This window comes from Peribacillus sp. NPDC046944, from assembly GCF_050272735.1.
Lineage (GTDB): Bacteria > Bacillota > Bacilli > Bacillales > DSM-1321 > Peribacillus.
The window spans coordinates 57,672-115,342 of the sequence record NZ_JBNNML010000004.1; the positions used below are offsets into that span (position 1 = coordinate 57,672).

Genomic DNA, 57,671 nt, shown 5'->3' on the forward strand with positions numbered 1-57,671 from the left:
ATGGGGCTTATTATACGGAATCATTTTGTGCAATGCGAGGACGATCGGGGAATTTGGAGCCGTATCGGTTGTATCAGGCCATATACGCGGCATGACGAACACGATGCCACTTCATATTGAAATCCTATACAATGAATATCAATTTTCAGCGGCATTCGCCGTGGCATCGTTAATGTCCATTTTTGCAATTATAACGTTGGTTTTAAAGAGTCTAATAGAATGGAAAACGGACCTGAAATCTACAAAAGCTAGGTAGGGGGATGTACAATGAGCATCATCATCGAAAACGTTACAAAATATTATGGGTCGTTTCAAGCCCTACAAGATATCAATCTAGAAATAAAAAGTGGGGAGCTTGTTGCGTTACTGGGTCCCTCGGGTTCGGGGAAAACTTCTTTACTCCGCATCATAGCTGGTCTTGAACAGTCAGAAAACGGACATATATTATTTAATGAAGAGGATTACACAAACAAGCACGTGAAGGATAGGAATGTCGGTTTTGTCTTCCAGCATTATGCCCTTTTCCGCAACATGACCATTTTTGATAATGTTGCATACGGTTTAAAGGTACGGCCTAGAAAAACAAGACCTAGCAAAAAAGCAATTGAAGAAAAAGTTACGGAACTGCTCCAACTGGTTAAACTGGAAGGATATAAAGATCGCTATCCCTCTCAATTATCCGGGGGCCAGCGTCAGCGCGTGGCTTTAGCCAGGGCACTGGCCGTAGAGCCAAATATTTTGTTGCTCGATGAACCATTTGGGGCACTGGACGCCAAAGTCCGTAAAGAACTTAGGCGTTGGTTAAGAAAGCTGCATGACGAGTTCAATGTCACGAGTGTCTTTGTAACACATGATCAGGAAGAAGCGATGGATGTCGCCGATCGGGTCGTCATCATGAATGAGGGGAAAATCGAACAGATTGGAACACCAGATGAAGTATACGAACATCCAAAGAATCCATTTGTTTATGACTTTCTCGGCAGTGTTAACCTATTCAAGGGAAAGGTACATCAAGGAAAGCTTGCAACCGGGAATGTGGAAATTCACGTACCGGATAGTGAGGACGGAGATAGCACAGGATATGTAAGATCTCATAACTTCATTATCGAAAAAGGACCATCCAATGTCGATTCTATTGAATCCATCATCGATCATATTCATGCAATCGGACCGATTGTCCGTATTGAAGTGATTCGTCAGGACATTCAGGAACCGCTCGAAATCGAACTTACAAAAGACCAATTTAATCAGCTTTCTTTAAAAAAGGGAGATATTGTGTTTGTTCGTCCAAAAGAGTTGAAAGTTTTTGTTGACTATATGGCTGGAATCTGAAAAATGTAAGGGAATCATACTAATAAGAACTCTCTAATGAAAGCGAAAAAATGTAAAAAATATGGTCCGGAACCGAATCAAGGTTTCGGACCATATTCTTTTTAAAAAGTAATAAGTGCCTTTTTTTGACAACACCAAAGCTATTGACTATCATAAGTTGTGGTTCTTCTATACTAATAATTGGATAGATTATCATGTGGGAGTTTGTCGTTTTACTAGAAGAAACTTGTCAAATATTGGTCTATATATCTCGTCTGAATGTCGAAAAAATATGTTTAATGTTAAAAATGAAATATAAATGTAATATTGCTATTACGTATTTGACAAAAAGCGGTGATATACTACGTATTAGGTAATAAGCTCAAAGAAATTCTGTATTTTATGTAATATGAAATCAATCCTAGAAAAGTACATAATGCTTTTAAAAAATAGAGAAGAGATTCCTGTGGTTCAATTTGATTGCTATTTTCTTAGATAGAAAGAAGTGGGTCAATTGAATTGCTAGGGAAGAAAGTAGGGGAAATGAGTTTGAAGAAAAAGTTAATCGTATTAAATACCACTATTATGCTCGGTTTAGGAAGCATTTTTGCCGCACCGATGGTCAATGCGGAATCTGTTTCAGATATTCAATCAGAACGTGCCGGAATTCAATCCGATATTTCAGATGCTGAAAAAGTCATTCAGGACTTACAGAAAGAGCAAGCGAAAATGGATTCCCGGATTAAAGAAATCGTTAATGCAATGGAAGAAAACGATAAAAAAATCAAGAAAACCAATATAGAAGTAACTGAAACGGAAAAAGATATTGATTCATTGAAAAAAGAAATAACTGCTTTAGAGGAAAGAATTGAAAAACGCGAAGAAATCCTAAAGGAGCGTGCCCTTTCTTTCCAAGAGAGCGGCGGTGACGTTAATTACCTTGAAGTAGTTTTAGGATCTACTAGTTTCCGTGATCTTGTTGACCGTGTAGGAGCAGTTGCGGCTATCGTTGAAGCAGATCAGGAGATTCTTACTCAGCAAGAAGCGGATAAAGCTGAGCTAGAAGCAAAACATGAAGAAGTAGAGAAGAAATTACAAAGCCTTAAAGAGATGCAAGTTGACCTAAAAGGTATGAAATCTCAAATTAAGGAACAAAAAGCAGCTAGTGTAAAAATGAAATCTAAACTTGAAAAGAAACAGTCTGAAACAGAAGCTCTTAAAAAGGCCCTACAAAATGAAGATGCAGATTTAGCGGGCAAATTAGCAACGATTCGTGAAAACATTAAAAAAGAAGAAGAACGTAAAGCGGCTGAAAAGGCCGAACTAAACCGTGTGGCGGAAGAAGTTCAGAAAACTTCTACTAACCATGTAGATGATCATGTAGATAGCAATGTAGCGCCTTCTACTAGTTCTTCTAAAAATGAATCTTCATCAAGTTCACCAAAAAGTTCACCAAAAAATAATGTTTCAACAACTCCAAAGAGTGAAAGCAAGGCTACAGCAGCGCCAAGCACAGCTAACGTAGGTTCTGCAATCACAGCAGGTTATAAATACATCGGTAATTCAACATATGTTTTCGGTGGCGGAAGAACGGCATCCGACATTGCTAACGGCCGATTCGATTGTTCAGCATTTGTTGCATGGGCTTACAAACAAGCGGGTGTTAATCTACCACCAAGCACTGGTGCCTTGACAGGTGCAGGAAAGCAAGTTTCAAAAAGCCAGATGCAACCGGGAGATTTAGTATTCTTCAACACGTATAAAACTGATGGACACGTTGGTATTTACGTTGGAGGAGGCAAGTTCATTGGCTCTCAAAGTTCAACAGGAGTGGCTGTTGCTAACATGAGTAGCGGATATTGGGCAAGTAAATTCAATGGCCGTGTAGTTCGGGTGAAATAATAGTGTCTTAATGGGCAGGGTGATGATCACCCTGCCCATTTTTTATAAAAAATACGGATAAAAACAAAAAAAGTGAAACTTATTTTGATTAATATCGTAAATACTATTAAGATGAAATAAGGATAGGTGATGTGGATTTAACTTGTAAACTTACTGACATTTAATGAAACAACATTCCTACTACTAAAAAATGGAGGCAAAAAACACATGATGAAAAAAATTATGGCTGCTTTACTAACTATCACATTAGCTTTCTCGCCAGTTGGTGCGTATGTATTCCAGGACCATTCACAATCCGCCGATGCAAGGGGTTATAAATCCGGGAAAAGAAGCTTCAACAATAATAACTCGAATAACAATACGAATAACAACTCGAATTTCCAAAATAAACAAACGAATAAATCCGATGCAAATACAAACAAAGCGAAAACCGATACAAAAAGCGGCAACTCATTTACTAAGGGCGGCTTAATGAAAGGAATCATGCTTGGAGGGCTTGCAGGTTTACTTTTTGGTAGCCTATTTGCCAATATGGGAGCTCTTGGTTCCATTCTTGGACTATTAGTCAACGTTATTGCGATCGTTGCCATCGTGGTCATTATCCGCAAGATTTTCGTTTACTTCCAAGATAAGAAGAAAAAAGAGGATCCAAACCCATGGAGAGGCTAAGAATTTCCGAACAAGATATCATTAATGCAGTATGTGTATACATTGCTCGTAAAAAGCAGGTCGAGCCCAATGAAGTGGAAGTTGAATTGATGTATGATGATGATTATGGCTTCTCAGCTGAAACGTTCGTTGATGGCAGGAAGCAAGTATTGATCACGATCAACTTGATCGAAGCGCTTCGATTATGGCTGGATGAATACTTAAATATCGACCCATATTCAGGCATTGAGCTTGTCTTGGATGACGAAGAAGGCATAGTCGCCTTAATAAGCGAAAGCAATAACTAAGCAAAAAAAGGATGTTCCTAGGGGAGCATCCTTTTTTTCTATTTTAGAGGCCAAGTTATATTGGAAAGAATCAGATTATGGAAAAGTGGTGAGCGTCAGTTGTCAAAAGGGTACTAGACTAGTAGGATGAGTGTAAGTATATGGAATCTAAGAGGAGGAAAGAAGATGGAATCCTATATAAAAGACCAGATGTTTTTAAATGAAGAGGCTATAATCTTTGGCAATGATATCATTGAAGCAATGATCGTTCCAGCTTTGGGAAGTAATCTACTATCGCTAAAATCCAAGAAAAAAGATGTAGATATATTGAGGACTCCAAAGTCGTTGGATGACTACAAAAAAGTGCCGATCCTATACGGCATGCCAATCCTGTTCCCGCCTAACCGCATAGAAGATGGGACCTTTACATATAAGGAAACAACCTATACATTTCCGGTAAATGAATGGGAGAAGCACAATCACATTCATGGTTTTTTGCATGATAAGCCTTGGAAGGTCCTAAAAAGAGAGGCAGGCAAGGAGGGAGTCGTAATCGTTACGGAATTTTTGAGCAGTGATTTTCCTTCCATGTATCCGCATTTTCCTCACGAGTTCAAAGTGAACATGACGTATATAGTAAAGGAAGAGAGACTGGATATCCAAATGAACATTCACAATATCGGTCGCGAGTCATTTCCGTGGGGTGCAGGGTATCATACGATCTTCAATTTTCCGTTTATATCAAGAAATGACTATTCGGATTGCGAGATTTCCTTGCCCGTAAATAAACAGTGGGAGCTGAATGGAAGGTCATTGCCGACTGGAAAATACATCACGTTGCCAAATAAGGATGAAATTCAAAGGAGGATAATAGGAGAGGGACGGGAATATGATGACATTTTTAGCTATGATGAGGAAAAAAACCGAACAAATGAAGCTGTCTTAACCGATCCGAAAGCTGGTATACAAGTGCGTTATCAAGCGGATCGCCGTTTTAAATATTGGGTAGTGTTCAATGAGGACGGGTTCTTGTGTCCCGAGCCTTACACATGGATCACGAATGCCCCCAATCTGAAATTACCAGTGGAAGTAACGGGTTTGCAGGAGTTGCAACCAGGAGAATCCATACATCTGGATACAAAAATAATTCTGGATGAAATATAGAAAACGCCCTGGCATATTAATTAATGCCAGGGCGTTTTCCTGTTAAGCTCTCTTCCGCATCCAAAGCGGGTATAGAACAAAGCCTAGAACATATAAATAGATACCTAACATGAACGTTTCCATGTCGGCTGTGCCTGTCTTGATGACCCATATGGAGTATATCAATGCCAGGAAGGTGATGATGCCGTCGCGAGTCCTGGATCCCTTCATGATATCGTACGTTTCTCCAGTCAAAACTAACTTTAATTGATACAAAGTTGATACGAGATAAGGGACCAAATAAGCAAGAGTTGCAACGATCATGGAAAATTTGTATGCGACTAAGATGGTTCCTGAAATAGTGGAAAACAAGAACAGCTGCGTCATTAAATTCGTTATCGTCATGGAGCGTACCGGCGTTCCATTTTTATTTGCCTTTGCAAAGTAAGCTGGGAATATATCCGATTTCGCTGCTTGATAAGGAACTTCCGATGCAACGACGACCCACCCTATCGTTGAACCTAATAAGCAAATGACAGCTAGTGCTCCCATAAGATATGTGCCGCTGGAACCGGTCACAGTCTGTAAAGCATCGACTAGTGGTTTCTGAGATGCCCTCAATTCCTCTTGCGATAAAGCACCCATCGTCAAGATGGTAATCCCTATATAAATGGCAACAGCGATAAGCAAGCCAATGATCGTCGCCTTTTTGACATCATTCTGTGATTTCGCACGGTTTGAAAGCATAACGGCTGCCTCGATGCCGATGAATGCCCATAAGGTAGAAATCGCTGCATTGTTAATTTGGGAACCTAAGGAAAATGATGTACCCGCTTCGTTATAAAATTTAGCGCCGTCTCCCAGGTTAGAAGAATCAAAGATGAAAATAGTAACGATGATGAAAAATAAGAAGCCAATCACTTTTGTGACTGTTGCGACAAGGTTAAGTTTACCAGCACCATTAAAACTTCTGACTAAAATGAAGTGTATGCCCCAAAGTGCCAAGCTACAAACACCAAATGTTAGTGCCTTACCAAGTTCAAGGTCAAATGATCCTGCTGTATAGAGCACTTTCGTACTGTGCATGACTGGGAAAAACGTCGATAAATAACCTGCGAATGATATGATGACGGAGGCCGTAGCCGCCCAGTTAGCCGCCCAATAACCCCAGGCCATGCTATATCCAGCAAATCTGCCTTTTACAGGTGATTTAAATAATGATTGTGCATAACTTTGTGGTCCGGCTTTCAAATCTGGTTTTCTCACAGCCAAGTTACCGAAAACGAGTGCTATTAAAAATACTCCCAAGCCCGTGACAACCCACGCCATCGTGGCTCCCAACGGACTTGATACTTGCGCCAATTGGGCAGGAAGCATGAAGATACCGCCGCCCACCATATTGCCAACTACAAATGTGGTTAGGATCAACAATCCCCATTTATTATTTTTCATATTTATAATCGAACCTTTCTATAGGACAATGATTGTAATGTTCAATGAAAAACTTATTTTAAAATAGTATATCGTAAATAGTTTAGTTTGGTAAAGTGCTAAATAGGCAGAATAAAATATACGAATTAGTCGGAATATTATAAAACGTCATTGACAAATAATGAAAGACGGATTATAGTAATAATACCAAGTTTATAGGTAAGGATAATAAAGTATAGTTTAGTGTGTATTAAGCCATCGTCTTTTCCTTAGTATGTTCGATTACCAGCCATAATGACAAGCAACTCTCATAATGCCGATTAGTCAACTAAAGGCACCTTTCCATCTAATAATAGATAAAAGGTGCCTTTATCTTTTGGAAAAGAAGAGAAGGATGGAATGATTTGACCGCTAGTATAGAAAGCGTTAGAGGTAGATCGATCGTTCCTTTATCATGGGTTTTCTTCATAAACATTATTCAAGGGGGCCACTATGGAAAAAAAAGAGGAGTTAAAAATCAAACATATCATTTCCAGTTTGGAAGAACTGCAATATGGGTCAGTTATCATAACCGTGCATGATGGGGAAATCACCCAGGTAGACACCACCGAAAAGAAGCGGTTTCCAATAGTGAAAGGAAGACCGATGAAAGCAAGATAAGATTATAATGTACCTGAAAAGGAGCTTTCTCATCGAATGCTCTTTTTTGTTTGGGAATTTTAATGCCTTTTTACGTTCTATCTTGAAAATAAATCAATAAAGCATATATAGAAGATAGTGATGCTTTTACATGGTAGAATTAGTAAGGTGTTACATAATTAATGAATCGTTAGAAGGGAAGGGTTAACCATGTCTTTACAAACCATTGAACACAAGATTTTGGATGCAGTGGGATCATTTAATGGACGCATTGCTTATAAAATTGAAAATAGTGATGGGGAATCCATCGCATATCATGAGGATGAATCTTTCCAATCAGCCAGTTTGATTAAAATTCCGATGATTATTGAAGGATATCGTCAGAGCGAAGAAAAGAAGATTTATTTGAATCAGCCGGTGACGATCCCGCCTGAAGAAGTGACGGGTGGATCAGGGGTTCTGCATGTTCTATCGAATAAAGTTTTTTTAACGGTTGAAGATCTTTTGTCATTGATGATTACAGTGTCCGATAACACGTCCACCAATATGATGATGACCTTGCTTGGCCAAGATGAAATTAATCAGTGTATAAAGGATCTTGGACTTAAACAGACTATTCTTCAACGGAAAATGCAGGATTTTAAAGCATTGAAAGAAGGCCGGGATAATACCATCTCCGCAGCGGATACCATTACCTGTCTAAAGGCGATATATACTGGAGACTTTTTAAAGAAAGAGAACCAGGAAAAAATATTGCGTATAATGGATAATCAACAGTTAAGGGATAAGCTTCCGTCACAAATGGGTAAGGGTGTGAAAGTGGCAAGTAAAACGGGGGGGATTCGTGGTGTCGCCCATGATTGTGCGATCATCCGTTCAGACAAACAAACCGTCTACGCCGCAGTCCTGACTGAGGACATGAAAACCGAGGAAGAAAGCCGTCAAGTCATTAGTCTAATAGGAAAGTGGATTTACGAAGACATGATGGGGGAAGCTTAAAACTTCTATTACACTTTTAATTTCACCTTTTTGTCAGATTAATAATTTCATTGATTGCTCCACTTTTGTAATGCAGTTTGGAACAAAAAGGGAAAATGGTAAGCGAAAAAGAAACGGAGCGGTACTATGAAAAAGGGGATAAAGCTTGGCGGTATGGGTATGGTCGTGCTGCTCGTATACTTTGGAATCTTACATATGAAGATCATGGAAAGCAGCCATCAGCCAATCCCTGAAGATGCGGGATACCTTATCGTTTTAGGAGCAAGAGTAAAAGGGAATGTTCCATCTTTATCATTACAATACCGGATTGATAGGGCAGCAGACTATTTAAAATCGAATGGAAGTACGGTGGCCATCGTCTCTGGTGGCAGAGGTCCTGGAGAAGACATTTCAGAAGCCGAGGCAATGAAACAAGGGCTTATCAACCAGGGAATTGAAGAAGGAAGAATCATCATGGAGGACGAATCTACATCAACCAGTGAAAATATTGCTTTCTCGAAAGAGTTCATTCCGGATCCTTCATCGATTGGATTGATTGTGTCGAATGATTTTCATCTTTATCGAGCCGTGAAAATGGCTGAAAGAGAAGGATTGAAAGTGACAGGGGTTCCTGCAAAGACGCCGCGAATCGCTTTAGTGAAATCATATATCCGTGAATACTTGGCCATAACAAAGTACTATTTGACCCAACTGTTTTGAGACGTTCATTCAATATTTATGAAATGCCCCCTCGTGAAAAGGTGGGCATTTCAAATTCACTCGACTTCCACTACTATATTAGGCACCTCCCAAAACTCATTCTCTTGATAGATTTGTTCAATCGTCTTATAAACAGGGTATCCAATATAGGAAACCTCAACTTTTTCTTCAGCATCGACTTCTTCTATATCTATATCATCAACAAAACCAAGTTGATCATCGATCTCCATTAAATAAAAGCCAAGCGCTTCATAATCGCTACTGGCGGCAATGACCTTACTATCGAATCCTCTATTCGAGACCTTATAATATTTCATTAATAAACCTCCTATGTTGTTTAATCTGTACGAAAGTAAAAGAACGGTTTCTTATACTCTGATATACCCCTAATTAAAAATCTAAATCATATAATTGGAAAAATTATGAAAAGCAAAAGAGCGGGCAATCTCTTCATAATTATTTGCTAGTGGCCTTTTATGAAATAACCAATTTAATTTCTCTGCAGCGTAGTTGCTATTTTTATCATTTCGTGTTATTCTAATAAAGAATTGTTTTTGGTAATGAAAAAAGGTATTAGTATCTTCTTGAAAAATCAAAAATAGTAATACAATGTGTGTTATGCACTAGGAGGCAACAAAAATGGAACAAGGTACAGTTAAATGGTTTAATGCAGAAAAAGGTTTTGGATTTATCGAACGTGAAAACGGAGACGACGTATTCGTACATTTCTCAGCTATCCAAAGCGAAGGTTTCAAATCTTTAGACGAAGGTCAAAAAGTAACTTTTGACGTTGAGCAAGGTGCTCGTGGAGCTCAAGCAGCTAACGTTCAAAAAGCTTAATTTTAAAACTAAATCGTAACCTATATGAACAGACTCCCCTAGGGGAGTCTGTTCTTTGTCGTCGCCGTTTATACATAAAAAAAACCTTACTCCATTGAAGAGTAAGGAAATCATTGCATACAAAAAAAGTGAAAGCTTATGCTTTCTCCAGTTCTTCTTCAAAGAAGAATGTTGTTGGATGTTCTTTGACTGTATAAGAATATCTTTTCATGTTTTTCACATATGCCCATTTACTAATTGTAACTAATTCATCAGTTTCAAGGATCGTTACGGTTTCGCCACTATTGTATTTATTACTTTTCAATTTATGCACCCTCTTTACTAATAGTATAACATATTTCACGATAAAAAATGTGTCCAAGATATTCCAAAGGGGCCATTAATGGAAAGAATCCTTATATTCATGTAGATTATGAAGAACTTTACTATTTTATTCGAAGTAATTCATTCATCCAAAAGTCATATAATTATGCTGTAATAATAGATCTTCGCCGCGATGATGAAGGAAATGAGATGTGAGAAGAATCCCTCTTGTATAGTCTAAATATTTAAATAATGATTGACCTATAAGAATTATCGTACTATAATCTTGTTAATTAACATATCGAGCGAGCGACGAAAAGAAACCCATTAAGCCGGTCTCCCTGTTATATAGAGAATCAGTGGTTGGTGAAAACTGATACAAAGACTAGGTGAATTTCATTCTTGGAGCTTTTTTATACTGCAAAAGAGAAAGTGGTATAAAACGGGTTAAACCGTTATTTTAACAAGTGGGAAACAAGTGTTGTTTCCAATTAGGGTGGTACCGCGTGAAGCCACGTCCCTATCGTTACAGATAGAGACGTGGCTTTTTTTGTCTTTGAATTGTTGATTAGGGAACCATAATAAAAAGGGATAGGTAGGGTTAGCATGCAAACAACAGAGCAATGGTCATCGAAGATTGGTTTTATTTTATCCGCAGCTGGATCAGCGATAGGGGTAGGTGCCATATGGAAGCTCCCATATGTTACTGGGATGAGCGGAGGAGGGGCATTCTTTCTTCTTTTTATTCTCTTTTCATTGTTTATGGGTTTTCCCTTATTATTGGCTGAATTTATTATAGGCAGGAGTACACAAAAGGAAGCCATCAGTGCGTATCGTAGTTTAGCTCCTCATAGCAACTGGCATTGGATTGGAAGATTAGGGGTATTCACCTGTTTTCTTCTCTTGTCTTTCTATAGCGTAATTGGTGGATGGATTGTCATCTATTTCGTCAAAGGTCTGTTCGGTGGAATAATTAGTGAGGGTGCAGATTATGGTTCTGTATTTAACGGGACAATCGGCAATCCGTTGTTGGTCCTTGTAGCTCAGTTTGTCTTCCTAGCCATTACCGTATTGGTTGTAGCGAAAGGGATTCAAAATGGAATCGAAAAAGTGAGTAAAATATTGATGCCTGCTTTATTTTTGCTTTTTATTGTTCTGATCATTCGTTCGCTTACATTAGATAACGCTCTAGAAGGCGTCAAATTCTTTCTAGCACCTGATTTTTCTAGCATGACTTCTCAAAGTGTGCTATTTGCGATGGGGCAGGCTTTCTTCTCCTTAAGTGTAGGAGTGTCGGTGATGGTTACTTATAGTTCCTACCTTTCAAAAAAGGAAAGCTTAATCCAACCGGCCATATCCATCGTCGCGATGAATCTATTGATTGCCTTATTAGCAGGATTGGCCATTTTCCCAGCTGTTTTTTCATTAGGGTTAGAGCCAGCTGAAGGTCCGGGTTTGCTGTTCGTTGTATTGCCGGCGGTGTTTGACCAAATCGTGTTTGGAGAAGTTTTCTTATTAGGGTTTTTAGCCTTATTCCTATTTGCCACATTAACGTCGGCCTTCTCCATGTTGGAAATCATCGTGGCAGCCATCGTTAAAGGAAAAGAGGAGAAGAGAACCAAATATGCCTATATCATCGGAATCTTAATCTTTGCAGTAGGCATTCCCTCTGCATTATCCTATAGTACTTTTTCTGATCTCTTAATCTTCTCGAAGAACTTGTTTGATTCAGCGGATTATTTAGTCAGCAACATATTAATGCCGCTCGGAGTGCTTTTAATCTCGATCTTCGTTTCATATAAGATCAAGAAAAGCTCCTTGAGAGAGGAACTATTACAGCATTCTCGCCTTGGTGCCCAAGCATTCAATATATGGTTCTTTATCATGAGGTTCATCATTCCTCTGGTTATTATCATCGTGTTCCTTGATGTGACTGGGATACTTGATAGGGTAGTGGGGCTCTTCTAATGGGATTGAGGTTATAGAAAGCCACCTATTGGACAGTAAATGGATTTGCGTAAATGATTAAGGTAGTATTTTACGTATAAAATAATAGCCACGTGCATCTTAGCACGTGGCTATTAAGCTTGATGTTTAAAATTTATAGGCAATAAATTTTTGTTATTATAGCTAAACGCAAAATAAAAGTACTATTAAGCCGATTAGATAGCCGATTAGACTTTTAAAACTCTAAAAATTATCCTTGCCTTTCTAGCGATTAAATTACATGCTCTAGGTACTTATGTTGTATATCCAAAATTCTTAATACAAGATTCTATTCAAATTTAACATATAGTCACTTTTTCTAAGATGAGAGATACATATATTTTTTTACAGATTAGTATAATATTGTTTTATATAAGCATATTATATTAAAAATGCGGGTACGAATATAGAAACCTTTTATAAATGGGGGGTAGGAATATGGAAACCTTTATACAACAAATTAAAGCGCTATCAACTAGGATAGAACGAATAAAGGATAACATTCAAACTGAGGAAGCAACTAAAACCTCGTTAATTATGCCGTTAATACAAGCATTAGGATATGATATTTTTAACCCCGAGGAATTAGTACCAGAATTCATAGCTGATGTTGGAATAAAAAAAGGTGAAAAAATTGATTATGCCATAATGGAAAACGGACACCCTGTTATTTTAATTGAAGCAAAATGTGTGCATGAAAAACTACATAAACATGATTCGCAATTATTTAGGTATTTTGGAACTACCAAAGCTAAGTTTGCAATCTTGACCAATGGTATTGAATATAAGTTCTTCACCGATTTAGAAGAACCTAATAAAATGGATGACAAACCATTCTTTATATTTAATTTACATGAAATAAGAGAAAATCACCTTCTGGAGTTAGCCAAATTTAGAAAAAACTTTTTCAATGTAGAAAATGTATTAACTACTGCCTCCGAATTAAAATATACAAATGAAATTAAGAATTTTTTAACTCAACAATGGGAGGAACCAAATGAAGAGTTTATCAAATTCGTATTAAATGATGTTTATCAAGGTGTAAAGACAAAAAAAGTAATCGATAATTTTCGGGAAATAGTAAAAAAATCCCTTAATCAATTCGTCAATGATAAAGTAAATGATAAGCTTCAAAAAGCTTTAAGTTCAACTGATGGAAATGAGTTGAATACGACGGAAAAAATAAATGACGATATAGCACCAACAAACGAAGAAGAGCTAATTGATGAACTGGAAAAAGTAGTAGATGGACCTGTGATTGTGACAACCGAAGAAGAAATAGAGGGATATGTTTTAATAAAACTTATGCTTAAGGAAAACCTAGATGCAAATAGAGTTTACTATAGAGATAATAAAAGTTATTTTAATGTTTTACTGGATGATAATATCCGTAAATGGATTTGTAGATTAGGTTTTAATACTAGTAATAAGTATATCCAATTAAATGATGAATTAAAAACTACACATAAATTAGATAGTGTAAACGACATTTTATTATACAAAGATGAAATATTAAGGGTTACCGAACAATTCAACTAAAAATAGTTGATGATTGGACACCTTATAATTAGACAAATATAGCCACGTGACTATAAACACGTGGCTAATGAATGTTCTAAAAACATGTGAAATCCAAAGTTATAAACCTTCAAAACCCACTATATCAATACTCCAATTAAAACGCCCAATCCCCATTACGGAAGACAGCTTCTGAAGTGCCGTCAGGAAGGATGCCGTCGATGTTCATTTTATCCGAACCAATCATGAAATCAACATGGGTTAGACTTTCGTTCAGACCATGTTCCGCCAGTTCTTCGGGGCTCATGTTTTTTCCACCTTCAAGACAGAATGCATAAGAGCTTCCGATTGCTAAGTGGTTGGATGCATTTTCATCGAATAATGTATTGAAGAATAATACGTTTGATTGGGAAATGGGCGAATTGAATGGGACTAGTGCCACTTCTCCTAGATAGTGTGATCCTTCATCCGTATCGACCAATTGTTTCAAGATTTCTTCGCCTTTTTCAGCCTTCACTTCTGTGATCCGGCCTTCCTTGAATGTCACGGAGAAATTATCGATAATATTGCCGCCGTAACTAAGTGGCTTTGTGCTTGAAACCGTTCCATTGACACCATTTTTCAGTGGAACCGTGAACACTTCTTCCGTTGGCATGTTAGCCATGAATTCATGTCCTTGCTCATTGATGCTGCCAGCTCCGCACCAAAGATGTTTCTCAGGCAATTCGATGGTTAAATCCGTACCTGGTGCCGTGTAGTGCAATTTCTGGTAGTGCTTTTCATTTAAATAATCGACTTTTTCATGAAGTGTGTCGTCGTGTTTCTTCCAGGCCTCGACAGGTTCTTTTACATCAACCCGGACTGCTTTAAAGATCGCTTCCCAAAGTGCATCGATGCGTTTCTCTTCAGCTACTTCAGGGAAGACTTTATCAGCCCATGCTTGTGAAGGGACTGCGACAATGGACCAACTCACTTTATCGGACTGCATATATTGACGCCATTTTTTCAGTGCGGTACCCGATGCCTTTTGGAAGTTGGCGATCCGTTCAGGTTGAACATTTTTCAAAAGGTCAGGACTTGAGGAGATGACCGATAGAAAAGCTGCGCCATTTTCAGCAAGCTCGATCGTTTCTTTTGCCCGCCACTCTGGATACTCGTTAAATACTTCAGCGGGTGCCATTTCATATTTTGTACGCCCGACAATATCGTCATTCCAGTTAACGATGACATTACGTGCGCCGTTTTCATAAGCCTTTTTAACGATGAGGCGAACAAGTTCAGCGCCTTCTAAGGTTGTGTTTACAACGAGGTTTTGTCCCTTCTGGATATTGACCCCGACTTTAACGGCCAGTTCTGCGTATTTTTCTAAATTGGTTTGAAATTCATTCATCTTTTAAAACTTCCTTTCTCTTATCTCCAGTTTAATTGTATCGATAGTTTCTGAAAAAAGAAACTTTTTACACATATGTATCATAAAACGTGGGGGTTCAAATAAATCCGATAAAAAAATAGAGGAGGATGGAAAAGCTGAGTGCAGGGACTCAGCTTCTGTGAACACTCTCATTATTTTTTCAGTACATCATGGTCTACATAACGTTCCCCGTTGATTTCACTTAGCAGATTAATGGCCACTCTGGCTCCGTCACCGGCCGTAACGATGGTATGTACGCTCACGCCTGCACCAGCGCCAGCAGCCCAAATTCCCTCTACGGATGTTTTCCCTAGTGAATCCACGTCATACACTTTTTTAGTGCGCGGCTCTATGCCGTCTTTTGTCGCGACTCCCGCTTCTTCGGCTAGATTAGTGATCATTCCCGTCGCGAGGATGATGTAAGTAGCTTCAATAAGGCCGTTTTCCGTTTCGATTGTAAATCCTTGTTCCGTTTTTTCGATGCCTGTAACTTTTGTTTCGATATGTTCAGCACCGAATTTCTTTGCCTGTTGAATTCCGATATGGACTAAGTCAGGTCCAGAGATTTCATCCACACCATAATGGTTTTCCATCCAGGCTCTTTTTGTGATACTTGCATTGCTATCGAGAAGGACTGTCTTTTTTCCTGCCTTGGCCGTGAAGATGGCGGCACTTCCGCCAGCGGGTCCGGCACCGATAATGGCAATTTCATACATAGGAATATTCCTCCTTTTTCTCTACCTTGATTCTATCAAACGTACATAGGAAAAGGCTATTGAAATGATTTAAGAATAATCGCAATAATAAAATATATTAAAAGGATGCAAAAAGCATGGAAAAGAGGGTCCCGGAAGACCCTCTCTTTAAAAAGAATTATTTGTCTAGGTTAATCCAGACGCTTTTAACTTCAGTATAATTTTCAAGGGCATAGGAACCCATTTCCCGTCCGATTCCGGATTGCTTATAACCACCGAATGGGGAGGCGGCATCAAATGCATTATAGCAGTTTACCCAAACAGTACCGGCACGTAACTTTCCTGCTACATAATGGGCGTTAGCTAGATCGCTTGTCCATAAACCGGCAGCCAACCCATATTCACTTGCATTTGCCCGGTTGATTACATCGTCTATATTCTCATACGGCATGGCAGCAATGACTGGACCAAATATTTCTTCTTTGGCAATGGTCATTTCCTCTTCTACACCGGCAAAGATCGTTGGTGAAACAAAGTAGCCTTCATCGCTAGGATTGTTTCCTCCTACCAATATTTCTGCACCCTCTTTTTTTCCTTTTTCAATGTAACCAAGAACTCGATTCTGCTGTTCTTGGGAAACGAGTGGCCCAATTTGTGTATTAGGATCCAATCCGGCTCCTTGTTTGATCTTTTTAGCGTGACTAGTCATATCAGCCACGACATTATCATAGTGTTTCTTTTGTATATAAACCCGGGAGCCGGCACAGCATACCTGACCCTGATTAAACATGACGCCATTTAAAGCTCCAGGAATGGCTTTGGAGAAGTCGGCATCTGGAAGGATGATGTTAGGTGATTTTCCTCCGAGTTCCAGTGTCACGCGCTTCAATGAATAGGAAGCAGAACGCATGATCATTTTCCCTACTTCAGTAGAACCGGTGAAGGCAATCTTATCAACTTCAGGATGATCGACAAGGGCTTGACCAGCAGTTTCACCGAATCCAGGGACGATATTGACGACACCGTCAGGGAAGCCGGCTTCCGCGATTAGCTCTGCTAAATAAAGGGCAGATAATGGTGTTTGCTCGGCAGGTTTCAAAATGACCGTGCAGCCAGTCGCAAGAGCGGCTCCCAGTTTCCACATCGCCATAAGAAGCGGGAAGTTCCAAGGGATGATTTGACCGACGACGCCTACAGCCTCATGTTTTGTATAGTTGAAGTAATTTCCATTTACCGGAATGGTCTGTCCGACGATTTTAGTCGACCAGCCAGCAAAATATCTCATATGCTCAATGGCTAGAGGGATATCCGCATTTGTAGTTTCACTGATGGGCTTTCCATTGTCCAGTGTTTCTAATTGCGCTAATTCTGTTTTATTTTCTTCCATTAAATCTGCTAGTTTATACATCAACCTGCTACGGTTAGCGGCGCTCATCTTGGACCATGGGCCTTCATCGAATGCTTTTCTTGCGGCTTTAACGGCTAAATTGATATCTTCTTTATCCGCTTCATATACATCTGCGAGTTTCTTGCCTGTTGCGGGGTTGGGAGTGGTAAAGGTCTTCTTCGAGGCACTTTCTACGAATTTTCCATTGATATAGAGCTTTTTAGGACCTTTTAAAAACTTGTCCAGCTTTCCACTTACTTCTAACGTTAGATTGGTCATTGTTTCCCTCCTGAATATAATGATTATATTGGGCAAAACATGATGACTTAATTGATAACGCTTTCATATGCCAATATTTATCATAAAATAAATAGGTGAAATATTCAATCATTACTATTCGACATTTTATTCTTAAATGGAAAAAGGCTTGAAATCAACGTTTTTTCTATTTGAGTAAAGAAAAGTGTCAAGACAGTTGTAAATACTATAGCGAAAAGGAAAATTAATAGGTAATATTAAATAGGAGAATATATTGGTAAGCGATCAGATTTTAGGAGGTTTATATGGAAAACAATGCGAAAGTGATATCGCAGCGTAAACTGCTGGGTGTCGCTGGTTTTGGATGGATGTTTGATGCACTGGATGTCGGGATGCTTTCTTTTATCATCGTTGCATTGAAACAGGATTGGAATTTAACGAGCCAACAGGTCGGTTGGATCGGAAGTATCAATTCTATCGGGATGGCAGTAGGGGCGATTCTCTTTGGAGCGATGGCAGACCGGGTTGGCAGAAAGAATGTCTTTATCATAACCTTATTATTATTTTCGATTGCGAGCGGTCTGTCTGCAGCCGTCAGTACGCTTAGTTTATTCCTGATTTTGCGTTTCTTGATAGGGATGGGGCTCGGGGGAGAGCTACCCGTTGCTTCAACACTCGTTTCTGAAAGCGTCGAGGCAAGTAAAAGGGGACGTGTTGTGGTACTCCTTGAAAGTTTCTGGGCGGTCGGCTGGTTGTTGGCGGCGCTCATCTCTTATTTCATCATTCCTGTATACGGATGGCGTGTGGCTTTGTTATTAAGTGCGGTTCCGGCATTATATGCTCTATATCTACGTTTGAAATTACCCGATTCTCCTAAATATACGGAGCTTGAAAAGAAACAGAGACCGTCTGTGCTGAACAACATGAAAATGGTCTGGCAAAAAGGGCACGCACGTCAGACACTTGTTTTATGGATTCTTTGGTTTTGTGTGGTCTTTTCCTATTACGGCATGTTTTTATGGTTACCAAGTGTCATGGTCATGAAGGGCTTCAGCATGATTCAGAGTTTTGAATATGTATTGATCATGACGTTAGCCCAATTGCCTGGTTATTTCTCTGCTGCGTGGTTGATAGAGAAGATGGGGCGTAAGTTCGTATTGATTACATATTTAATAGGAACGGCAGGTAGTGCATTTTTCTTTGGCTCCGCTGAAGGCTTATCACTCTTGATCGTATCCGGCATGTTCCTATCGTTTTTCAACTTAGGTGCATGGGGGGCGCTTTATGCGTATACACCTGAACAGTATCCAACCGTCATTCGTGGAACCGGGACGGGGTTAGCAGCTGGAGTCGGACGCGTCGGGGGCATTTTGGGGCCGTTGCTTGTCGGGTATCTAGTTGCTGGAGATACAGCGATATCGACCATCTTCACGATTTTTACAATCGCAATTTTAATTGGTGCTGTTGCTGTGGCATTTGGAAAAGAAACGAAGAATACCATTCTTTCATAAAGGAAGGAGGATGACTCGAAATGAGCATCCTCCTTCTATTAATTAGTGAATCTTTTTATAGTGTATGAAAGGAGTGTAGCCACGTCCATTGGATTTTTTGCCTGTGTAATGGCAGAGACGACCGCAGCACCGGCAATTCCACTTTTAGAAAGCCTGTTGATATTATCCGCTGTAATCCCACCGATCGCAACGGCAGGAATCGAGGTACTGTGACAAATTCTCTCCAGTTCCCCTTTTTTCAAAGCAGTTGCGTCTTGTTTCGTTTTTGTCGGGAATACAGAGCCAACACCAATATAGTCAGCGCCATTGTTTTCAGCTTCAAGGGCCTCCTCCAAGGTAGAGACGGATACTCCAATGATCATATTGTCAGGAACAAGGGTCTTGATGATGGGAAGAGGAAGGTCATCCTGCCCAACATGAATTCCATCCGCTCCTACAGCAAGCGCAATATCCACGCGGTCATTAATGATTAACGGAATCGAAAGTTCATCAAGGACCCCTTTTAATAGAGAAGCTTTTTGATAAAAAGTAAGGGAAGATGCCTGCTTTTCTCTAAGTTGGACGGCCGTAACTCCGCCTGAAACCGCCTCGGTGATGATAGTGGTCATGTCCTCGACGGCTAATGATTCTTCCGTGACTAAATAAAGGCTCAAATCAAATGGCACTTTCTTCATGCATTTTCACCTCGTATTTCCATATGGAATCATTCATTCCTGAGATGGCATCGATAATCCGTGTCCGGTATGTCCCTGTGCCATCATTTTTTTCAAGGGTTCTGGCAGCAAGCTCACCAGAGATGCTCATGGTTGAAATTCCTGCGATAGCAGCTGAATAGTAATCCTCCGTAATTCCGCAGAAGACCCCAATCAAGGCCGTCGACATACAGCCGGTGCCGGTCACCTTTGTTAAAAGAGGGCTTCCATTATCGATGATGGACGTACGTGAAGAGTCACTAACGGCATCCTTGGCTCCACTCACGACGACAACACTCTTCAGTTTTCTAGCAGCACGTAGGGATAGTTCTGCATTGCTCATGGAAAGGGGTCCTGAATCGACCCCTCGCGTGACGATATCGCCTCCCATTAGCCGATGGACTTCACTTGCATTGCCGCGAATAATCTGGACAGTGATTGAATCGAGCAGTTCCATCGCTTTCTCTGTTCGGTAAGGGGTGGAACCGACGCCCACAGGATCTAAAATTACGGGTATATGGCAATCGTTCGCTGTTTTCCCGGCAATCGCCATCGCCTCCAAGGGAACATCATCCAGTGTACCTAAGTTAATCACCAGTGCTTGTGCCAGTTTGACCATGTCCGCCACTTCTTTTGGATTGGAAGTCATAACGGGAGAACCACCAATTGCCAGGGTAGCATTGGCACAATCATTTGCAGTAACAAAGTTGGTGATTTGGTGGACGAGTGGTTGTTTCTTTCTCACTCTGCCAAATAAGTCTGCAACGGATGTATTCATGTGAAATCACTCCGTTCCTTTTTATAAAATTGATGGAAATGGTGAACGGGTCCGTGTCCCTTACCGAGTTCTAAGCTATTTCGTATCGCTTCTGAAATATAGATTTTCGCTTGTTCAATGGACGTCGCTAAAGGAAGTCCATTAGCAAGATTAGATGCAATGGCAGAGGAAAGGGTACAGCCAGTTCCATGCGTATTTTTCGTATGAATGCGTTCACCCTTGATCCAAGAGAACTCCTTGCCATCATAAAAGAGATCATTTGGATTTCCTGCTGCATGTCCTCCTTTCAGTAAAACAGCCTTCGGACCCAGTTCCAGAATAGCGGTACATGCCTTATAAAAGTCCTGCTTCGTCCGGATCGGGAATCCGGTAAGGACCTCTGCTTCCGGTATATTCGGCGTGACAAGTGTAGCAAGTGGAAGTAAATCGATTTTTAACGACGAAACGGCCCTCTCATCTAACAGATGGTGTCCACTTTTGGAAATCATGACAGGATCAAGGACGACGATAGCCGGTTTAAATAATTTTATTGAATGGGCGACGGTTTCGACCGTCTCCTTTGATCCAAGCATCCCTATTTTTACTGCGTCGACACGAATGTCTTCAAATACGGCCGCAATTTGATCGGTGATCACAGGGAGATCGATGGGCTGTACAGATCGAACTTCCAAGGTATTCTGTGCCGTAACGGCGGTGATAACAGACATGCCATAAACCCGATGGGCCGAAAATGTTTTTAAATCAGCTTGGATGCCGGCTCCGCCCCCAGAGTCAGATCCGGCGATCGTTAGTGCCCTTTTCATAAAAAAACCCCTTCATATAATGATTTTTTAAGAGAACTTTCAATAAAAGAAAGCCTATAATTGCGCCCGTTAAAGAACTAAGAAGAAAAGCTGGCAGAAAACCAAAAAGTGCCGCTTTTTTTCCCAATAATAAAAGCGCGATCGGATAACAGGCGATGGATCCGAGAATGCCTGTCCCCACTATTTCTCCCAAGCAGGCGTGTCCCATCCTTCTTGTTTTTTGGTAGAGGAAGGCCGCCAGCAGGGCACCAACCATGCTTCCCGGAAATGCAAAAATGGAACCTGTACCTGTCATGTTCCTGATAAGGGATACTAAAAAGGCCTGGGTCACAGCAAAAAGCGGCCCCAACATAACGGCTGTCATGACGTTGGTTACATGTTGAATAGGAAACACCTTCGCAAAACCAACAGGGATGTAAACGAATGAGCTAGTCAGGGTAGTGATGGCCGTGAACAAGCTAGTCAACGTCATTTTCCGTAACAAGTTACCAGTATCTAGCATTTAAAGAGGCCAATCCTGTTCGTTGTGAACCATGTCCCAAAATAAATATTCATATCGGGAGGTCATTAAAAAGTGTTTCTCTAATCTTTTCAATTCCCCCTCAGGCATATCTTCCGTCAGTTCGTCTAACAGCTTGGCCAACCATTTGTGCGCATCTGCGAATTCGGGGGATGCATACGATTGAATCCAAGCGATATAACGATTTGTTTCTAGTGCTGGACCATTTTGTTCTTTTAATAACGAGCCAATTTCATAGTAATCCCAGGCACAAGGAAGTAAGCAGGCAATAAGGTCGGCTAAAGTTCCATGATGGGCAGCATTGAGCATATAACCTGTATAGGCAAGGGTAATCGGAGTTGGTTCGGTATTTTCCAATTCCTCAGAACTAATTCCGAACTCCTTGCAGTAGCTCCTATGCAAATCCATTTCTACCTGTAGAGTCTCATTTAAAATACTCGCAAATTTGGTCATGATCTCAAGGTTAGTGGCCTTGATGGTCCCTAAGGCAAAAAGCTTGGCATAATCCATAAGATAGATATAGTCCTGCTTTAAGTAATAGGCGAATTTCTTTTCTGATAGTGTCCCGTCTCCAATTGCTTGAACGAAAGGATGAGTATGATTCTTTTTCCAAATTTCTTTTGAACGTTCGTGAAGTCTAGCACTGAAAGTTTTCATTTGGGTTTTCGCCATGATTTTTCCCCCTTATAATTCATTCACATACAAAGGAGGGGAGTGTCCAAAAATGAAGAACAGCCGCTTTCATATAGAAAGCGGCTGTTCTAGGAATGTACGAATCCCTTTTTCAACCTGCTTTCCTCCGCTGGTATGACCAGATCAGGTACAAAGGGTTTGATTCTCAGCCTATTAATGGCTCCCCTAGCAGTTTATTATTCAATTAAACGAAAACCCCGTTCCTGAAAACGGAACGGGGCAGATGGATGAAGTCAAATATACGACGACGATATCATCCACTTTCCTCCGCCGGCATCACCCGGATCAGGTTCAAAGGGTCCGGAACATCATTCCATCTCAGTCTTTTAGAAGACTCCCCTAGTGGTATTTCGTATGTGATTATTGTCATCATATCAGATAAAAAGGAAAATGCAACCTTTGAATCCAATAGAATTTTATGAGTATCTTGTGGCGTGAAAGGGGTAGTAGGATAAAATCCCCATTGGCAAATGGAGCATACCTAACCCACGGTCAATTGGAGGAAAATATAGTTATTAGCAAAATAGGGATATGGTCTTACCTTGTGCTAAAAGGGCACACGGAAAAATAATATAAAAATTAAAAATTAAAAATTATTTGAATGCAATTGACTTATCCTTGCAAGTGGGATAAAATCATGTCAAAATCATTTATATTCTGTATTCTTATCCAGAGAGGTGGAGGGACTTGGCCCTATGAAACCTCGGCAACAGACCCATCGGGGAACTGTGCTTCTTCCAACAAGCAATCGCTTGGAAGATAAGAAGAGACGAACGGACCTCTGTCGACCTCTTCTTGGATTAGAAGGGGTTTTTATTTTTGTCAAATAGGGTTTAAGAATCCCGTACAACAGGTATATATATTTTGGCTTTAGCAAAGCCTATAAGATTAGGGGCATTATATGTGGAAAATATGAATAAAAGGAAAGGGGCCATTCATATGGCAGAGTTTTTCGAGAAAAAAGAACAGAGGAGAGCATTGTTGATAGAAGAACTATTATCAAATGGTGTATACAAAACCTCTGATGAAAAGCATCTCTATGATGCTCCATTAAAAGCTCTTGAAGATGAATATAAGATTGTTATAGATAAATCAGGTAATGAGTCACCTCCAGAGTGCATGACTTAGTTAACCTATAGTGAACAATCAAAGAGAAAAAGCATTTGCTGTGTAAAGGCAAATGCTTTTTCTCTTTGAACTGACATAAAAAGTACAAAATAGAAAAATATAATGGGTATTTTGTCACATTTCACTAGTGAAATAACATATTTAAAACATGTAAAATGATTGATTTCGCCTAGTGCTTTGGTTATGATAAAAATGTAAAATAATTGAAAAATAGGAAGTGATTATATTGAAGCCTCCTCATATAACAACAGTTGAAAAAATTGAAGAAAAACGAAAAGAAATGATTATGTTAGCAAAAAATTATGGTTTGACAAGCAGGATGACCATTCAAGCAAGTCAAGAGTTGGATTCTTTATTGAATGCGGTCACACATATAAAATTCCTGGGAGTTTGTCGCGAATAATCAGTACATCCCACTAGACCATTCAAATCCAGGCAATCGCCTTTTGCAATGGAAGTCATGTAGTGACACGTTTACCAAGAATGACCAAATCGCGTTCCACTCCATCGAGTTCTGCTATTTTCGGTAAATGCGCCCATTTTTCAAAACCAAATTTTGAAAAAAGCTTAATACTTGGTGCATTGTGTGCGAAAATAAATCCAAGAAGTGTCTTAATCCCTATCTTCGGACTCACCTCTATAGCCTTTTGGATTGAAAGTTGTCCAATTCCTTTCCCACGGAACTCCTCATCTATATAGATGCTAATTTCAGCGGTAAAATCATATGCGGGTCTACCATAAAAAGATTGAAAACTCATCCACCCAGCTGTTTTTCCATCATGTATGATCATATATAATGGCCGTTTGAGAATATGATGTTCCTCAAACCATTTGAGCCGTGATTCTACTGTAACTGGTTCTGTATCCGCAGTGACCATCCTCGAAGGTACTGTAGAATTGTAAATTTCAATAATTTTAGGCAAATCCTCAAATATTGCTTCCCTGAATTCTATAAACTCCTTCATCATTAAGCTCCAATCCATTTATTATGGCATTCCAATCACCTGAGTACAGGTGCATCATGCAATTTAAGTTTTTTATTAGATTATTCGAATGTTAGGCTTGTCCTCTTTTTGGGTATTTAAAAATAAAATACTTCCTAGTGAATACAAAAGGAGAAGCAAAACAAATGAAGAAAATCGTTGGCTTATTTTTTATTGTACTTGTTATTTGTTTAGTTGCCTATGCGTTTCAGGCAGTAGATGCGAAAAACGATCAAAGAGTCATGGCATTTGGAGATTCTTTGACTTATGGAAAGGGCGATAAAGAAGGGGAAGGATATATTGATGACTTGAAACATAAAACGAATGATTCCGATTCAGAAAAAGTCCAATTCTGGAATTATGGTATTAAAGGTCAGGAAACGGACGGTGTCATTAAACAGCTCGAAGATCTTGAGATTAACACAAAATTGGATAAGGCTGACACATTTATCGTCTATATCGGAATCAATGATTTAATTAACAGTAATGGTGGAAACTTAAAAAAAATCAATGATCAAAAGATAAATGATGAAAAGAAAGAGTATGTACAACATTTAGATAAAATTCTTTCTGAGCTTCTAAAGAAAAATAATAAAGCTGATATCTTGGTGATAGGGTTATATAACCCGAATAAAGACGACTTGAAATTAGAAAACCATATTAGTGATTATAATCATTCGATTCAAAAGATGGTGGACAAGGATAGTAGACTAAAGTATATCCCTACAAACGATTTATTCGAAAACAAAGATAAAAAAGCATACTTCAGTGATGAAATTCATCCAAATGAAGAAGGCTATCAGCTTATAACCAATCGAATCTTAGATAAATATGATTTTAAATAAGAACGATAAAAGGGCATGGAAACTTGATTTTCATGCCCTTTTAGGTTTATTTATCGGGGGCGGATTTCTGGTTGGTTATGTTTCTGATGGTGCCTCCGCCAGTGGAAACTGTAAGTCATGGAGCTGCCGATAGCGACCATTATTTAGTAGCAGTTGTTCGTGCGTTCCATTTTCTTGAATTACCCCTTTTTCAAGAACGACAATTTGATCTGCCTTTTGAACGGTTGATAACCGATGGGCAATGACGATTGAAGTCCGGTTCTCTAATAGGTTGGATAACGCTTCCTGAATCAGATGTTCGGATTCCGTATCGAGCGATGCCGTCGCCTCATCGAGAATGATGATTTGGGGATTCTTCAAAAGGGCCCTGGCGATGGCAATCCGTTGCTTTTGGCCACCAGAAAGTTTGACCCCACGTTCTCCGATTTGTGAGTCATATCCTTTTGGGAACGTCTTGATGAAATCATGAGCATATGCCGCCTTAGCCACTTCGATAATTTCCTCGTCCGTTGCGTCGAGTTTACCATAGGTTATATTATCGCGGATGGTCCCGGTAAACAAAATGATGTCTTGCGAAACAACCCCCATTTGGCTCCGTAAAGATTTGAGGGTGAGATCACGAATATCATGGCCATCCATTTTTATTGTCCCTTGTTGGGGGTCATAGAAACGAATTAAAAGGCTGGTAATCGTTGATTTCCCTGCCCCGGATGAGCCGACAAGAGCGGTTACCTGTCCTGCTTTTATCATCAGGTTAAGATTTCGGAGTACTGGTACCCCCTCGACATAAGCGAAATCAATTCCTTGAAATTCGATTTGTTTCGTGATTTTGGGAACATTAATTGCTGTCTTTTTGTCCTGGATTCCAGGTTGTGTCTCCATTATTTCGGTGATCCGTTCAAAAGCTGCAGCCGATTGTTGCACGATACTGATTACACGGCTGAAATTACGGATTGGACTTTGCAGAAGCCTGAGATAAGCCAGGAATGCCACGATTAATCCAATCGTAAATTCTCCCTGCATCACTTGCCAGGCACCAAATACAATCACGGCGATCAGACCTAAATTATTCATTAAATCTATGAGCGGGCCAAACATGGACCTCAGTCGAACTGATTTGATGTTTGCTACCGTATTCTCATGATTTCGGTCCGCGAATCGTTTTGATTCAAATTCTTCATTTGTGAAGGATTGGATGAGCCGTATGCCGGAAAGGGAATCCTGCAGCTGATTGCTGACATCGCCGGCCGAACTTTGCACGCTCCTGAAAGAGAGGCGGATGCGCTTACCAAATATACGTGTCAGGTAGAACATGAACGGAAAGGTAATGAGAAGGACCACGGTCAGTTTCCAATTGATGAACAGCATATAGATGGCAATGGCAAAGAAGGTGACCGTGTCTGTAATTACTTGTAGCATGCTTGATGAGATGAGTTGTTGAAGCAGGTTCACATCATTCGTGAGCCGGGACATTAAGTCACCCGTTCTATTTTTATCAAAAAATTTCATATCCAATTTTTGAATATGGTCATACATTTCATTTCGTAAATTCATGATCGCTTTTTGCCCCACTTTAGATACGATATAGCCGTTCACATAATTAAGCAAAGCTAACAATATGGCCGCAAAGAGCATACCTATGCCTACCCAAATCAATGAGTCATATTCTTTCCCAGGTATGACATCATCAATCGTATATTGCGTAAGTTGTGGGATGGAAAACTCAAGCATGGAAATGAAAATCATTATGCATATGATCATACTTGAAAATTTCCATCTGGATGGGATACGATTGAATATTTGTTTCAACATTGACCGAATGCTTCCTTTTGATGGTGCAGCTGTCAGGGTGCTACGGCCCTTGTGGCTGAAAGGGATATGTCCCCCGCTCATATTTAATCACTCCTATGGTAAATTGAAAGTTGTCTTTAAAAGCAAAAAAACCTTTATGATTATCATAGAGGTTTTAAAAAAATAGACAACTTTTGAGCGGTTTTTCTTTAATAAAGAACCTTATATTTTACAACTTATCCCTTCGGTGGAATAATTATAAAAAGTGAATAAGGAGCTGGTAGAGTGGAAGAAAACACAAAAATCAGGGAAGAACTTCTCCAGGCAGCGAACGGGTTATCGGATGAACAGGTAAATGCACATCCCGAAGATGGACGTTGGAGCATCATTCAGGTATTGGAGCATCTATTTCTAATGGAGAGGGCGGTAACAAAAGGAATTGCCGATACACTGGCAAGTGACGAGAGCAATCGAGTAGATGATAAACCGATCCAGTATACATTAAATCGTGACGTAAAAGTGGACGCGCCTCCATTTGTCATTCCGTCAGAGAAGTTCCAAACATTAGCTGAAGTAAAAGCTAAGCTCGCCTCTTCACGTAAGGCATTGGAAAAGGTAATCTCCCAAGCGAAGGAGAATGACTTGGAAGAGAAGTCATTCCCACACCCCTTGTATAAAGATTTAAGTTTGAAGCAGTGGATTCCGTTTGTCGGTTTGCATGAGAAACGGCATTTATTGCAAATTGAAGAGTTGAAGGCCAAACTAAAAAAACTCAGCCAATAGGTTGAGTTTTTTTTATATATGTATTGATTTAGGAAAGACTATATAAGCAGTACTTACCTATTGAGAGATGAGAAAAATGTGGGTAATAATCATGATTATTGCTTTAACGCGCAAAATTCGTTAAAGTGAACTAGTGAGAAAATGGACATAAAGGAGTGCAGTCACCATGGAAGAAATAAAACATTGCTCGGACTCTTTGGTTATAAAAACGAGTCTAGTTCTACCACCTGATACAAATAATATCGGTACAATGTTCGGTGGGAAATTAATGGCTTACATTGATGACGTTGCGGCCATTTCTGCCATGCGCCATGCTAGAAGTAATGTCGTTACGGCATCGACCGATTCTGTCGATTTCCTGCATCCCATTCATGAAGGAAATGCAGTATGCCTAGAAAGCTTCGTTACGTATACGGGAAGGACATCTATGGAAATTATCGTAAAAGTGGTTGCCGAGGACTTACTTACTGGAGAACGGAATCTATGCGTTATTTCCTTTTTGACCTTTGTTGCCATCGATGAGAACGGAAAACCTGTTCCAGTTCCCCGCTTGGTTCCGGAGACTGAAATGGAGAAGAACTTGAATGAATCTGCCAAACACCGGGCAGACGTTAGGAAAAAAAGAAGAGATGATACACAATTCATCGCAAGCACATTTGGTGTGAAATTGCCTTGGACTGAAAAATCAGAACCAGGGTTATATAAATAAGTACGAAAAAACGGGCATTTGCCCGTTTTTTTTAATCATTGCTTGATAATATACCGAAAAAGCGAAGGATGTTTATAAACAGGTTGATGAAATCAAGGTACAGATTCAATGCCATGAGCGGGACTTCTTCTGCCGTTACCCCATAGTGCTTCATGCGGTTGAAATCATATAGAACATATCCGCTGAAGACAAGAATGCCAATAAAGGAAAAAACAAGCATTGCTGTGGAACTTAACGGTGAGAATATATTAAAGATACTGATGGCGATTAGCGCTAGCAAGGCAGCAAAGAGGATTCCACTTAGAAAAGAAAGATCTCTCTTAGTGGTTGTTGCATATAGAGCTAACCCCCCAAAGACGACGGTTGTCGTCACTCCAGCCAAAATCACGACGTTAGCGCCTGCCAAAGCGAGATAGTGAGCGATGATGGGATAGGTGGTCATTCCCGATATGAAAGTAAATGCATAAAGAAATGTATATCCAATTGCTTTTTTCCTTCTCAAGATAAAGGCTCCAATCAGCATGGCGATTTCCAAAATCGCCAAGGGAAGAAATAAGGCCGGGGGTATAAATATTCCAGCAGCCATTCCTAAAACGGAAATCGCGAGTGATAGAGCAAATGTGCGCATAACAGAGGGCATATACGCATTAACGGTATGTGAATACATTCGGTCAACCTCCATATAATTATTACTACCCATTCTTACGAAAGATAAGGGGAAAGGTTTCACTTTATTACCCAAACCCTGCTAGAAAAAGCTACGCACCGTCCATTCATAAGGCGAGTCTTATCAGAATATAAATTTTCTGAAATATCAAAATATTTAGATTGGTTGGTTGAGTGGAACTAATACATAAAAAATTTCAGTTTGAAGATAAGATAATTATTCATTATTTTTAAATACAAAAAAAATCTTCATTCTTTGTGATGAGCAAAAGCTATTAGAATCCTTATTCTAGTAAATAAAAAGAAATAAAGTTAATTTTTAGAAATAAAATTATAGGAAAAAATTATTCCTCAAGTTATAATATATTAAAAAAATGTTATAATTTGATATAAATATATTGAATTAAAATTAAAAATTGATTACACTTTTATTTAATTATCAGAAAATTTTTATTTTATCGGTAAAACAGTTTAGGGGGGATCAGGTTGGAAAAGACAATATTACGAATAGAGAACCTCACTACGTCATTTCGTATTAAGAATAAATATCACGCAGCGGTGGACGATGTCTCGTTTACGGTGAATGAAAATGAAATTGTAGCCGTGGTTGGTGAGTCAGGTTGTGGTAAGAGTGCACTGGCCCTCTCCATCATCCAATTACATAATATGCAACGAACGAAATCTGAAGGTGTCATAAATTATAAGGGTCAGAATCTACTTGACCTTAATGAGTCACAAATGAATAAAGTTCGAGGTAAGGAATTGGGGATGATATTCCAAGAACCTCTGACGGCATTGAATCCCCTAATGACTGTCGGAAAACAGATTGAGGAAAATCTTGATTATCATACGAATCTATCAACCAATGAAAAAAAGAAAAGAACAATTGAACTGCTAACCCAGGTTGGCATCCCTTATCCGGAAAGGACCTACAAGCAGTTCCCTCATGAACTTTCAGGTGGCATGCGCCAAAGGGCCATGATATCGATTGCGATAGCTTGTAATCCTGCATTGGTCATTGCGGACGAACCAACGACGGCTCTCGATGTGACGATCCAAGCTCAAATCCTGGATTTGTTGAAGGAAATACAGAGCAAGACAAAAATGGGAATCATCTTGATTACTCATGACTTAAGCGTAGTGGCCGAAGTGGCTGACCGGATTGTCGTGATGTATGCCGGACAAGTGGTCGAGACTGGCAGTGTTAAAGATATATTCAAAAAACCACTGCATCCTTATACACGATCTTTGCTAAATTCCATCCCTTCGGCTACCACTGAAAAAAAACGTTTGCACGTTATAGAAGGAATCGTGCCCTCCATAGCGAAAATGGATAGGAATGGGTGCCGATTCCAAGAACGGATTCCTTGGATCCCCAAACAGGCCCATGAGGAGTCACCTGTCCTGCATGAAGTTGGCCAAGGTCATTATGTTAGGTGCACGTGTTATAAGGATTTTTATTTTCAATCTGAAGGAGAGGCAACGCCTTATGACATTACTCAAGGTAGATAATTTAAAAGTGCATTTCCCTATAAGGGGCGGTTTTTTTCGTAGAGTAGTAGATCATGTCAGAGCTGTCGATGGTGTGTCATTCGAATTGCAGCAAGGTGAGACCTACGGTTTGGTTGGAGAATCAGGAAGTGGGAAGTCCACGACGGGTAAAGCAGTGGTCAAGCTGAATGAGGTGACATCAGGAAAAATCATGTTCGAAGGCAGGGATTTAGCTTCGTTGAGCAGAAAAGAAATCAAGCCATTCCGAAAAGATATCCAAATGATTTTTCAAGATCCATATTCTTCTTTAAATCCTAAAAAGCGGGTTCTCGATATCATTGCCGAGCCGTTAAGGAATTTTGAAAAGTTGTCGCCTGGAGAAGAAAAGAAAATTGTTCAGGACTTCTTGGATAAAGTCGGTCTAAGTCCCGAATCCATTTATAAGTATCCACATGAGTTTTCAGGCGGACAGCGTCAGCGTATAGGAATTGCGAGATCTTTGACGTTAAAGCCAAAACTGATCATTGCCGATGAACCTGTGTCTGCGCTGGATGTATCGGTCCAAGCACAGGTATTGAACTTCCTTCAAGATTTACAGGAGGAGTTTAACTTGACCTATTTATTTGTCGGCCATGATCTCGGGGTAATCAGGCATATGTGTGACAGGATGGGCGTGATGTATCGCGGAAGAATCGTAGAAGAGGGCACAAGCCAGGAAATCTATGAAAACCCTCAGCACATCTATACCAAACGTTTGATAGCAGCCATTCCGGACCTAGAACCGGAAGTGCGTGAGCAAAAAATACTACTCAGAAAGAAATTGACAGCGGAGTATGAAACGTCTTATTCCCAATACTTTGATGAAAACGGACGGGCCTACGATTTAAAGCCAGTTTCGTCCACTCATAGAGTCGCAATACAATAAGGAGGTGGAAAGTAATGTGGAAATTTATCCTTAGGCGCCTATTAGTCATGATTCCGCAGCTCTTTCTGTTGAGCATCATCGTTTTCATGATGGCAAAAGCCATGCCAGGTGATGCCTTGTCAGGTCAGGAAATAAGCAACCCAAGGGCGGATCCGGCTGAGCTTGAAAGAATCAGGGATGACATGGGCTTGAATGACCCTTGGTACCAACAATATGTAAGATGGGCATCAAATGCTGTCCAAGGGGACTTCGGAGTGTCTTATACGCACAAAATACCAGTTATGGATGTCATTGAAAACAGGCTTTGGAATACGGTTTTTCTTGCAATCGTCACTCTTATCTTTACATATTTGCTAGCTATTCCACTCGGCATAGTTAGCGGTAGATATAATGATACGTGGATGGACAAAGGAGTTACCGGTTACAGTTATCTAGGTTTTGGTACACCAATTTTCATATTTGCTCTTATTATGCTATTTGTTTTCGGGTTCGGTCTAAATTGGTTCCCATCTGGTGGAAGCGTCGATTCCAAATTGGATTCAGGGACGTTCGCTTATGTGGTCAGTAAGATTAACCATTTGATCCTGCCAGCTTTAAGTACGGCTTTAATTGCAACGACAAGTACCATTCAATATTTGCGAAACGAAATCATAGATAATAAGATTAAGGATTTCGTAAGGACCGCTCGATCGAAAGGTGTTCCGGAATCGAAAGTATACTCACGACATATCTTGAGAAATTCATTCCTACCGATTGCTGCATTCTTAGGATATGAAATCACTGGTTTAATCGGTGGCTCTGTCATAATCGAGACCATTTTCAGTTATCCAGGATTAGGCCAGCTATTCCTTAGCTCTGTAAGCCTAAGGGACTTCAGTGTCGTGACGGCCATTGTCATGATGACAGGATTCGCCACTTTGCTTGGCACTCTTCTTTCTGACATCATACTTAGCGCGGTGGATCCGCGTATACGGATAGAATAGGAAGTGGGGTGAGTCTAATGGAAATGAAAGTTGTAACTGGAAATAACATACAAGTTCAAGAAGTGAGTCCTTCGGGAATGAAAATCATTTGGCAGGAAATTAAGAAAGATAAAATGGCAATGGGCTCATTGATTCTACTGGCAGCCATCTTGCTTTTCGTTTATGGTGCATCTTTCTTCATGGATGCCAAGGAAATCGCTAAAGTCGATTTCCTATCCATCTATATGGAGCCATCTTCGGACTATTGGCTTGGAACTGACTATGGTGGACGGGATGTATTTGGACAACTCATCATCGGTACAAGGAATTCATTCACGATTAGTTTATTTATTACTTTATTCACGGCTATCATCGGATTGACTTTTGGGCTTCTTGCTGGTTATTTTGGCGGTGCTACCGATAATGTAATCATGCGTATTATAGATTTTGTCATTGCGCTGCCACAGTTAATGTTCATCATTGTTTTCGTTACGATTGTGCCTACTTTTAATGTCCCGGTTTTCATTTTGATCATGACGCTGTTTTTATGGACCGGTAAGGCAAGGCTCATTCGTTCGAAGGTATTATCTGAGCGAGAATTGGATTATGTTCATGCGTCACAAACACTTGGTACTCCACATTGGAAAATCATTATTTTCCAGGTGCTTCCAAATATAAGTTCTCTGATCATCGTAAACTTCATTTTGAATCTTGCAGGCAATATTGGCCTAGAATCCAGCTTGACCTTTTTAGGATTCGGTCTTCCAGAGAGCACACCGAGTTTAGGTACGCTCATAAGTTATGCTCGAAACCCAGATGTTTTAGAAAACAAATGGTGGATATGGATACCCGCATCACTCATGATTCTAGTGTTGATGCTGAGTATAAATTTTGTTGGTCAAGCATTGAAACGTGCTGCTGACGCAAGACAAAGAAGAGGATAAAAAAGGGGAGTGTATGTCATGAAAATTAAAAATTATAGCAAAGTATTAAGTGCATTGGCCATATCGTCGCTACTTCTTGCTGCATGTTCAGATGATACGTCGACTAAGGAGAAAAAGGGAAAAGCTGTTGAACAAGTGGATGCATCGAAATTCCCGGCGGTTACATCAAATAAAGGGAAACCAATCGAAGGCGGTCACCTTACTTACGGTTTGGTATCTGATACGCCATTTGAAGGAATCTTAAATAAAGTCTTCTACCAAGGTGATCCGGATAATCAAGTTATTACGTTCTTTGATGAAGATTTATTGGATACCGATGAAGATTGGGTATTTACAAATGAAGGCGCAGCTACCTATGAAATATCAGAAGATAATAAAACGGTCTCACTTACCATCAAAGACAATGTTAATTGGCATGACGGTAAACCTGTAACGGGGGCCGACTTGGAATATGCTTATCTCGTAATGGGAAGCAAAGAGTACAAGGGAGTCCGTTATGATGAACAAATGGCATTGATTGAAGGGATGGAAGAGTATCATGAAGGTAAGGCAGACAGTATTTCCGGAATCAAGGTAGACGGAAAGAAAATCAGCTTCACCTTTAAGAAAGCTAATCCTTCGGTTAAGACAGGACTATGGACATATCCGCTTCACAAGGAATACTTAAAAGATGTTGCGATTGGTGATTTGGAGTCTTCCGATAAAATCCGTAAAAACCCAATAGGTTTCGGACCATTCAAAGTGAAGAAAATCGTTCAAGGTGAAGCGGTCGAATTCGAAGCGAATAAAGATTACTACCGCGGAGCTCCTAAGTTGGACAGCGTCACATTGAAAGTCATCAACCCATCCGTTGTTGTAAAATCATTGGAAAACGGGGATGTTGATGTAGCAGAAGTTTCAGCGGATTATTATGATCAAGCCGATAAGTTGGAAAACATCGAGATTTTAGGGAAAGTCGATTTGGCTTATACGTACATCGGTTTTAATTTAGGGCACTATGATAAGAAAAAAGGCGAAAACGTGATGGATAACCCGAAATTCCAAGATAAACGACTTCGCCAGGCGATGGCCTATTCCATCAACAACGAACAGGTCGGCGAGAAGATGTATAAAGGACTTCGTTTCCCTGCCAACTCGGTTATTACGCCAACCTTTAAATATAACAATAAAGATATAAAGCCATATGAATATGATCCAGAAAAAGCGAAAAAATTATTGGATGAAGCAGGATATAAAGATACGAATGACGATGGCCTTCGCGAAGATCCGGATGGCAAGGAGTTCAAAATTAATTTTGCATCCATGAGTGGTGGAGATATTGCCGAACCGCTTACGAAATATTATATCCAGCAATGGCAGGAAGTCGGACTGGATGTACAAATGTTAGATGGACGTCTTCATGAGTTCAATTCATTTTATGATATGTTGAAAAAAGATAGCGATAAGGTTGATATTTACCAAGCAGCTTGGGGTGTGGCTTCCGATCCAGATCCATCTGGAATCTGGTCAAGACAAGCACAATTCAATTATACTCGCTGGGTGAATGACAAGAATGACGAACTATTGGCAAAAGGAATTTCGGAGGAAGCGTTCGACGATCAATACCGTGTCGATGTCTATAACGAGTGGCAACAATTGATCCATGATGAAGTGCCTCTTATCCCAACTCTATTCCGATATACAATGACCGGGGTCAATGAACGTGTGACTGGTTATGATTATACGGCAGGTCGCCAATATCAATGGTTTGATGTAGGTGTGACAGAAGAATCAGCTAAAAAATAATGTAGAAAGTCGGCTGCCTCCATTGGCAGCCGATTCTTTGGTTTTAAGATGGTGAATTAAGGTTATATATGAATAGTAAGTAATTGGAAGGGTGATAGTGATGGAAGTGAGAAACCCAAATGAAACAAAGCGGGAACTTGAAATATTGTTTACGGAATCGGTCGGTCGTCTATTAAAGCCACTTGAAGAGGAAATCATTGCAGACATCGTAGCCTATCCTGATGAAAAGAGAATTGCCTTCTTGGAATTCATGAAGGAAATGTCCAATAAACAAAGACAATTAAAGTAATCATGGTTCGCAAGTTTAATGACGTTACCTGGATTAAGGAATTCCGGTTGTATGGGACCGTCATATGACGGTCTTTTTATATGGCTTTTAATATGTTCTTTGATCACTGAAAGAGATATACTTTTATATAAGAAGAAGGGAGTGTCATTGATGAATCAAGTTAATGAAAAAGAAATCGTTTCGTACATAAAAGAGTTAGTATCCATTCCCAGTCCATCCGGTTATACGGAACAGGCCATTAAGTATACGGCAGCCTTCATGGAAAGTAAGCAAGTACCCTACCAAATCACGAACAAGGGAGCATTGCTTGCCACTTTAAAAGGTAAAGATGATAGCTGTCATCGATTGCTGACGGCCCATGTGGATACATTGGGAGCCATGGTTAAGGAAATTAAGCCAAATGGCCGGCTGAAGTTGACGATGATTGGCGGGTTTCGGTGGAATTCCGTTGAAGGAGAATACTGTGAAATCCATACCGCAAGTGGAGATATTGTCACAGGCACGATATTGATTAACCAAACATCCGTACATGTGTATAAAAATGCTGGGGACGCTAAGCGTGATGAAGAGACAATCGAGGTTCGTATCGATGCAGTCGTCAAATCAAAAGAGGAAACAGAGGCCGTTGGCATATCCGTTGGTGACTTTGTTTCATTCGCACCAAGGATCGAGGAAACGAAGACTGGTTTCTTGAAGTCTAGACATTTGGATGACAAAGCAAGTGTTGGCATTTTGCTTCATATTATTGAGCAGATTCAAGCGGGGAAAATCGAATTGGCATATACGACGCATTTCCTGATTTCAAATAATGAAGAAATCGGATATGGCGGTAATTCCAATATTCCTGATAAGACGGTTGAATACTTAGCTGTCGATATGGGCGCAATCGGGGAAGGGCAAACGACGGATGAATATAGTGTTTCCATTTGTGCTAAAGATTCTTCCGGTCCGTACCATTATAAGTTACGCCAGCATCTGGTTTCACTTGCCAAGGCGAATGACATCGATTATCGCGTCGATATTTACCCGTACTATGGTTCTGATGCCTCAGCAGCAATCCGTGCAGGATTCGATGTGGTTCATGGCTTGATCGGACCAGGGATTGATGCATCGCATGCATTTGAGAGAACGCATCTCTCATCTTTGAAGCATACAGCGAACCTAGTTGCACACTATTTACAATCTGAGCTTGTCTGATCACATAAAAACCCTCGCTCAGGCGAGGGTTTTTCGTTTATCAGTCAAACTTGAAGATATATCGGTCCATTTATCAATATATCGGTCAAATTACGATGTTTATCGGTCAATTGGTTACTTAAAGGTTTAGTTCTTCTGGTGGCTCACCGTTATTATTCATAAGTCGAATAGAATCGGGTTTGATCTGTAATAATACGTAGTTTGGATCTTCTGGCCCTTCAAACCATTGTTCAAAGGATTTATTCCATAATTTTTTCTTCAATTCGGCGGTATCATTGATTTTCGATGTTCCTGAAATTTCAATGTATGAATCGCCAATGCCTTCATTGTCATAGCCAAACAAGACATGAACATGTGGGTTCTTTTCTATTTCATCTATTTTTTCAGTCTTTACGCTTGTTGGTGTATAAAAGGTTAATTCCTCGTTGAAGAATGTCATGTAGCGCGAATAGGGCTTATTATTTTCTACTGTTGATAGGACTCCGATTTTACTTTCCTTGATCACATTCAATATTTTTTCTTTTAATTGATCTTGACTCATCTTCACCACTCCTTTTATTTTTCTCTTTATTACTCTTCCTCTTATGCCTATAACTTAAACGGATTTGCACAGTTTTTATTATTTGGATGAATGGAATTTATGCTAAAGTACCATACTATTGATTACGTGTTTATGGAAAAAGCAAATTCTTATTTTTAAATCTATAGGTGAAGGTGAGTACAAGCAAATGAATTGTGGAGAATTACTGATCATCGGCGGGGCGGAAGATAAATGCCTAGAAGGTGAAGTTTTGAATAAATTCGTGGAGCTTGCAACGAGAAAATCAGGTGGAATCGGGATCCTACCGACTGCTAGCGAAATTCCCGATGAGGTTAGTAAAGAATACATCCGCATCTTTAAAGAGCTTGGTGTAAATCGAGTGGAAGTTCTCGAGGTGAATTCGAAAAGAGATGCAGAGGATCCGGCCATTTGTGAACAATTGGCCTCTTTTTCGGCTGTATTCATAACAGGGGGGAATCAAAGCCGATTGTCCGAGCTGATCCGTGATTCCCGATTGCATCAGACTCTTTCGAAGTCCTGGCATGACGGAATGGTCGTAGCCGGGACAAGCGCAGGTGCCTCGATTATGGGGAAGCGAATGATTGTTGCCGCCGATATGAAACTGGATGATGAAAAATTGAAGGTGGAAATAGGGAAGGGATTCGGATTTTTGGATGGACTCCTGATTGACCAGCATTTTTCACAACGCGGCCGGTTCGATCGGTTATTAAGTGCTATAGCCGAAAATGAAGAAATCATGGGTATTGGTATAGATGAAAATACAGCGATAGTAGTAAGCGATGGGAAATTTGAAGTGTATGGAATAAATCAAGTTCTGGTGCTTGATGGAAGTAGTAGTGACTATATCAATATTACGATTGCTGAAAACGGAAGCGAAGAACTGACACTTTCAGGTTTTCGTCTACATGCTTTAACTAGAGGGTATCAATTTGACTTGAAGACAAGAAAATTGTCGCTGGAGAAGAGGATTCAATCATGAAAATCAATCGAGTCCGCTATTTAAAAGGACCTAACTTTTTCGCATATAAACCAACCATTTGCATTGAATTGGACTTGGAGGAACTGGAGGAAAGGCCATCTGATTCGATTCCTGGCTTTAATGAAAGGCTGTTGGAGGTGCTCCCCGACCTGGGCAAGCATACATGTTCTCATGGATATGAGGGTGGTTTTGCTGAGAGGTTGAACCGTGGTACATGGATGGGACATGTATTGGAGCATATGGCGATTGAACTGCAAAATATGGCTGGTATAGACGTTGTTCGTGGGAAAACGATTATGATGAAAGATCCTGGGGTTTATTCCGTTACCTACGATTATAAGGAGCCTAAGTCGGGATTTCAGGCATTCCTCTCCAGCAAAGAAATCGTGGAAGCCATTTTAAAACGTGAAAAGAATATCAATGTTCAATCCTATGTGGAGCAAATAGCCAATTTATATTACCAACATAAATTGGGACCTAGTACAGAGGCCATTTACCAGGCGGCACATGCGAGGAATATCCCTGTCGAGCGAATTGGGGAAAATAGCTTGGTCCGGATAGGGACTGGTTCTAGGCAGAAGTTTGTCCAGGCGACGATTACAAGCCAGACTTCCAATATAGCCGTAGAGAATGCCTGTGATAAATCGATGACGAAGGAAATTCTGAAAGGCTGTGGCCTTCCCGTACCGGAAGGCGAAGTCGCGCATTCGATTGAGGAAATATTTGATTCAGCGGATAGACTTGGTTTTCCACTCGTCCTTAAACCTTTTAACGGGCGGCAGGGCCAAGGGGTCATTACCCATATTAAAAATAAAGATGAATTATTTAATGTCGCTCATTGCTTGGAATCCCACGTACAGAAGTACATTGTGGAACGCCATTTTGAAGGACATGATTATCGCTTATTAGTCGTAGATGGAAAGCTTGCTGCCGCCAGTCTCCGGCTACCGCCCTATGTCATCGGGAATGGGAGGGAGACTATACGCAACTTGATAGAGAAGGAAAACCAGAATCCGTTGAGGGGAGAGGGCCATGAAAAACCGATGTCCAAAATCCCCCTTACACATACGGTAACGTGTTATTTGGAAAAACAGAACAGGAACCTGGGGAGCATTCCGAAAAAAGGTGAGGTAATCCAAGTGGTCGGAAATGCAAACCTTTCAACCGGAGGGAAGGCAATCGATGTAACGGAACAGGTTCACCCGACTATAAGGAAAGTGGCTATAGGTGCTGCAAATGCGATTAATCTGGATGTAGCGGGTATAGACTTTATTTGCCAAGACATTTCGAAACCATTCGATTACACAAAAATGGCCATCATAGAAGTGAATGCAGCACCGGGGATTCGGATGCATCATTATCCAAGTGAAGGCAAAAAAAGAGATGTGGGCAAGGCAATTGTCGATTATCTATTTCCTAGCCGAGAAGAGGCGGCCATCCCGATTATCGCGGTAACGGGGACAAACGGAAAAACCACAACGACCAGAATGATACATTATTTTCTTTCTAATGATCGGAATAAAGTAGGAATGACGAATTCCGACGGGGTATATGTGGGACAAGAGGTTCTCGAACAAGGGGATTGCAGTGGGCCAATAAGTGCAAGAATGGTCTTATCCCATCCAGAAGTAGATACAGCCGTATTGGAGACAGCAAGAGGTGGGGTTTTAAGGGAAGGGCTTGCTTTTCGTAGGTGCGACGTAGGGGTTATTACCAATGTGAGTGAGGATCATCTTGGTCGTGATGGAATTGAAACGCTGGAGGACCTAGTTAAATTAAAGCGACTGGTAGCGGAGGTTGTTCTCGAAAATGGATATTGTGTGTTGAACGCGGATGACCCTCATGTAGTGGCCATGAACGAATATACAGACGGTGAAGTGATTTATACCTCTACTCAAGCCAATCATCCCGTCATAATGGCAGCGATTAAAGAAAGAAAAAGGGCTTGGTTTGTGGATGAACAAGGAATAATCAATTATGTGGAAAACGGAGGAGTAAAACGTTTCATGGAATGTGAGGAAGTACCCATCACGATTAAGGGTAAGGCACGCCATAACGTATCCAATTTGCTCCAAGCTTTAGCGGCAGCCTCGACACAAGGCATTTCTATCGATGAATTACGAAAGAAGGCTATGACATTCATGCCAGATGGAAATCTATCCAAAGGAAGATTTAACTTGAAAAAGGTCAATGAAAGGACCATTCTCATTGACTATGCTCATAATGCAGCAGGACTAAAAGCCATTTTCGATACCGTTAGTGCGTATCATAGAAATCGACTCATTACTGTTTTGGCGGGACCAGGCGATCGAATAAATGAAGAAATCATTAGCCTGGCAAATATCGTGGCTGTACAGACGGATTTGTTCATTATTAAAGAGGACGATGATTTGCGAGGCAGAAACCCTTTAGAAGTAGCTGAACTGATTCAGGAAGCCGCGTTTAAAAGAGGTTTGACCGGTGAACAGGCAGTCATTGTTCCAAATGAAATGGATGCGTTTTTAAAAGCTTGGGAATTATCCCAACCTGGGGACCTTCTGTTATTTTTTTACACCGATTTTAATTATGTAGAGCGGTTTTTCGAAACCATTACAAAAAATGCATTGCTTAAGAAAATGAATGGAAAATAGGTAAATAGCGGCTTTAGGAAGATGATCCTTACATAAAGTTCATCTTCTTTGGCCTTTTACCCTTTATCCTATAAAAAAACCTGTAGTTCAGACTCCTAAAAAGTCTGAACTACAGGGTATAGTAATAGGGTTAGCTTTTTTTTGCGTTGGTTTCATTGACGGCAGGCACATTTGTCTTTTCGTTGTTATAAACACGTTGAAGTACAATGGTCTGTACAATCATGAATAATCCGCCTACTGACCAATATAGTGGCAAAGCAGCAGGGGCGGAGAATGAAATGAACAAGATCATGGCAGGTGAGACCAAACTCATTATCTTCATTTGTTTCTGTTGATCTTCCGGCATTTGCCTCATGGAAATCACAGATTGGAAATAGTAAATGACTCCGGCAATGAGTGCCATGGCGATGTTAGGCTCCCCAAGGCTGAACCAAAGGAAGTTATGGGTAGCAATTTCATGAGATCCTTGAATCGCATAATACACACCCATTAGAATCGGCATCTGGATCAAAAGGGGCAGGCAACCCATATTTAAAGGATTGACACCATGTTTTTGATAGAGTTTCATCATTTCCTGCTGAAGTTCCTTCTGTTTGGCCGGATCTTTCGTTTCTTTAATCTTCTGCTGAATGGCAGTCATTTCTGGCTTGAGTCCATTCATTTTCGTCTTCATGTTGCGTTGTGTTTTATATTGCTTGATATTCAATGGTAACAGAATGAGACGAATGATGACAGTCATCATGATGATGCCTATCCCATAATTCCCGTTAAAAAAATCCGCATTAAATTCAAGCAATGTGTTCATCGGATTGACTACTACAGTATGAAAGGGTCCGCTAGTAGCTGCTGAACATCCTGATAAAAGGCCGATCATTAGAAAGAGTGTTCCAATTAATAGTACATTTTTCTTCTTCAAAATATATTCCTCCTCAAATTGTTAATGGTTAAACAATGAGAAGGAGGCTTGGCTCTTCAGAATCATCTGGAGAGTCCTTTTGGCGAATATAAGTGATAAAGCGTCGTATTCCTAGTGGATGAAAAACGCTACCTGTATAAACAAGAGATTTACCAGGGCTTGAGTGAAGTGAAGCTTGATATTTATCATTTAAGAGTGTCTGATTTTTATTAATAAAGTAAAACGCCGCAAAAGGGAAGACGAAGGTCAATAAGTACCCTGCCCATAGTGCATGGCGGATGGTTTGATAATCAAATTCTAATAATAACTCCCACATAGTAATCCCTTCTTTTTCTTAGATAAGGATAGTTGCTGTATAAAACGCATTCTAATATCTGTAAGAACACTATACCAGATTCAAGTTATAGAATGCGAAAAAATCATATGTTTTTTAAAAAGAAAATAGAGGGATATTTTAGTTTTTCATGGGTACGCTGAATGAAAATCATTTTAATTATATCAGTCAGCCATGTCACGGATGGTCTGCAGCCTACATATGAATAGAGGGAAGTTTATAACGAGGTGAAAAAAGGATGAATCTATACGATCCATTAAATTCGCACATCAATTATTTTGATAGTCATTTCTATCTTAATCCATTTAACCCATATGTGGATAATGGTTTTCCAGTGGAGCCCAATCAATTTGACTATCTGAATTTTGAAGAGAGGCAGCCGCCACCACCAAGACCGCCTCAAGGAGGTCCACCGCCACGACCCCCTCAAGGAGGTCCGCCACCAAGGCCCCCTCAAGGAGGAGGACCACCTACTGTACCTCCGCCGTCATTCATCCCCCAATTTCCAAATGTAGGTTTTTTCGGAATCGAAGCTGGGGCAATGAGAGGGTGTTTATATAAAAATACGTATATTTGGTTAAGGAATGGCCGCTCATTTTGGCTTTATCCTACGTATGTTGGTCGGAATACCGTTGCAGGTTACCGCTGGAGACCCAATCAAAAACGATGGGCCTACTATGGTACCGATGAAGATGAAATTCAATCTTTTCAATGCTATTGAAAAAAACAATCCGCAGAAGCGGATTGTTTTTTTGGGGGGATCCAATGTTATCTCTCTTTCAAAAAAAGTCAGGAAAATCCGAAATGATTCCATCCAAGTTCATTTTCTTTAGAGATTGCATCTGTTTTTTATTGTTGACTGTCCAAGTAAATACTTTCATTCCGTGACTCTGAATTCGTGTTTTAAGATTCGGGTTTAACAACGTTTGCTTTGGATTCGCAAAAGTTGCAAATTCTGAAATCTCTTTTAGTTTTTGATCCGAAATTCGCCGATTGATTAGTACACCGACTGGAATTTTGGGTAAGAGTTCGTGAAAAGTTTTCATGGAGTTCATATCAAAAGAATGAACCATGATTTTATTTTCAACGTTTGAATTAAGCGGACTTTTCAAGAGTTCTTCTGCCAGTTTTCTCTCGATACCGGGGTAAAGGGAGGGGTGTTTAATTTCTATTAATAGTCCAATCTCATAAGACGAAAAAGTTTCCAAAACCTCGCTAAGCAAGGGAATCTTTTCATTTTTAAAATCAGGGTGAAACCAGCTCCCGGCATCCAATTCTAGTAACTCTGCGGCTGTATAGTCCCTGAGATTTCCCTTACCGTTAGTCGTCCTCTCGAGAGTTGGATCATGATGCACCATAAGTTCCCCATCTTTACTAAGATGGATATCTACTTCCAGAACATCCACGCCCATCTCTATTGCTTTATAATAGGATGCCATTGTATTCTCAGGACAATATCCCGATGCCCCGCGATGTCCAATCTTTAGTGGTGTATGTTGATTTGAGAGAATGGGAACCACCCTTTTCCTTCTGTTAAAGGAAAAAATGAGCAGGATGAATAAGATGATAAAGACTATAAGGAATAACTCTTTCAATTTGCACACTCCTTGATTATATTTATGGGTTATTAGATATCTACCCTCATTTAAAAGAAATAAAAGAACGTTGTCAAAACGTCTCTATTGAAAGGGAGAGAAGGAGGATTGAAGGAGTAAGGCGCGCGTTGTATATTATAGGCAATAAAAAAAGGAATGGATGCAGCTTTAGAAGCTGCATCCATTCCTTTTTCATTATACGATGATTGGTGTAACGTCTATATTCCCGCGGGTTGCCTTGGAGTAAGGGCAAGTTGCGTGTGCTTTCTTTACAAATCCTTCAGCTTCTTCTTTGCTCAGGTCTGGGATGGAAACATCTAATCTAACGGCCAATTTGAAACCGCCATCTGTCTCATCTTTCCCGATTGTGACATTCGCAGTCACGGATGTATCCACTTTCTTTTTTTCCTTACTAAGTACAAGGTTCAATGCACTGCCAAAACAAGCGGCATACCCTGCGGCAAATAACTGTTCCGGGTTTGTTGCCTTTTCACCAGAACCACCTAATTCTTTCGGTGACCTTACATCAAAATCGAGGATGCCGTCCTCCGATTTAACATGGCCTTCACGTCCACCGTGTACGGTAACTGCAGTTGTATATAATGGTTTCAAAAAAACAACTCCTTTTGATTTAGTTATATTATATAGGTTCCCATTAATTGGACTTGTTAAACAAAAGAAAGAGAGTTGGTCATCTATTTATAATTTATTTAAAAATTGTATGAAATTGGAATAAGTTGTTTTATAATAACTGTATTAAGCCAAGTAGTACACTTATTACAGTGAGGGGGCTGATGATGTTTGAGTTGGACGTACAAAGTAGAAGACCCATTTATGAACAATTAATGGAAAAATTCAAAGAGCTTATAATCAGTGACGTACTAAAAGAACATGACCAGCTGCCTTCCGTTAGAATATTGGCTCAGGAACTGACCATTAACCCTAATACGATTCAAAAAGCTTATAGGCAGCTTGAAGCGGAAGGGTTTATATATACGATACCAGGAAAAGGTAATTTCGTTTTACCCCCCGGGGAATTGAAGAATTCATTAAAGGAAGAGAAGATAAGGTCGGAGCTTACTAGGGTGTTAGCGGAAGCCCTGTATATTGGTATCGAAAAAAAAGAAATTTATAGGTTGGTCAAGGATATAAGTTCGATAGCAAAGGGGGGGGAAACATGATAGAAATCAAGCGTGTTAGTAAGTTATATGAAGGAAAAGTAGCGATCAAAGACGTTAGTTTGGATATACAAAGAGGATCTATTTTTGGATTGTTGGGATCGAACGGGGCAGGAAAGACGACCCTTTTGAAAATGCTATCTGGAAATTTAATCCAGGATAGCGGTGAGGTTCTTATCGATGAATCCCCAGTATTTGAAAACCGGGTAGTGAAAAATCGATGTTTCTTCCTTCCTGATATGCCTTACTTCTTGGCTAACTATTCCATCATGCAAATGGCAGGTTTTTATAGTCATGTTTATAGTGAATGGAATCAAGAACGTTTTTATCAATTGCAGGAAGTGTTTGCGCTTCCCTTTCAATATAAAATTCACAAGCTGTCTAAGGGAATGCAGAGGCAGGTTGCTTTTTGGCTGGCCCTTTCAACGATGCCAGAAGTTTTAATACTCGATGAACCCTTTGATGGGCTTGATCCGGTCATGCGCAAAAATGTGAAACAGTTGCTGATTCAGGATGTATCCGAACGAGAAATGACGATCTTGATTTCATCCCATAACCTTCGGGAAATTGAAGATTTAGCAGATCATGTGGGGATATTGCATCAAGGGGAGCTCATCATCCAGAAGGATTTGGATGATTTGAAAGCGGATGTACATAAAGTTCAAATAGCCTTTAAAAATAAAATTCCATATGGCATTTACCGTGGCATGCAAATCCTGAATAAGGAAAGGAGGGGCAGCGTCATCGTCTGCATCTTAAAAGGAAAAGAATCTGATATCAAGACTCATTTCAGCCAGTTTCAACCTGATATATTCGATATCCTGCCCCTCACTTTGGAAGAGATCTTCATATATGAAATGGGGGACATCGGCTATGCCATTCAAAATAGTCTCGTTTAATAAAGAACTGGTATTTTATATTTTTAGAAGTACCGGATGGATTGGGTTTCTTTATTTTATCGGCCTCATTTTTGCACTACCTTTGGAAATATTAACGATTATTCTCAATAATAATAGTGAATATATGAACTTTGTAAATTTATTTTCCAGTCAGGGGATGATTCAATTCGTCCTAGTCATAAGCATTCCGGTATTGCTCGCCATTTTCCTATTTCGATTTTTACAAGTAAAACAGGCTTCGGATTTTATACATAGTTTACCGATCACTAGGAGAAGTATATACGTTCATATGATAGGGATGGGGATTTCCTTTATCATTGTCCCCATTTTGCTTACAGGCCTCATCTTGTATTTATTCCACTCAGCCTTAGATGTTGAAAAATTGTATAGCCTGACAGATATTTGGTCGTGGGTGGGCATTACTTTTGTCATGGAGACAGTGATTTTCTCTGTAGCTGTCTTAATTGGAATGGTGACGGGATTATCGGCTCTACAGGGCTTACTTACCTATATAACGCTTGGGTTGCCAGCTGGGCTATTTATCTTACTAGCGGCGAATGTGAAGTTTTTGATGGTTGGTTTTTTTGCCGAATACTACTTAAGTGCCAACATGAATAGCATGTCCCCTATATTGGCGGCAACTGAAATGGAAAAAATGAATGTTTTCTCCTTTCAGCTACTAATCTATGCACTGGTCTCCTGCCTATTTCTATGGCTTTCATTGGTTCTCTATAAACGGAGAAAGCTGGAGCATGTATCGCAAGCCTTTGTGTTCCCCTTGATTAAACCGGTATTTAAATATGGTTTAACGATAAGCATGATGCTTTTTTCCGGCTTTTATTTTAGTCAAACAACCGGGAAAATCGAATGGGTCGTGTTCGGCTATGTGATTGGATCCATAATTGGCTATTATTTAGGCGATCTCGTCTTGCAAAAGACTTGGCGGGTCCGGTTTTCTTTTAAAGGGTACATCACCTTTATGGTGAGTGTCATCGCTCTTTCCATCCTTCTAAAGTTAGATCCGCTTTCGTATGAGTCAAAGGTGCCTGATAAAAAGATGATCAACCAAATATATATAGGGAACCATTCACCTATATATTATGAAGATGAGGATTCAGGGAGTTCAATCTATCTAAAAGAAAAAGAAAATATCTCAGCTGTACGTTTGTTACATCAGCAGATTCTTGAAAAGGGTAAGATGGAGAGCGTCGCAGATCCTAATCCTGAAAACTCCGTGTTTCTTATATACGAACTTGAAAATGGAAGACATTTAGCGAGGGAGTACCATTTGCAAAATTATGAGTCGTATATGCCGCTTTTAGCCAAAATCTATGAATCTAGCGAATATAAACAAACAGTGAATGAGCTGTTGCATGTACCGGTTGAAGAAGTTTCCAAAATGAAAATCAATGCCACCGGAGAAATGGATAAGTCCGTAATCATTACTGATAAACAGCAGCTTGCGGAAGCGGTTCAGGCGTTATCGGAAGACCTGAATAACCAGACACTCGCCCAAATGACGAAGACCTGGGGAGAATATGCATACATTGAAGTTCTTCTCGAAAATAACAAGACCATCTATATGAATTGGAACTCTTCTTATCCTGCCTTCACAAATTGGATGGAACAAACGGGACAAGCTGAAGAGGCAAGATTAACGGCAAATGATATCTCTCATATTCTTGTAACGAAGACCGATTTTAATTTATATAGTACGTCCGAAGAAGAAATTGAACAAATAGTGGAAAAGCAGTCGATTCTGTTGAAGATTGATCAGCCTGATGAAATAGAGATGGCCATCGAAAACAGTCAATTGGATTATGGGGAAGGAAAGTATACAGCTGTTTTTTATTATAAGGGTAGCCGGGATTTTGAGATAAGGACTTTTTCTGGTGACCATGTTCCCGATTTTATTTTAAACCACTTTGAATAAATAGAAAGGGAGGATGAATTTGAAGAAAGGACATTGTAATGAAGCTGAAGGTTTCACCAGGGTTTATCATTCATTTTATAAGCGAATCTATTACATTGCTTTATCCATCATCAAATGTCCATATCTCGCCGAGGATATTACTCAGGAAACCTATATAAAAGCCTATACTAAACGTAATACGATCAAGGATGACAGAAAAATGGGGGCATGGTTAGCCTGCATCGCCACGAGGACGGCCATTGATTTTTCGCGTAAGCAAAAACGGGGAAGCCATTTGATTCAGCAGGAAATGATGGATTGGTTGGAAAGTCAGCCCTGTAGTCAAAATGAGGTAGAAGATGCCATGGATTTATGGATATTAAAAGAAGACATCATCCACGTCTTATTTAAATTATCCCATAAACAGCGGGAAATACTATTGCTTAAGGTGAATGGCGGGTTAAAAGAACGTGAAATCGCCATGGTGCTCAACATTAAACAGGCGACGGTTAAAATCAATCTGTATAGGGCAAGAAAACAATTAAGAAATGAGTTGCAAAACAAGGAAATTGCATAAAAATCAACGGGATGATGCCCAATTGTTACTTCCATTTATATTTTTATTGAACGGTTTACGTAAGTTATTCTTACTTTAAGGAAAAAATATGTAAAAGGGGGGAGATGAGATGAAAATCAGTCAAGTTTATTATCTACTAGTCATCATGGCGGTTTTCATGGCGGGTTGTAAAGATGAAGAAGGTTCTACTCATTCTTCAACTGCGGATGAGGGCATCACTTCGAAGCAGGCGACCCACGCATCAGTAGAGGGAGCCACGTATCCTCTTGAAGAAATGGAGAGTTTGTCAAACAAAATGGATGTGGCGTTCACGAGCCAAAATCGTTCGAAATGGCAGAATGAAAATCAGGCAGTCATAAAACGTTGGAAACAATTGCATGATCAAGTAGGGATAGCGAATGAAGAGTATGCGGCGGTAGAGAATGAGCTGAAAATGATAGAGGCTGAGCTTCAAAAAGAAGAGGCAAATGAAGCAAAACTGAAATCAATGATGAAGGAAGCAAAGGTGAGAATCGATTTACTTAAGCTGACATTAAAAGAATGATGTGGGGCGATCTAAAGTTTTCCTAAACGATATTTTGGGTATAGAAAAGGAAAGAAAGGATGATGAATCATGAAAAAACTCCTAAAACGAGCAGTCATTTTTGCCGCTCCTTTAATCTTTAAAGAAGTCAAGAAACGTTGGAAAAAAAAGCGTAATCAAAAAGCCATGAAGGCTGGTAGGATAAGTAACTAGCAGACTCAACATCACATTATAAGCACCAGGGGAGAAGACGCTGATACAGCGTCTTTTGTTTTTTATTACTCCTTTCATTTCTTGGATTCATTCACCTCTACATCTTTCGTTCATATCGTGTTAAAATAGTAAGGTTGATTGAAATGGATACCGGAGTAGCGAAGGTATAAGCCTTATGATATATTTTTCGTACATATATTGTGTATGTTCAAGACTTTTGCATACTAGGAAAGGTTGACATTCCAATGTGAAAAAAACGATTAGGTTCTCTATACATGCTATGTGACAATTCCAATAATGAAAGGAACATATTATGCCTACTTTAAAAGATGAGGTCCATTCAAGACGGACTTTTGCAATAATTTCCCACCCGGATGCCGGGAAAACTACATTAACAGAGAAACTACTACTGTTTGGTGGCGCGATTCGTGATGCCGGAACGGTTAAGGCTAGAAAAACAGGAAAGTATGCAACGAGTGACTGGATGGAGATTGAAAAGCAGCGGGGAATCTCCGTTACATCTTCGGTCATGCAATTTGATTATGACGATTTCCGTGTGAATATCCTGGATACACCAGGTCACCAAGATTTCAGTGAAGACACATACCGCACACTGATGGCTGTAGATAGTGCCGTAATGATTATCGATTCGGCAAAAGGGATTGAAGATCAAACGGTTAAATTATTCAAAGTATGTCGGATGAGAGGCATTCCGATTTTTACCTTTATTAATAAAATGGACCGTCAAGGGAAAATGCCACTTGAATTGCTTGCTGAACTTGAGGAAGTGCTTGGTATTGAAACGTATCCAATGAACTGGCCGATCGGGATGGGAAAAGATTTCGTAGGTATATACGATCGATTCAATAACCGCATCGAACAATTCAAGACGGAAGGACCGGAACGTTACCTTACTTTGAATGACGAAGGTGAACTTGATGGAGATCATATATTGAAGGAATCACCGTTATATGAGCAAACATTAGAAGAAATTATGCTGTTGACGGAAGCCGGAAACCAGTTCTCGGAAGAGAGAATTGCTAATGGTCAACTAAGTCCAGTATTTTTCGGTAGTGCGTTAACGGCGTTCGGTGTCCAAACATTTTTAGATGCTTATCTCCAGTTTGCACCTGAGCCACAAGCTCGTATGACCACTTCAGGTGAAGTGAATCCTGTCAGTGAAGAATTTTCCGGATTCATTTTCAAGATTCAAGCGAACATGAATCCGAAACACCGTGACCGGATTGCTTTCCTCCGCATTTGTTCAGGGAAATTCGAGCGTGGAATGAATGTAAACTTGAGCAGAACGGGCAAACCAATCAATCTTTCGTCTTCTACCCAATTCATGGCGGATGACCGGAACACCGTGAATGAAGCCGTGAGCGGAGATATCATTGGTCTGTATGACACTGGGAACTATCAAATTGGTGATACGATTACGACAAGTAAAGATATGTATCAGTTTGAACGTTTACCTCAGTTTACCCCTGAGCTTTTCATGCGGGTAACGGCTAAAAATGTTATGAAGCAGAAACATTTTCATAAAGGTATTAATCAACTGGTCCAAGAAGGAGCGATTCAGCTCTTCAAAACGGTCCGTATGGAAGAATATCTTCTCGGTGCCGTTGGTCAACTTCAATTTGAAGTATTCGAACACAGAATGAGAAACGAATACAATGTTGAGGTAATGATGGAGCGTATGGGTAGCAAAATCACCCGTTGGGCAGAAGATGAAAAACTCGATGAAAATCTGCACAGTTCTAGAAGCATACTGGTCAAAGACCGTTATGATAAATATGCATTTTTGTTTGAAAATGAGTTTGCATTACGTTGGTTCCAGGATAAGAATCCGGATGTGACTTTATATAACCCAATGGATTTGAAATAAGGTTGAGCCCGTGGATCATAAACACGGGCTTTTCTCATAGAAATCAATAGTGATTAGTTTTTCCTATAGTTATGTCTTCAGCTTAGAGAATAAATTCGAAAAGGACATCTAAGGATCATCACGTAACTGTAATAAAGGGGAAGACTTAAGGATAATGCATATGAATAGAATCGTAGAAGGTATTCGTGCAATTTGGTGATACTATGAGCACCGTATAGAATAAAATTCCTTTGACAATATTGAAAAACTTATATATATTTATACCTATGCTTTAGTGCTTAAAAGCGTCTAAGTGAAAGTGAGTGCGAGCGATTCTTACCTCGAGAATATTTAACTTGAAAGCGGTGAAAAATATCATGCGTCTTGAAGATGCGAAGCTTAAGCTCTCATTGCCCGAAGCACTCGGTGTTTTGGCCATTCTATTATTGATTATAGCAACTGGAATTATACATTATGGTTTGGATCCTCATATTCCAATTATAGTAGCTATCCTTTTTTTATTTGTTTATGGGAAAGTGAAAAAGCTTCCATTTTCAATCATGGAGTCAGCTATCGTCAAAGGGGCGGTCTCCGGTATGGGAGCCATCTATATTTTCTTCTTTATTGGAATGTTAATTTCAATCTGGATGGCGAGCGGAACAATTCCGACCATCATGTATTATGGATTTGACTGGATTTCTGGTGAATCCTTTTATGCAGTGACATTTCTGGTGACATCGCTTCTCGGATTGTGCATCGGGAGTTCACTCACCACCTCGGCTACGATAGGTGTCGCTTTCATCGGAATGGCGGCGGCCATGGATTTATCGCTGGCCATCACGGCGGGTGCCATTATCTCGGGGGCCTTTCTTGGGGATAAAATGTCACCACTTTCCGATACAACGAACTTGGCATCGGAAACAGTGGGCGTATCTTTGTTTGAACATATTAAAAATATGCTTTGGACGACACTTCCGGGATTTATTATCACGCTGGTTATCTTTTTCTTCCTTTCCCCTGATATCAATATAGCCCGGATAGAGGAAATAGAAGTGATGAGCCGTACGTTGAAGATGGAAACGAATATCAGTATATGGAGCTTGCTTCCATTTATCATCGTTTTAGGTATGGCTTTGAAAAAGATATCAGCCATCCCGACTTTATCTGCAGGAATCGTTTCCGCAGCAATCATTGCCTTTTTACAAACACCGGGTCTTACTGTTCCGAAGCTAGCTGATATTCTATTTAGCGGTTTCGTCCTCGATAGTGGGATGGAACAGCTGGATTCCATTTTATCCCGGGGTGGCATTGAAAGCATGATGTTCTCGATTTCTCTCGTTCTATTGGCATTGGCCATGGGTGGACTTTTATTTGAATTGGGCATTATCCCATCTATTCTTAGTAGCATTCAGGATTCGCTGACGAGTGTTTCGAAGTTAATTGCCGCAACTGTTTTTACAGGAATCAGTACAAACTTCCTTGTTGGGGAGCAATATTTATCGGTGTTGTTGCCGGGGAAGGCTTTCCAACAAAAGTATGATGATCTGGGATTGCATCCTAAGACACTGGCACGTGTGCTTGAAGATTCAGGAACGGTAGTGAATCCACTTGTACCTTGGGGAGTCTGTGGTGTCTTTCTGACAAAGGTACTGGATGTTCCGACCTTGGAGTATGCACCATTTGCTTTTTTCTGTTTACTCTGTCCATTACTTAGTTTGATCAGTGGATTCACAAAAATCGGCATTCATTATAATAAGTAAGAAAAAAAGCGGTGAAGAAAACGAATGGTTTTTCTTCACCGCTTTTTTACATTACAGACTCTTCTTTTGAAACAATACTCCATCCGTTCGCCAAAAGCTTATCTATATAATCTTCGATAGACAATTCCTCTAAATCTATGGCCACGGGTTTCATAGATACATAGCATTCATCTTTCTCATAATTAACAGTGACTTTTACGACCTCGTACCCATTATGATACTTAGCATCAAATCCAGGGTCCTCGATGATATCTCCTAGAAAGGGACGAAAGGATGATTCAAATGTTTTCATTACAACTTCGGATCTATTTTTTTCCTTATGTTCCTTGGAAGACGTTAAAAAAATGAACAGTTTAATTTTCATCAGTACCTCTCCTTTTCTAAAGTATAGTAAGCAGTAGCTACCCTTTGAAGTTCTTGAAATAGGAAAGGCTGCCCCAAATGTCACCTTTGATGATGTTTGGGTCAGCCCTTTTTTTGTTAAATTGGTTTTATCCAATTCACTTGGAAGAGATAATATCTTCCGTTGGAACCGTCGTAATGACTTTTTCTTTTTGTTCAAGCAAGTTCATTCTCATCACGACATTTTGGTAGATACCCATTGAAAGCATCAGTAGGAGTAAGGATGAACCACCATAACTGATGAATGGAAGGGTAATCCCTGTAATGGGAATGAGCCCCGTCACGCCTCCAACATTAATGCCCACTTGTATGCCTATCATGGAAGATATACCAATCAAGAGAAGGCTGCCAAATGGGTCTTTGCATTTTGCAGAAAGGATGAAGCCCCTTAAGACGATGAAACCGAGTGTCAACAGGACGAAAGCCACACCGAATATTCCTAGCTCTTCCGCAATGATGGCCATGATGAAATCGGTATGGGATTCGGGAAGATAGCCATACTTCTGTACGCTGTCTCCAAGGCCGACTCCCGTAAGACCGCCAGAACCGATTGCAAATAAAGAGTTCACGAGTTGATATCCGTCTTCTCCGGCTGTACCGAAAGGATCAGCGAATCCGGTAAAACGGGATACCTTATTCTCGGTGAAAATACTCGAGAAATTCCCTGTCACTAGTACGCCTAGAGCTACAAGGCCGATTAATAGCATCGTAAGTATAGATAGCTTAAAGATACTTTTAAAAGACATGCCAGACGAAAGGACCATGGTAACTGCAATGAGAAATATGACGGCAGCCGTTCCATAGTCAGGTTGAATGGCAATTAAAAAGCAAATACCAACGAGAAACCCGATCGGTGGAATGACGGCTTTATCGATGCTGTTGATTCGATCCTGTCTTTTACCGTAAATGGCGGCCAGATAAATAATCATGGCTAGCTTGGAAAACTCCGCGGGCTGAATGGATTTTGTTCCTATCTTAAACCAGCTCGTAGCATTACCCGCCGTATGGCCGAAGATGAATAGAAGTAAAAGGATACCAGCCATTCCAAACATCATACTCATTAAAAACGTTTTGTGCTTGTACATCTTATAAGGAAGAATCATCGTCACGATCATGGCAATGAATGAGATGATAAAGGCCGTTTTTTGTTTTTCAAAGAAGAAATCCATGGACAAGCCGTATCGAGCAACTGCAGTAATCATGCTCGAACTATAAATCATGACTAAACCAAACAGACAAAGTAATGTGACTGCGATGAAAATTGGGAAATCATATGCTTTAATAATTCTTTTCACTTGTGCGCTCACCTCGAATATGTATGCGCGAAAAATTCGCCTTCTTATATAGTAACGGAAAATCGGTTAGATAGATAATGATTTTAATCATTTACTAGAATTTAACCTTAAAGAATCGAATATAAACACCCGGTTTATTTAATGCACATGAATACTACTATTCTCTATTTTCGATAATCTGGTTGGATACTCCTTTTAAAAAACAATATTTTTCTTTTCATCCCTTGAATAATAGTAATAATTTGTCAAATAACTTACAATTAAGATAATTAAAGGGAGGGATAGGATGGGACATATATACTTTTTTACTGGTTTTCCAGGGTTCATTAGCAATCAGTTGATTAGGGAGCTTATAAAACGGGACGAGGCAGTAGATAAAGTCTATCTACTTGTACTACCTGAGCAAATGGGAAAAGCGGAAGCGGAAATCAAGACAATAGAAAGTGAACTGGACGGGGCAAAGGTGCTATTCCAATTAGTGATAGGAGATATCACGAAAGAGAACCTCAATATCGCTGTTCCGGAGAGTCAAAGTCTTCAACAAGAAATCACGCATGTTTTTCATCTAGCTGCGATATATGATTTGGCTGTCCCGGAAAAAATTGCTCAGCTAGTCAATGTCGTTGGTACGAAGCATGTGAATGAATGGGTCAAAGGGATCCCCAACCTTGTGCGTTATACCTATTTTAGTACCGCTTACGTTGCCGGTAATCGGGAAGGTGACCTGTTTGAACATGAACTTGTACTGCCGAAAAGCTTCAAGAACCATTACGAGCGGACGAAGTATGATGCAGAATTACTGGTCGAGCAATTAAAAAGCGAAGTACCCACAACAATCATCCGTCCAGGGATCGTGAAGGGACACTCCAAGACAGGGGAAACCATCAAATTTGACGGGCCATATTTTATCCTCAACTTCCTAGATCGTCTAAGTTTCCTGCCTATGTACCCATATATCTCGTCGGAAAGGGAGACCGTTGTCAATCTTGTGCCGGTTGATTATATTATACAGTCAACCGCTTATCTGGCATTATATAAAGAAGGTGTAGGTAAGACGTATCATCTAACCGATCCGAGTCCTTGTAAAGCCACTGAGATTTATGAACTTTTTGTTGGTGAATTATATAAGAAGAAACCAAAGGGTCATATGCCAATGGCGGTAAGCCAGGCCTTTTTATCGATCCGTCCTGTACGGACATATTTAGGTGTCGAAAAAGAAGCATTGGATTACTTCACATGGCAGGGACGATTCGATTGTACAAAAGCACAGGCTGATTTAGCGGAATCTGGAATTGCTTGCCCGAATTTCAAGGATGGCGTACCGGCCATGGTCGAATTTTATTTAAGAAACAAAAACGAAAAAAGATACCAGATAAAAATAAGGTGAAGTAAGGGGAGACATTATGGAAGAATTACATAAAAAGTGGGAAGTGTATTCTCCGGCAACAGGAAAGAAAATAGCGGAACTTGATGAAACCCCACTGGAGTCCATTCCTCAATTATATATAAAATCAAGGCAGGCTTTTCTGAATTGGTCTAAACTACCCATCGCCGAACGCTTGAACTATTTAAAGCGCCTTCGTTTTTTGATGGTGGAAAAGATGGATGAACTAGCAGAAACGATTTCGAAAGATACGGGGAAGGTCAAGATAGAAGCGCTTGTGGCAGATATCATGCCAACGATAGATGCGATCAAGCATATTGAAAAACATGCTGCAAAAGCCCTTTCGAGGCAGAAGGCATCAACCCCACTCATGTTAATTGGTAAGAAATCCTATATTGAATATATGCCACGTGGGACGGTCCTTGTCATTTCACCTTGGAATTATCCTTTCCAACTGGCGATGGTGCCGATACTGAATGCCTTAATTGGTGGAAATACGGTCATTTCCAAGCCTTCAGAGGTGACCCCTTTAGTGGGTATAAGCATGGATGACTTGTTTCAAGAAGCTGGTTTTCCGGAGGGCGTCATTCAATTTGCCCATGGCGGAAAAGAGCTAGGGGCGGCATTGACGGAACAAAAACCCGATTATATATTTTTTACCGGATCTGTAAGGACCGGTAAAATTATCGGTGAAGTGGCGGCTAAACAATTAATCCCCACTACGCTCGAACTTGGTGGAAAGGATCCGATGATCGTATTTGGTGATGCCAATTTGGAACGTGCTGTAAATGGGGCACTTTGGGGAGCTTTTACTAACAGTGGACAGGTGTGCATGAGCGTGGAAAGGGTTTATGTGGAAAGGACCGTTTATAAAGAGTTTCTGTCCTTGCTGAAGGAAAAGACTACTGCTTTAAGGCAGGGTACACAATTAACGGACGATGTTGGTTCGATGACGTTCCCGGCCCAGCTTGATATCGTTGCAGACCACTTGGATGATGCACTGAATAAGGGAGCCATCATGGAATCCGGCAGCATTCCGCATGACTGGAAAAAGGGAAGTACTTATTTCATCCCACCGACCATTTTGTCCAATATCGATCATTCGATGAAAATCATGAATGAGGAAACATTCGGCCCAGTTCTTCCTGTTGTGCCATTCGATAGTGAAGAAGAGGCGGTTCGTCTTGCGAACGACAGTCAATATGGACTTAACTCAAGCGTATGGAGCATGGATGAGGAAAAAGCGAACCGGGTGGCCCGTCAGTTAGTGACAGGAGCGGTGACCATCAATGATGTCTTGATAACCGTTGCCAATCATGGACTGCCGTTTGGCGGGGCAAAGCAAAGTGGTATTGGCCGTTATCATGGGGAACAGGGAATGCGGATATTCTGCCATGAAAAAGCGATCATGCAGGATAAAGGGAAAAAGAATTCGGAAATCCAGTGGTATCCTTATGAAGGGAAATACCCAAGATTTTTATCGCTGTTCCAACATTACTTTTCAGCCAAGACCAATTGGATCAAATTTGGAAGAGAATATATGGAATTATTAAAGATTTCCAAAGAAAAACGAAAAAAATGATTGTTATTTTTGCGGGTAGCACGTATACTACTAATATACTTAATAACTGATTTTCCTTTAATCAAAGGGGAGTAGCGTTAGGGTTCGCCCTAAAACAAAGTCGTCATTACG

At 40.2% G+C, this 57,671-nt stretch carries 59 protein-coding genes, 4 riboswitches and 1 other annotated feature (2 of these 64 cut by a window edge); of the genes, 37 read left to right on the forward strand and 22 right to left on the reverse strand.

Translation table 11 applies throughout. From position 1 onward, the window contains the following. The 6 genes from cysW to ACQKIC_RS08535 all read left to right on the forward strand — a co-directional run. Window positions 1-256 carry the 3' portion of a sulfate ABC transporter permease subunit CysW gene (cysW, locus tag ACQKIC_RS08510; protein WP_402868547.1) on the forward strand. The gene continues 584 nt to the left of window position 1, outside the view, so only the last 256 of its 840 coding nucleotides appear in the window; its start codon lies beyond the left edge, outside the window; the stop codon is at window positions 254-256. Window positions 257-267: 11 nt separating this feature from the next. Next, window positions 268-1,332: a sulfate/molybdate ABC transporter ATP-binding protein gene (locus tag ACQKIC_RS08515; RefSeq protein ID WP_427591013.1), complete on the forward strand. Its 1,065-nt coding sequence runs from the start codon at window positions 268-270 to the stop codon at window positions 1,330-1,332. A gap of 498 nt (window positions 1,333-1,830) precedes the next feature. Further along, window positions 1,831-3,213, forward strand: coding sequence for a PcsB-like coiled-coil domain-containing protein (locus tag ACQKIC_RS08520; RefSeq protein ID WP_427668601.1), 1,383 nt, complete (start codon window positions 1,831-1,833; stop codon window positions 3,211-3,213). Window positions 3,214-3,423: 210 nt separating this feature from the next. Further along, the gene (locus tag ACQKIC_RS08525; RefSeq protein ID WP_402956042.1) at window positions 3,424-3,882 is read left to right on the forward strand and encodes a hypothetical protein; all 459 of its coding nucleotides are present in this window, start codon (window positions 3,424-3,426) and stop codon (window positions 3,880-3,882) included. Next, window positions 3,870-4,169: a YxcD family protein gene (locus ACQKIC_RS08530; protein ID WP_402867878.1), complete on the forward strand. Its 300-nt coding sequence runs from the start codon at window positions 3,870-3,872 to the stop codon at window positions 4,167-4,169. Before ACQKIC_RS08525 ends, ACQKIC_RS08530 begins: the two co-directional genes overlap by 13 nt. A gap of 165 nt (window positions 4,170-4,334) precedes the next feature. Beyond that, on the forward strand, window positions 4,335-5,312 hold the full coding sequence (locus tag ACQKIC_RS08535) for an aldose 1-epimerase (RefSeq protein WP_427591014.1): 978 nt from the start codon (window positions 4,335-4,337) through the stop codon (window positions 5,310-5,312). Window positions 5,313-5,354: 42 nt separating this feature from the next. On the opposite strand, the gene ACQKIC_RS08540 is transcribed toward ACQKIC_RS08535, so the two are convergent. Continuing rightward, window positions 5,355-6,743 (reverse strand): amino acid permease, encoded by a 1,389-nt coding sequence (locus ACQKIC_RS08540; RefSeq protein WP_427591015.1) that lies wholly within the window; start codon window positions 6,741-6,743, stop codon window positions 5,355-5,357. A gap of 471 nt (window positions 6,744-7,214) precedes the next feature. On the opposite strand from ACQKIC_RS08540, the gene ACQKIC_RS08545 reads away from it, so the two are divergent. The 3 genes from ACQKIC_RS08545 to ACQKIC_RS08555 all read left to right on the forward strand — a co-directional run bounded on the left by ACQKIC_RS08545 (window position 7,215) and on the right by ACQKIC_RS08555 (window position 9,059). Then, on the forward strand, window positions 7,215-7,382 hold the full coding sequence (locus tag ACQKIC_RS08545; RefSeq protein WP_402867881.1) for a DUF2292 domain-containing protein: 168 nt from the start codon (window positions 7,215-7,217) through the stop codon (window positions 7,380-7,382). A gap of 189 nt (window positions 7,383-7,571) precedes the next feature. After that, window positions 7,572-8,360 carry a serine hydrolase gene (locus ACQKIC_RS08550; RefSeq protein ID WP_427591016.1) on the forward strand — a complete coding sequence of 263 codons (789 nt, stop codon included), beginning with the start codon at window positions 7,572-7,574 and terminating at the stop codon, window positions 8,358-8,360. 126 nt (window positions 8,361-8,486) lie between these two features. Next, entirely contained in the window at window positions 8,487-9,059 is a 573-nt protein-coding gene (locus ACQKIC_RS08555; protein ID WP_427591017.1) for a YdcF family protein, read from the forward strand. Window positions 9,060-9,115: 56 nt separating this feature from the next. On the opposite strand, the gene ACQKIC_RS08560 is transcribed toward ACQKIC_RS08555, so the two are convergent. Further along, window positions 9,116-9,376 carry a hypothetical protein gene (locus tag ACQKIC_RS08560; RefSeq protein WP_402867884.1) on the reverse strand — a complete coding sequence of 87 codons (261 nt, stop codon included), beginning with the start codon at window positions 9,374-9,376 and terminating at the stop codon, window positions 9,116-9,118. Between the two features lie 322 nt (window positions 9,377-9,698). Here ACQKIC_RS08560 and cspC point away from each other — a divergent pair, with 322 nt between their 5' ends. Beyond that, window positions 9,699-9,899, forward strand: a complete 201-nt coding sequence (gene cspC, locus ACQKIC_RS08565; RefSeq protein ID WP_010331195.1) for a cold shock protein CspC — start codon at window positions 9,699-9,701, stop codon at window positions 9,897-9,899. Window positions 9,900-10,035: 136 nt separating this feature from the next. On the opposite strand, the gene ACQKIC_RS08570 is transcribed toward cspC, so the two are convergent. After that, a complete protein-coding gene (locus ACQKIC_RS08570; RefSeq protein ID WP_402955962.1) occupies window positions 10,036-10,203 on the reverse strand; it encodes a hypothetical protein in 168 nt (55 codons plus the stop codon). 302 nt (window positions 10,204-10,505) lie between these two features. After that, window positions 10,506-10,727: a binding site (T-box leader), on the forward strand. Window positions 10,728-10,808: 81 nt separating this feature from the next. Here ACQKIC_RS08570 and ACQKIC_RS08575 point away from each other — a divergent pair. Further along, complete coding sequence (locus ACQKIC_RS08575; protein ID WP_427591018.1) at window positions 10,809-12,170, forward strand: sodium-dependent transporter; 1,362 nt, start codon at window positions 10,809-10,811, stop codon at window positions 12,168-12,170. A gap of 456 nt (window positions 12,171-12,626) precedes the next feature. Continuing rightward, a complete protein-coding gene (locus tag ACQKIC_RS08580) occupies window positions 12,627-13,727 on the forward strand; it encodes a type I restriction endonuclease (protein WP_427591019.1) in 1,101 nt (366 codons plus the stop codon). Window positions 13,728-13,863: 136 nt separating this feature from the next. Here the strand turns inward: ACQKIC_RS08580 and ACQKIC_RS08585 are convergent, their stop codons facing one another. The 3 genes from ACQKIC_RS08585 to ACQKIC_RS08595 all read right to left on the reverse strand — a co-directional run bounded on the left by ACQKIC_RS08585 (window position 13,864) and on the right by ACQKIC_RS08595 (window position 17,478). Further along, window positions 13,864-15,096, reverse strand: a complete 1,233-nt coding sequence (locus ACQKIC_RS08585) for an aminopeptidase (protein ID WP_427591020.1) — start codon at window positions 15,094-15,096, stop codon at window positions 13,864-13,866. Between the two features lie 173 nt (window positions 15,097-15,269). Then, complete coding sequence (locus ACQKIC_RS08590) at window positions 15,270-15,833, reverse strand: FAD-dependent oxidoreductase (protein WP_427591021.1); 564 nt, start codon at window positions 15,831-15,833, stop codon at window positions 15,270-15,272. 157 nt (window positions 15,834-15,990) lie between these two features. Next, entirely contained in the window at window positions 15,991-17,478 is a 1,488-nt protein-coding gene (locus ACQKIC_RS08595) for an aldehyde dehydrogenase family protein (protein ID WP_407406317.1), read from the reverse strand. A gap of 284 nt (window positions 17,479-17,762) precedes the next feature. On the opposite strand from ACQKIC_RS08595, the gene ACQKIC_RS08600 reads away from it, so the two are divergent. Continuing rightward, a complete protein-coding gene (locus ACQKIC_RS08600) occupies window positions 17,763-18,968 on the forward strand; it encodes an MFS transporter (RefSeq protein ID WP_427591022.1) in 1,206 nt (401 codons plus the stop codon). 38 nt (window positions 18,969-19,006) lie between these two features. On the opposite strand, the gene thiE is transcribed toward ACQKIC_RS08600, so the two are convergent. From thiE to tenA, 5 genes are read right to left on the reverse strand one after another with little or no spacing between them, the layout of a single operon-like run. Next, a complete protein-coding gene (gene thiE / locus ACQKIC_RS08605; RefSeq protein WP_403123700.1) occupies window positions 19,007-19,642 on the reverse strand; it encodes a thiamine phosphate synthase in 636 nt (211 codons plus the stop codon). Continuing rightward, window positions 19,623-20,438: a hydroxyethylthiazole kinase gene (gene thiM / locus ACQKIC_RS08610; protein WP_427591023.1), complete on the reverse strand. Its 816-nt coding sequence runs from the start codon at window positions 20,436-20,438 to the stop codon at window positions 19,623-19,625. Before thiM ends, thiE begins: the two co-directional genes overlap by 20 nt. Continuing rightward, complete coding sequence (gene thiD / locus ACQKIC_RS08615) at window positions 20,435-21,241, reverse strand: bifunctional hydroxymethylpyrimidine kinase/phosphomethylpyrimidine kinase (protein WP_407406313.1); 807 nt, start codon at window positions 21,239-21,241, stop codon at window positions 20,435-20,437. Before thiD ends, thiM begins: the two co-directional genes overlap by 4 nt. Beyond that, window positions 21,210-21,743, reverse strand: coding sequence for an energy coupling factor transporter S component ThiW (gene thiW / locus ACQKIC_RS08620; protein ID WP_402867894.1), 534 nt, complete (start codon window positions 21,741-21,743; stop codon window positions 21,210-21,212). Before thiW ends, thiD begins: the two co-directional genes overlap by 32 nt. Next, complete coding sequence (gene tenA / locus ACQKIC_RS08625; protein WP_427591024.1) at window positions 21,744-22,433, reverse strand: thiaminase II; 690 nt, start codon at window positions 22,431-22,433, stop codon at window positions 21,744-21,746. A 105-nt stretch (window positions 22,434-22,538) separates the two neighbouring features. Beyond that, window positions 22,539-22,631: riboswitch (TPP riboswitch) on the reverse strand. Between the two features lie 68 nt (window positions 22,632-22,699). Beyond that, window positions 22,700-22,805: riboswitch (TPP riboswitch) on the reverse strand. Window positions 22,806-23,116: 311 nt separating this feature from the next. Then, window positions 23,117-23,220, forward strand: a riboswitch (SAM riboswitch). Between the two features lie 98 nt (window positions 23,221-23,318). Between tenA and ACQKIC_RS08630 the strand changes: the two genes are divergently transcribed. Then, window positions 23,319-23,582, forward strand: coding sequence for a Fur-regulated basic protein FbpA (locus ACQKIC_RS08630; RefSeq protein ID WP_402987593.1), 264 nt, complete (start codon window positions 23,319-23,321; stop codon window positions 23,580-23,582). 226 nt (window positions 23,583-23,808) lie between these two features. Next, window positions 23,809-23,985 carry an aspartyl-phosphate phosphatase Spo0E family protein gene (locus ACQKIC_RS08635; RefSeq protein ID WP_402867897.1) on the forward strand — a complete coding sequence of 59 codons (177 nt, stop codon included), beginning with the start codon at window positions 23,809-23,811 and terminating at the stop codon, window positions 23,983-23,985. A 55-nt stretch (window positions 23,986-24,040) separates the two neighbouring features. Here the strand turns inward: ACQKIC_RS08635 and ACQKIC_RS08640 are convergent, their stop codons facing one another. After that, entirely contained in the window at window positions 24,041-24,565 is a 525-nt protein-coding gene (locus ACQKIC_RS08640; protein WP_427668604.1) for an N-acetyltransferase family protein, read from the reverse strand. 146 nt (window positions 24,566-24,711) lie between these two features. Here ACQKIC_RS08640 and ACQKIC_RS08645 point away from each other — a divergent pair, with 146 nt between their 5' ends. Next, window positions 24,712-25,410 carry a GDSL-type esterase/lipase family protein gene (locus tag ACQKIC_RS08645; RefSeq protein WP_402867898.1) on the forward strand — a complete coding sequence of 233 codons (699 nt, stop codon included), beginning with the start codon at window positions 24,712-24,714 and terminating at the stop codon, window positions 25,408-25,410. Between the two features lie 75 nt (window positions 25,411-25,485). On the opposite strand, the gene ACQKIC_RS08650 is transcribed toward ACQKIC_RS08645, so the two are convergent. Further along, entirely contained in the window at window positions 25,486-27,303 is a 1,818-nt protein-coding gene (locus ACQKIC_RS08650) for an ABC transporter ATP-binding protein (protein WP_427591025.1), read from the reverse strand. Between the two features lie 183 nt (window positions 27,304-27,486). Between ACQKIC_RS08650 and ACQKIC_RS08655 the strand changes: the two genes are divergently transcribed. Together ACQKIC_RS08655 and ACQKIC_RS08660 are read left to right on the forward strand one after the other, a co-directional pair. Further along, window positions 27,487-27,984, forward strand: a complete 498-nt coding sequence (locus tag ACQKIC_RS08655; protein WP_427591027.1) for a DinB family protein — start codon at window positions 27,487-27,489, stop codon at window positions 27,982-27,984. Between the two features lie 166 nt (window positions 27,985-28,150). Then, window positions 28,151-28,693 carry an acyl-CoA thioesterase gene (locus ACQKIC_RS08660; protein ID WP_402867901.1) on the forward strand — a complete coding sequence of 181 codons (543 nt, stop codon included), beginning with the start codon at window positions 28,151-28,153 and terminating at the stop codon, window positions 28,691-28,693. Between the two features lie 31 nt (window positions 28,694-28,724). Here ACQKIC_RS08660 and ACQKIC_RS08665 read toward each other — a convergent pair whose 3' ends face one another. Further along, window positions 28,725-29,360, reverse strand: a complete 636-nt coding sequence (locus tag ACQKIC_RS08665; protein ID WP_403123720.1) for a Bax inhibitor-1/YccA family protein — start codon at window positions 29,358-29,360, stop codon at window positions 28,725-28,727. A gap of 485 nt (window positions 29,361-29,845) precedes the next feature. Here ACQKIC_RS08665 and ACQKIC_RS08670 point away from each other — a divergent pair, with 485 nt between their 5' ends. The 7 genes from ACQKIC_RS08670 to ACQKIC_RS08700 all read left to right on the forward strand — a co-directional run bounded on the left by ACQKIC_RS08670 (window position 29,846) and on the right by ACQKIC_RS08700 (window position 36,952). Continuing rightward, a complete protein-coding gene (locus tag ACQKIC_RS08670) occupies window positions 29,846-30,871 on the forward strand; it encodes an ABC transporter ATP-binding protein (RefSeq protein ID WP_402956012.1) in 1,026 nt (341 codons plus the stop codon). Continuing rightward, window positions 30,849-31,775 carry an ABC transporter ATP-binding protein gene (locus ACQKIC_RS08675; RefSeq protein ID WP_407406566.1) on the forward strand — a complete coding sequence of 309 codons (927 nt, stop codon included), beginning with the start codon at window positions 30,849-30,851 and terminating at the stop codon, window positions 31,773-31,775. The genes ACQKIC_RS08670 and ACQKIC_RS08675 overlap by 23 nt, the downstream gene beginning before the upstream one ends. Window positions 31,776-31,789: 14 nt before the next feature. Next, window positions 31,790-32,758: an oligopeptide ABC transporter permease gene (gene opp4B, locus ACQKIC_RS08680; protein ID WP_402867905.1), complete on the forward strand. Its 969-nt coding sequence runs from the start codon at window positions 31,790-31,792 to the stop codon at window positions 32,756-32,758. Between the two features lie 17 nt (window positions 32,759-32,775). Then, window positions 32,776-33,681 (forward strand): ABC transporter permease, encoded by a 906-nt coding sequence (locus ACQKIC_RS08685; RefSeq protein WP_427591028.1) that lies wholly within the window; start codon window positions 32,776-32,778, stop codon window positions 33,679-33,681. Between the two features lie 18 nt (window positions 33,682-33,699). Next, a complete protein-coding gene (gene opp4A / locus ACQKIC_RS08690) occupies window positions 33,700-35,466 on the forward strand; it encodes an oligopeptide ABC transporter substrate-binding protein (RefSeq protein ID WP_402987614.1) in 1,767 nt (588 codons plus the stop codon). 100 nt (window positions 35,467-35,566) lie between these two features. Continuing rightward, the gene (locus tag ACQKIC_RS08695) at window positions 35,567-35,755 is read left to right on the forward strand and encodes a hypothetical protein (RefSeq protein WP_427668606.1); all 189 of its coding nucleotides are present in this window, start codon (window positions 35,567-35,569) and stop codon (window positions 35,753-35,755) included. Window positions 35,756-35,905: 150 nt separating this feature from the next. After that, window positions 35,906-36,952, forward strand: a complete 1,047-nt coding sequence (locus tag ACQKIC_RS08700; protein ID WP_402867909.1) for a M42 family metallopeptidase — start codon at window positions 35,906-35,908, stop codon at window positions 36,950-36,952. Between the two features lie 118 nt (window positions 36,953-37,070). Here the strand turns inward: ACQKIC_RS08700 and ACQKIC_RS08705 are convergent, their stop codons facing one another. After that, window positions 37,071-37,493 (reverse strand): pyridoxamine 5'-phosphate oxidase family protein, encoded by a 423-nt coding sequence (locus ACQKIC_RS08705; protein ID WP_427591029.1) that lies wholly within the window; start codon window positions 37,491-37,493, stop codon window positions 37,071-37,073. Between the two features lie 187 nt (window positions 37,494-37,680). Here ACQKIC_RS08705 and ACQKIC_RS08710 point away from each other — a divergent pair, with 187 nt between their 5' ends. Together ACQKIC_RS08710 and cphA are read left to right on the forward strand one after the other, a co-directional pair. Further along, the gene (locus ACQKIC_RS08710) at window positions 37,681-38,493 is read left to right on the forward strand and encodes a cyanophycinase (RefSeq protein WP_403123730.1); all 813 of its coding nucleotides are present in this window, start codon (window positions 37,681-37,683) and stop codon (window positions 38,491-38,493) included. Further along, entirely contained in the window at window positions 38,490-41,123 is a 2,634-nt protein-coding gene (cphA, locus tag ACQKIC_RS08715; RefSeq protein ID WP_427591030.1) for a cyanophycin synthetase, read from the forward strand. Before ACQKIC_RS08710 ends, cphA begins: the two co-directional genes overlap by 4 nt. 130 nt (window positions 41,124-41,253) lie before the next feature. Here cphA and yidC read toward each other — a convergent pair whose 3' ends face one another. The 5 genes from yidC to ACQKIC_RS08740 form a co-directional block, all read right to left on the reverse strand. After that, the gene (yidC, locus tag ACQKIC_RS08720; RefSeq protein WP_402867913.1) at window positions 41,254-42,039 is read right to left on the reverse strand and encodes a membrane protein insertase YidC; all 786 of its coding nucleotides are present in this window, start codon (window positions 42,037-42,039) and stop codon (window positions 41,254-41,256) included. 28 nt (window positions 42,040-42,067) lie between these two features. Beyond that, window positions 42,068-42,355: a hypothetical protein gene (locus ACQKIC_RS08725; RefSeq protein ID WP_402867914.1), complete on the reverse strand. Its 288-nt coding sequence runs from the start codon at window positions 42,353-42,355 to the stop codon at window positions 42,068-42,070. A gap of 323 nt (window positions 42,356-42,678) precedes the next feature. After that, window positions 42,679-42,843, reverse strand: coding sequence for a hypothetical protein (locus ACQKIC_RS08730; protein ID WP_427668608.1), 165 nt, complete (start codon window positions 42,841-42,843; stop codon window positions 42,679-42,681). 309 nt (window positions 42,844-43,152) lie between these two features. Next, window positions 43,153-43,968, reverse strand: a complete 816-nt coding sequence (locus tag ACQKIC_RS08735; protein WP_402987632.1) for a glycerophosphodiester phosphodiesterase — start codon at window positions 43,966-43,968, stop codon at window positions 43,153-43,155. A 195-nt stretch (window positions 43,969-44,163) separates the two neighbouring features. Further along, a complete protein-coding gene (locus ACQKIC_RS08740) occupies window positions 44,164-44,580 on the reverse strand; it encodes an organic hydroperoxide resistance protein (RefSeq protein WP_402867917.1) in 417 nt (138 codons plus the stop codon). A 185-nt stretch (window positions 44,581-44,765) separates the two neighbouring features. Between ACQKIC_RS08740 and ACQKIC_RS08745 the strand changes: the two genes are divergently transcribed. From ACQKIC_RS08745 to nhaC, 8 genes are all read left to right on the forward strand, one after another. Continuing rightward, window positions 44,766-45,149, forward strand: a complete 384-nt coding sequence (locus tag ACQKIC_RS08745) for a GntR family transcriptional regulator (RefSeq protein ID WP_402867918.1) — start codon at window positions 44,766-44,768, stop codon at window positions 45,147-45,149. Then, window positions 45,146-46,045: an ABC transporter ATP-binding protein gene (locus tag ACQKIC_RS08750; protein WP_403123738.1), complete on the forward strand. Its 900-nt coding sequence runs from the start codon at window positions 45,146-45,148 to the stop codon at window positions 46,043-46,045. The genes ACQKIC_RS08745 and ACQKIC_RS08750 overlap by 4 nt, the downstream gene beginning before the upstream one ends. Then, window positions 46,020-47,978 carry a DUF6449 domain-containing protein gene (locus tag ACQKIC_RS08755; RefSeq protein ID WP_427591032.1) on the forward strand — a complete coding sequence of 653 codons (1,959 nt, stop codon included), beginning with the start codon at window positions 46,020-46,022 and terminating at the stop codon, window positions 47,976-47,978. The genes ACQKIC_RS08750 and ACQKIC_RS08755 overlap by 26 nt, the downstream gene beginning before the upstream one ends. A gap of 19 nt (window positions 47,979-47,997) precedes the next feature. Further along, window positions 47,998-48,534 (forward strand): RNA polymerase sigma factor, encoded by a 537-nt coding sequence (locus tag ACQKIC_RS08760; RefSeq protein ID WP_427591033.1) that lies wholly within the window; start codon window positions 47,998-48,000, stop codon window positions 48,532-48,534. 109 nt (window positions 48,535-48,643) lie between these two features. Further along, window positions 48,644-49,078, forward strand: coding sequence for a hypothetical protein (locus ACQKIC_RS08765; protein ID WP_427591034.1), 435 nt, complete (start codon window positions 48,644-48,646; stop codon window positions 49,076-49,078). Between the two features lie 69 nt (window positions 49,079-49,147). Continuing rightward, window positions 49,148-49,270: a hypothetical protein gene (locus tag ACQKIC_RS08770; RefSeq protein WP_402867923.1), complete on the forward strand. Its 123-nt coding sequence runs from the start codon at window positions 49,148-49,150 to the stop codon at window positions 49,268-49,270. A 313-nt stretch (window positions 49,271-49,583) separates the two neighbouring features. After that, the gene (locus tag ACQKIC_RS08775) at window positions 49,584-51,158 is read left to right on the forward strand and encodes a peptide chain release factor 3 (protein WP_402867924.1); all 1,575 of its coding nucleotides are present in this window, start codon (window positions 49,584-49,586) and stop codon (window positions 51,156-51,158) included. Window positions 51,159-51,502: 344 nt separating this feature from the next. Next, window positions 51,503-52,897 (forward strand): Na+/H+ antiporter NhaC, encoded by a 1,395-nt coding sequence (nhaC, locus tag ACQKIC_RS08780; protein WP_402988015.1) that lies wholly within the window; start codon window positions 51,503-51,505, stop codon window positions 52,895-52,897. 46 nt (window positions 52,898-52,943) lie between these two features. Here the strand turns inward: nhaC and ACQKIC_RS08785 are convergent, their stop codons facing one another. Further along, window positions 52,944-53,261 (reverse strand): hypothetical protein, encoded by a 318-nt coding sequence (locus ACQKIC_RS08785; RefSeq protein ID WP_402987647.1) that lies wholly within the window; start codon window positions 53,259-53,261, stop codon window positions 52,944-52,946. 136 nt (window positions 53,262-53,397) lie between these two features. Continuing rightward, on the reverse strand, window positions 53,398-54,594 hold the full coding sequence (locus ACQKIC_RS08790) for an FtsW/RodA/SpoVE family cell cycle protein (protein WP_402867926.1): 1,197 nt from the start codon (window positions 54,592-54,594) through the stop codon (window positions 53,398-53,400). A gap of 286 nt (window positions 54,595-54,880) precedes the next feature. On the opposite strand from ACQKIC_RS08790, the gene ACQKIC_RS08795 reads away from it, so the two are divergent. Further along, window positions 54,881-55,981, forward strand: coding sequence for an SDR family oxidoreductase (locus ACQKIC_RS08795; protein WP_427591037.1), 1,101 nt, complete (start codon window positions 54,881-54,883; stop codon window positions 55,979-55,981). A gap of 16 nt (window positions 55,982-55,997) precedes the next feature. Next, window positions 55,998-57,560 (forward strand): aldehyde dehydrogenase family protein, encoded by a 1,563-nt coding sequence (locus tag ACQKIC_RS08800; RefSeq protein WP_427591038.1) that lies wholly within the window; start codon window positions 55,998-56,000, stop codon window positions 57,558-57,560. Window positions 57,561-57,614: 54 nt separating this feature from the next. Continuing rightward, window positions 57,615-57,671: riboswitch (yybP-ykoY riboswitch) on the forward strand (it continues 44 nt past the right edge of the window).

Bases quoted from the DNA above. Each gene is read 5' to 3' on its own strand.
- ACQKIC_RS08540 (WP_427591015.1), bottom strand. From the start codon at position 6,743: ATGAAAAATAATAAATGGGGATTGTTGATCCTAACCACATTTGTAGTT.
- ACQKIC_RS08660 (WP_402867901.1), top strand. From the start codon at position 28,151: ATGGAAGAAATAAAACATTGCTCGGACTCTTTGGTTATAAAAACGAGT.
- ACQKIC_RS08695 (WP_427668606.1), top strand. From the start codon at position 35,567: ATGGAAGTGAGAAACCCAAATGAAACAAAGCGGGAACTTGAAATATTG.
- ACQKIC_RS08750 (WP_403123738.1), top strand. From the start codon at position 45,146: ATGATAGAAATCAAGCGTGTTAGTAAGTTATATGAAGGAAAAGTAGCG.
- thiE (WP_403123700.1), bottom strand. From the start codon at position 19,642: ATGAAGAAAGTGCCATTTGATTTGAGCCTTTATTTAGTCACGGAAGAA.
- ACQKIC_RS08675 (WP_407406566.1), top strand. From the start codon at position 30,849: ATGACATTACTCAAGGTAGATAATTTAAAAGTGCATTTCCCTATAAGG.
- ACQKIC_RS08530 (WP_402867878.1), top strand. From the start codon at position 3,870: ATGGAGAGGCTAAGAATTTCCGAACAAGATATCATTAATGCAGTATGT.
- cphA (WP_427591030.1), top strand. From the start codon at position 38,490: ATGAAAATCAATCGAGTCCGCTATTTAAAAGGACCTAACTTTTTCGCA.
- ACQKIC_RS08640 (WP_427668604.1), bottom strand. From the start codon at position 24,565: ATGGATTGGAGCTTAATGATGAAGGAGTTTATAGAATTCAGGGAAGCA.
- ACQKIC_RS08595 (WP_407406317.1), bottom strand. From the start codon at position 17,478: ATGACCAATCTAACGTTAGAAGTAAGTGGAAAGCTGGACAAGTTTTTA.
- ACQKIC_RS08575 (WP_427591018.1), top strand. From the start codon at position 10,809: ATGCAAACAACAGAGCAATGGTCATCGAAGATTGGTTTTATTTTATCC.
- ACQKIC_RS08785 (WP_402987647.1), bottom strand. From the start codon at position 53,261: ATGAAAATTAAACTGTTCATTTTTTTAACGTCTTCCAAGGAACATAAG.
- opp4A (WP_402987614.1), top strand. From the start codon at position 33,700: ATGAAAATTAAAAATTATAGCAAAGTATTAAGTGCATTGGCCATATCG.
- ACQKIC_RS08770 (WP_402867923.1), top strand. From the start codon at position 49,148: ATGAAAAAACTCCTAAAACGAGCAGTCATTTTTGCCGCTCCTTTAATC.
- ACQKIC_RS08795 (WP_427591037.1), top strand. From the start codon at position 54,881: ATGGGACATATATACTTTTTTACTGGTTTTCCAGGGTTCATTAGCAAT.
- ACQKIC_RS08765 (WP_427591034.1), top strand. From the start codon at position 48,644: ATGAAAATCAGTCAAGTTTATTATCTACTAGTCATCATGGCGGTTTTC.
- ACQKIC_RS08555 (WP_427591017.1), top strand. From the start codon at position 8,487: ATGAAAAAGGGGATAAAGCTTGGCGGTATGGGTATGGTCGTGCTGCTC.
- ACQKIC_RS08705 (WP_427591029.1), bottom strand. From the start codon at position 37,493: ATGAGTCAAGATCAATTAAAAGAAAAAATATTGAATGTGATCAAGGAA.
- ACQKIC_RS08600 (WP_427591022.1), top strand. From the start codon at position 17,763: ATGGAAAACAATGCGAAAGTGATATCGCAGCGTAAACTGCTGGGTGTC.
- ACQKIC_RS08545 (WP_402867881.1), top strand. From the start codon at position 7,215: ATGGAAAAAAAAGAGGAGTTAAAAATCAAACATATCATTTCCAGTTTG.
- ACQKIC_RS08535 (WP_427591014.1), top strand. From the start codon at position 4,335: ATGGAATCCTATATAAAAGACCAGATGTTTTTAAATGAAGAGGCTATA.
- cspC (WP_010331195.1), top strand. From the start codon at position 9,699: ATGGAACAAGGTACAGTTAAATGGTTTAATGCAGAAAAAGGTTTTGGA.
- ACQKIC_RS08665 (WP_403123720.1), bottom strand. From the start codon at position 29,360: ATGTATTCACATACCGTTAATGCGTATATGCCCTCTGTTATGCGCACA.
- ACQKIC_RS08645 (WP_402867898.1), top strand. From the start codon at position 24,712: ATGAAGAAAATCGTTGGCTTATTTTTTATTGTACTTGTTATTTGTTTA.
- ACQKIC_RS08700 (WP_402867909.1), top strand. From the start codon at position 35,906: ATGAATCAAGTTAATGAAAAAGAAATCGTTTCGTACATAAAAGAGTTA.
- ACQKIC_RS08745 (WP_402867918.1), top strand. From the start codon at position 44,766: ATGTTTGAGTTGGACGTACAAAGTAGAAGACCCATTTATGAACAATTA.
- ACQKIC_RS08585 (WP_427591020.1), bottom strand. From the start codon at position 15,096: ATGAATGAATTTCAAACCAATTTAGAAAAATACGCAGAACTGGCCGTT.
- ACQKIC_RS08525 (WP_402956042.1), top strand. From the start codon at position 3,424: ATGAAAAAAATTATGGCTGCTTTACTAACTATCACATTAGCTTTCTCG.
- ACQKIC_RS08580 (WP_427591019.1), top strand. From the start codon at position 12,627: ATGGAAACCTTTATACAACAAATTAAAGCGCTATCAACTAGGATAGAA.
- ACQKIC_RS08775 (WP_402867924.1), top strand. From the start codon at position 49,584: ATGCCTACTTTAAAAGATGAGGTCCATTCAAGACGGACTTTTGCAATA.
- ACQKIC_RS08515 (WP_427591013.1), top strand. From the start codon at position 268: ATGAGCATCATCATCGAAAACGTTACAAAATATTATGGGTCGTTTCAA.
- ACQKIC_RS08800 (WP_427591038.1), top strand. From the start codon at position 55,998: ATGGAAGAATTACATAAAAAGTGGGAAGTGTATTCTCCGGCAACAGGA.
- ACQKIC_RS08650 (WP_427591025.1), bottom strand. From the start codon at position 27,303: ATGAGCGGGGGACATATCCCTTTCAGCCACAAGGGCCGTAGCACCCTG.
- ACQKIC_RS08560 (WP_402867884.1), bottom strand. From the start codon at position 9,376: ATGAAATATTATAAGGTCTCGAATAGAGGATTCGATAGTAAGGTCATT.
- ACQKIC_RS08685 (WP_427591028.1), top strand. From the start codon at position 32,776: ATGGAAATGAAAGTTGTAACTGGAAATAACATACAAGTTCAAGAAGTG.
- ACQKIC_RS08590 (WP_427591021.1), bottom strand. From the start codon at position 15,833: ATGTATGAAATTGCCATTATCGGTGCCGGACCCGCTGGCGGAAGTGCC.
- ACQKIC_RS08710 (WP_403123730.1), top strand. From the start codon at position 37,681: ATGAATTGTGGAGAATTACTGATCATCGGCGGGGCGGAAGATAAATGC.
- thiW (WP_402867894.1), bottom strand. From the start codon at position 21,743: ATGCTAGATACTGGTAACTTGTTACGGAAAATGACGTTGACTAGCTTG.
- tenA (WP_427591024.1), bottom strand. From the start codon at position 22,433: ATGGCGAAAACCCAAATGAAAACTTTCAGTGCTAGACTTCACGAACGT.
- opp4B (WP_402867905.1), top strand. From the start codon at position 31,790: ATGTGGAAATTTATCCTTAGGCGCCTATTAGTCATGATTCCGCAGCTC.
- thiM (WP_427591023.1), bottom strand. From the start codon at position 20,438: ATGAATACATCCGTTGCAGACTTATTTGGCAGAGTGAGAAAGAAACAA.
- ACQKIC_RS08725 (WP_402867914.1), bottom strand. From the start codon at position 42,355: ATGTGGGAGTTATTATTAGAATTTGATTATCAAACCATCCGCCATGCA.
- thiD (WP_407406313.1), bottom strand. From the start codon at position 21,241: ATGAAAAGGGCACTAACGATCGCCGGATCTGACTCTGGGGGCGGAGCC.
- ACQKIC_RS08550 (WP_427591016.1), top strand. From the start codon at position 7,572: ATGTCTTTACAAACCATTGAACACAAGATTTTGGATGCAGTGGGATCA.
- ACQKIC_RS08755 (WP_427591032.1), top strand. From the start codon at position 46,020: ATGCCATTCAAAATAGTCTCGTTTAATAAAGAACTGGTATTTTATATT.